This window comes from Collinsella sp. wc0583 (assembly GCF_046116915.1).
Taxonomy (GTDB): Bacteria; Actinomycetota; Coriobacteriia; order Coriobacteriales; family Coriobacteriaceae; genus Collinsella.
On the sequence record NZ_JBJXBN010000006.1, the window covers coordinates 115,343 to 173,013 of the forward strand.

Below are 57,671 nucleotides of genomic sequence, written 5' to 3' on the forward strand. Positions count from 1 at the left end.
AAATGGCAGCGCCGGGCTGATAGTGCAGGTCACACTCGGCGCACGTCCCTCAAGCTGCGTACCCGCGGCGCCGCGGTACAGCTCCAGGATCTCGGGCGTCAACGGAGCGCCGTGCTCAATCGTGTCAACGCCGGCCTCAAGCGCGGCCTTCACGCCCTCGGTACTCTCGACATGAGCCATAACCGGAAGGCCCATATCGTGCGCCGCCTTGCACGCCGCTGCGGCAACCTCCACGGGCATACGCAGCACACCCGGCTCGCCCACCTCGGTCGCGTCGAACACGCCACCCGTTACGAACAGTTTAATGACGTCGGCACCGCGCGCATACAGGTCGCGCACCTGTTCGGCCGCCTCGGCGGGACTGTTAGCCACCTGGGCGAACAAGCCAGCACCATGGCCCCCCGGCACCGTAACGCCCGTTCCCGGCGCCACCAGGCGAGGACCTTGATACTTGCCGGCATCGATAGCATCGCGCACGGCAAGATCCGCAAACAGCGGGTCGCCCGCGCCGCGCACCGTGGTCACGCCGCTTGCCAGCTGTTGTTGGGCGCTGCCCTTAAGAATGTGGCGCACGATGGCGCGCCCCACGGGATTATCGAGCTTTTTCATCAGCGCGCCCGCATCGCCCGCCGAAACCGGCTTGCCCGAGCCGCACAGATGCACATGCATATTGATGAGGCCTGGCATGAGATACGCCCCTGCCAGGTCGATGACCTCGGCACCCGCAGGCGCCTGCGCCACAGCACTCGGCCCCATCCACGTGATGACACCGCGCTCAACGACCACGGCCATGTCGGGCTGCGGCTCCATATGTTCCGAACCATCCAGGACGGTCGCATTGATAAACAACGTGGAACGATCGGCAGACGCCATATCGAACTCCTCCCTCACGATTAACTTGAACATTTGTCCATTATCACCTAATGCAGCGAACTAAAGTCAAACATATCGGTTAACGGAGGGAAGAGAGAGATGTAGGGGCAAACGGAGACAGCGCGGCATTGCTCTGGCCGTGCTGACGAAACATCTCAATCTGTAACAGATACGGCCCCAAACACCCCCCCATATGTTACAGATTGAGATTTTCAGTCACACGCCCAGCCTTTATCTCAATCTGTAACAGGTAGACCAGTTTTCAGCCGCCAGATGTTACAGATTGAGATTTTTCGTCAGCCGCCAACCTTCCGTCTCGATCTGTAACAGCTAGAAGGCAAAACAGTCCTTTGTTGTTACAGATCGAGACATTCTCCAGCTTCATCGTCAAACGTCTAAATCTGTAACAGGTAGACAGGTTTTCGGCCTCTAGATGTTACAGATTGAGATCTTTTAGCGGTAGCCAACCTTCCGTCTTGATCTGTAACAGTTACGAGGCCAAGCGGTCCCTTGTTGTTACAGATTGAGACAGTCCGCTTCAGTGCCCATACCACTGCCGCTTCCATTCCTCAGCCAAATCGGCTCGCTGCGGAATACCTGCTAGCCTCATCTTTTCAACCAGCTTTCCCGGATTCTTGAGCTCATCAAACGTGAACCGAAGCACCTTGTGTCCGAGCATTGTCAGATGGGACTCCCGCTGACGTTCTGCCACGAACGGGTCGACCGACTCCCGGCCCTCGCCGTTCTGCAAGGTGTACTTCCCCTTTCCGTCGAGCTCGCCGATGACACACGTCCCGTTCTCGAGCCGCCAAAAATAGTCGACGCGAAACACCTGGCTCGGATCGAGCGGGTCGCGAAACTCCACCTGCAGCTCCGGAACCGGAAAGCCGTACGCAATAAAGAACGCTCGGAACCGAGACTCGCCGCCGTTTTCGGACAGCCCGTCCGCATACGACGCAATCACCTGTGCCCTGCGATACCCTCGCCTGCCCTCGCAATCGGCGCGGAGGCGCTCGTAGAGGTCGTCGCGCGACATGCCCTTCGCCCGCAGCGCAGAATCGGCAATCGCTAACCCGTAGGAGAACGGCGCACGCAGCAGACAATCCTCCACCGTGCGCCAAAACGGCGTCACCCACACGCCATCGACGCGCTCAAGCGCACCCGCCGCCTGCGGACGCAACAGCCGACATCCTGCACTAAGTGTCACCGAGCAACCTGTCTTGACCAAGTAACGCGGCCCGAGCAGATCATTCGGCACCTCCAGGCCCCACAAAAGTGCTGCGTCATACCCCCAAAACGCCCAATCGGGGTGGAACTCGGCAAACCCCTTGATGGTCCACCGCGCCCGCTCCGGCGGCGTCAATGCATCCCATTCATGCTGAAAACAGAATAGGTGCGATTCGGGCTCTGCAATATCGTCTGTGCCCACATGGCGCCGCAGCCACATGAGCTCGGCATTGTCATGCGTTGCGAGCAGTGCACCTTGCTCGGTCGCCTCCGTGAGCCTGGCAAACATCCTATTCCGCGCCAAGGTGTTACGTGTTGCATGTTTGTGTTTAAAAACGGTATTAGACACTTCTATCACCACCACATCGGAAAAATGGGCCATCGCCGCTGTTACCGCCGTCGACAAACGTCTCGACCTGTAACAGTTACGGGCACAAGCAGCCGCCAAACGTTACAGATCGAGATCTTTCGGCACCGCATCCAACCTTGGTCTCAATCTGTAACAGTTAGGTCGAGTTTTGGCCTGTAGATGTTACAGATTGAGACATCCACCCCGACAGGTTCCAAACGTCTCGATCTGTAACAGGTAGACGCTCTCCAGGCCCCTAAACGTTACAAATTTAGACAAACCAGCGGCGCCCAGGCATTCGTCTCGATCTGTAACAGTTAGACCGGTTTTTTGTCCCTAGACGTTACAGACCGAGACAAATAGACAGGCGGCGACGCTGCGACTGCCCATCCCCTACTCCCACTCCTGCTCATAAATATTGAGCGACTTCACATACCGCCCCTGGGCGCCCATGATGTCGCGGACCAGGCGTAAAAAGAAGCTGATGCACGAGGTGTCGAAACCGTCCTCTAGGTCCTCGGGATGCACCGCGCCAGGCCCGTCGACCGCCGTATCGCTCAGGCGCGCAATGTCGTAGAGGTAGAGCTGCCCCGCCGTTAGCCAAACATCGTCGATGCACGCGATGCGCACCGCAATCGCACCATCACGCCAGTGCTCTTTTTGCACGATATGTGGGTCGTAAACATCAAAACGACGGTCGGTGCGCGTGTCGCGCAGCGCGACCATACCAGTCGCAGGATCCTTGTCCAAAATGCCAAAGCGCGAGAAATACTGCGTGTCGCGTACCTGCTCGAGCCGCTTGAGCGAGACAGGCGAAAGCGATGCCGGCGGCTCGTCAACATACAGCTCGAGCAGCGTCTTGCCATGGCGATAGGGGCGCTCGAAGAGCAGCCAATCGGTAAATGCCATGTTGTAGGCCATGATTTCGTTTTGGGAAGGCTCGGTGCAATAGCTGAGCCACGGGTCGACAATGATCTCAAACTGCTCGCGCGCCGGCTCCAAAAACTGAAACTTCCGCAGCATCCAAAAATGGGCCATGTCGGCAATATCGTTGCCGACGGCTTCAGCCAGATGCGCTCGGTCTAAAACGTGGTCAGTCACGGCATCCTCCTCAAACTGATGAACCTCAATTTGAGCTTACGGGGAGGGTGGGCAGCCACTGTCAGCACGGACAAAATAGGCCTCCGGCTGCAAACCAACTGCTGACCAAACACTTGACGGGATGCTTGACCGAAAATGCGCACCGCAACAAAACCGCAGATAAACATAGACGGCCAACCCGCCCTTTTGAGCCAAGCGCCCCCGGCCACCACAGAAACAGCAGAGCACCACAGCTCAAGAAGACGCCGAATGGACACTCGCGCGTCGACAAACGAACAAATCGGTCGCAAACCCGCAAGGAGTGTCCCCGAATGCCGGCACATAAGGAACGTCCCCAGCTGCCGGCACTTGGGGACGTTCCTTTTGGGCCGGCCGTTGGGGACAGCCCTTGACGATTCAGCTGTGGACAGCCGCCTTACAGCTCCAGCGCCTCGGCGACTTCGGCAGCGCAGGCCAGGGCGTCGGCCATGGCGCTCACCACGAGCGAGCTGCCGTTGCGAGCGTCACCGGCAACATACACCGGCGCGGCATCCGCGGCGACGCCCTCGCCACGCGCCGCAAGATGCGAGCCCTCGGCGGCCATCACAGGCAGCGGACGACCAGCGGTGGCAACGGGCACGCCAACGGCGTCGAACACACTGTGCTCCGGGCCCGTGAAGCCGCAGGCGATGAGCACCAGCTGCGTCGGCACCTCGTGCTCGGAGCCCGCGATGCGCTCGGGCTTTCCCGCCGACCAGTCCAGATCGACCACGCGCAGGCCCGCGGCAGCGCCCTTCTTATCCAGCAGCACCTCGAGCGTATCCACGCCCCAAGCGCGCATCTCGCCGCCCATGGCAGCGATGGCCTCCTGCTGGCCGTAATCGGTCTTCTTCACGTTGGGCCACTGCGGCCAGGGGTTGCTCGCCGCGCGCGCATCAGGCGCCGCCGGCAAGAACTCAAACTGGCGCACGCTGCGCGCACCCTGACGTACCGCGGTGCCCACGCAGTCGTTACCGGTATCGCCGCCGCCAATGACCACGACGTCCAGGCCGCATGCATCGACGACAGGCTCGCCGCCATCGAGTATCGAGACGGTCGAGGCCGTCAGGTAGTCCACGGCATACACCACGCCGGGTGCGTCAATATTCTCAGCAGCCAGTCCACGCGGGGCGCGAGCACCGGCAGCCACCACGACGGCGTCAAAGCCATTGAGCTTGGCCGCCACCGCAGGGTTCGTAACGTCAGCGCCCAGCTCAAAGACGATACCCAGCTCGCGCATAAGTGCCACGCGACGCTCGACAACGGACTTCTCGAGCTTCATGTTGGGAATGCCGTACATGAGCAGGCCGCCCGGGCGGTCATCACGCTCAAATACCGTCACACAGGCACCGCGACGTGCAAGCTCCCATGCTGCCACCAGACCAGCAGGACCGGAGCCCACCACGGCAACCGTGGGTGCGCCCTCCCCCGCCGGCTCAAAGCGGCGCGGACCGCCATTTGCCCACTCATGGTCGCTGATCGCGCGCTCGTTGTCGTGAATCGTCGTGGGCTGACCGTCGACCGAGCCCAGGTTGCACGCGGCCTCGCACAGCGCCGGGCACACACGGCTCGTAAACTCGGGCATAGGCGAGGTGAGTGACAGACGCTCGGCAGCCTCGTCCCAGCGGCCGCGATACACTAGCTCGTTCCACTCGGGAATCAGATTGTGCAGTGGGCAGCCACTCGGACGCGCCTTGCCAAAGCTCGCGCCCATTTGGCAAAACGCCACACCGCACATCATGCAGCGGCTCGCCTGGGCACGGCGCGCATCGTCGTCGAGCTCCACGTACAGCGGATCGAAATCGCGGCTGCGCTCCTCCACGGGGCGCAGCTCGTGGGTCACGCGATCGATATCAAGAAAAGCACCGGGCTTACCCATGGCACTTACGCCTCCTTCTTGGTCGAAGCAACAGAGCTGGCGGCGGCGGGCACAGCGCCAGCGACACCACCCGCCACATCAAAGCGAGCGACATCAGCGGCGTCGGCGCGACCGGTCACAATGTCAAACGCCAGCTCCTCGGCCTGCGCATGCGTCTTGCCGACGGCCTCGGCGGCGGCGACAATCGCCAGCACGCGCTCGTACTCGGTCGGAATGACCTTCACAAAGTGCTTGCTCATCGTCTCAAAGCTGTAGAGCAGCTTAATGCCGCGCGGGCTCTGCGTCGCGTCCACGTGCTCCTGGATGAGCTCGCGAATCTGTGCCAGCTCACCGGCCGTCGGGGCCTTGAGCTCAACGCTCTCGTGGTTCACACGGGCATCGAGGGTGCCGTACTGGTCAAAGACGTAAGCCACGCCGCCCGTCATGCCGGCGGCGAAGTTCTGCCCGACCTCGCCCAGGATGAGCGCCAGACCTCCCGTCATGTACTCGCAGCCATGGTTGCCGCAGCCCTCGACCACCACCGTGGCACCGGAGTTGCGTACGCCAAAGCGCTGGCCGGCCAGGCCGTTAATGAAGCCGCGGCCACTCGTAGCGCCAAAGAACGCAACGTTGCCCACGATGATGTTCTCGTCGAACTTGTAGGTCGCATGCGGGTTGGGGCGCACCGACACCTCGCCGCCCGAAAGGCCCTTGCCAAAGTAGTCGTTGGCGTCGCCGCACACGTTGAGCGTAATGCCGCGCGGCAGGAAGGCGCCAAAGCTCTGACCGGCCGAACCATCGCAATCGATGGTGATGGAGCCGGCGGGCAGGCCCTCGGGATGCGCCTTGGTCACCGCGTTGCCCAAGATGGTGCCCACGCAGCGGTTGACGTTGGCGATATCGGCGCGAAAGCGAATCGGACGCAGGTGCGCACGGGCATCGGCCGTATAGGGCACAAACAACGTGGAGTCGAGCGTCTTGTCGAGCTCGCTGTCCGCAGCCATCTGGGGCAGGAAGTGACGGCCGTCGGCACCCGGGATATGGGCACCGAACTCGCAGGTCGCGCTCGCCAGCACGGGCGACAGATCGAGCAGGTTGGCCTTGCGGTTGCCCGGGACCTCAATCTGGCGCAAGCACTCGGGATGGCCGACCATCTCGTCGACGGTGCGGAAGCCCAGGCTCGCCATGACCTCACGCAGCTGCTCGGCAACAAAGAGCATAAAGTGCTCAACGTGCTCGGGCTTGCCGCGGAAGCCGCGACGCAAGCGACAGTTTTGCGTGGCAATGCCGGCCGGGCAGGTATCCTGCTGGCAGTCGCGCTGCATGAGGCAGCCCATGGAGATGAGCGGCATGGTCGCAAAGCCAAACTCCTCGGCACCCAGCAGGCAGGCGACGGCGACGTCGGTGCCGTCCATGAGCTTGCCATCGGCCTCGAGCACCACGCGTGAGCGCAAACCGTTTTGCAGCAGCGTCTGCTGGGCCTCGGCAAGGCCAAGCTCCAGCGGCAGACCCGCGTGCCAGATAGAGTCGCGCGCAGCGGCACCCGAGCCGCCATTGTGGCCGCTGATCAAGATCTTGTCGGCAGCGCCCTTGGCCACGCCGGTGGCGATGGTGCCGACGCCGGCCTCGCTGACCAGCTTGACCGACACGCGCGCGCCGGGGTTGGCGTTCTTAAGATCGAAGATAAGCTCTGCCAAGTCCTCGATGGAGTAGATGTCGTGGTGCGGCGGAGGCGAAATCAGGCCGATGCCGGGCGTGGACTGACGGACCTCGGCAATCCAGGGGTAGACCTTCTTGCCGGGCAGGTGACCGCCCTCACCGGGCTTGGCGCCCTGGGCCATCTTGATCTGAATCTCGAAGGCGCTGCACAGGTAGCGGCTCGTCACGCCAAAGCGCGCGCTTGCCACCTGCTTGATGGCGGAGTTCTTGGAGTCACCGTTGGCCAGCGGGGTCTCGCGGCGCGGATCCTCGCCGCCCTCGCCGGAGTTGGAACGGCCGTGCAGGCGGTTCATGGCGATGGCCATGCACTCGTGTGCCTCTTTGCTGATGGAACCGTACGACATGGCGCCGGTGTTAAAGCGGCGGACGATGTTGAGCGCGGGCTCGACCTCGTCGAGTGCCACCGGGGTGCGGCCGCCGGCATCAAAGTCCAGCAGGTCGCGCAGGCGCACGGCACGGCCGGTGCGGTGCAGGCGGGCGCTGTACTCCTTAAAGGTGTCGTAGCTGTCCTCACGGCAGGCGGTCTGCAGCAAGTAGACAGTCTGCGGATCGATGAGGTGATCCTCGCCGCCGAGCGGGCGCCACTTGGTCAGACCCAACGTGGGCAGCTGATCGGGAGCCGGGCTCTTAAGGATAGCGAGCGCGGCGTCGTAACGCTCGTTTTGCTCGCGCTCAACGTCCTCGACACCCATACCGCCCACACGGCTCACCGTGCCGGCGAAGTACGCGTTGACGAACTCCGGCGTAAAGCCGACGGCCTCAAAGATCTGCGCCGAATGGTAGCTCTGCACCGTGGAGATGCCCATCTTGGACATGATGGAGACGATGCCCGCCGTCGCGGCCTTGTTGTAGTTGGCGATGCCCTGCTCGGCTGTCACGTCCAGATCGCCGTGCGCCGCCAAGTCGCGGATGCACGCATGCGCGTTGTACGGATAGATACCGCTCGCGGAATAGCCCACCAGCGCCGCAAAGTCGTGCGGGGACACGGCGTCGCCACACTCCACCACGATGTCGGCAAAGGTACGCACGCCGGCGCGGATCAGGTGGTTGTGCACGCAGCCCACGGCGAGCAGCGACGGCACGGGCACCTCGCCCGCTCCGGCGCGATCGCTCAACACCACGATGTTCACGCCGTCGCGGACCGCGGCCTCAACGTCCTCTGCAAGCTGTTTGAGCGCAGCCTGCAGCGCACCCTCGCCGGCATCGCGGCGGTAGACGGCACGGAAACGGCGGGTCTTAAAGCCCACGCGGTCGATGGCGCAGATACGCTCGAACTCCTCCTCGCTCAGCAGCGGACGCTCCAGGCGCACCAGCTGACAGGCCGTACGGGAGTCCTCGAGCAGGTTGCCGTGGTTACCCAGGTAGAGCGTGGTCGAGGTGACCATATGCTCGCGAAGAGCGTCGATCGGCGGGTTCGTGACCTGAGCGAACAGCTGATAGAAGTAGTCGAAGAACGAACGCGTCTTCTTGGACAGGCAGGCCAGCGGCGCATCGATGCCCATCGAGGCGAGCGGGGCCTTGCCCTGCTGGGCCATGGGGCGCACGACCTCGTCAACATCATCCCAGTGATAGCCGAGCTTGGCCATGCGTACGGCGGCGGGCACCTCGGCGTCCTCGGCGGGCGTTGCCGCAACGGGCTCATCGAGCGCGTCAACGGTCAGCGTCTCCTCGGCAATCCAATCACGGTAGGGCTTTTCTTTGGCATAGCGGGCGCGCAGTTCGTCGTTGTAGATCACGCGGCCGCGGGCAAAGTCGACCTCGAGCATCTGGCCCGGCCCCAGACAGCCGCTCGTCAGGATGTTCTCGGGGCGCACCTCGATGGTGCCCACCTCGCTTGCCAGCATAAAGCGACCGTCGCGCGTCACATAGTAGCGGGCGGGACGCAGGCCGTTACGGTCGAGGGCGGCACCCAGCGTGCGACCGTCGGTAAAGGCGATGGCCGCCGGGCCATCCCACGGCTCCATGAGCATGGACTGGTAGGCGTCGTAGGCGCGGCGCTCCTCGCTCAGACTGTCGTTGTGGTCCCACGGCTCGGGCAGCAGCATGGACGCGGCACGCGTGAGCGGACGGCCGTTCATGACCAGGAACTCGAGTACGTTGTCCAGAATCGCGGAATCGGAGCCCTCGCGGTTGATGATGGGCATCACGCGCTCAAGATCGTGCTGCAGCACGGGGCTGTACAGGTTGGGTTCGCGGGCGCGAATCCAGTTGACGTTGCCCTTGAGAGTGTTGATCTCGCCGTTGTGGATGATAAAGCGGTTGGGATGTGCGCGCTCCCAGCTGGGCGTGGTGTTGGTGGAGTAGCGCGAGTGGACGAGCGCCACGGCCGTTTTGACGGCGGCGTCGTTGAGGTCGATGAAGAAACGGCGCATCTGCGTGGCCACAAGCATGCCCTTGTACACGATGGTGCGCGAGCTCATGGAGCACACATAGAAGATCTTGTCGCGCAGGGCGAACTCGGCGTCGGCCTTCTTCTCGATGGTGCGGCGGCACACATACAGGCGGCGCTCGAAGGCGTCGCCGGCGGGCGTGTCGTCGGGGCGGCCCAGGAAGGCCTGCAAGATTGTGGGCATGCAGGCGCGGGCCGTCTCGCCCAGGTCGTGCGGGTCGACGGGCACCTCGCGCCAAAAGAGCAGCGGCACGCCGGCCTCGGCGCAGCCCTCCTCAAACACGCGGCGGGCATCCTCTACGCCCTTGTCGTCCTGCGGGAAGAACAGCATGGCCACACCATAGTCGCCCTCTGCCGGCAGAATCTGGCCGCACTTTTGAGCCTCTTTGCGGAAAAAGTGATGCGGAACCTGAAACAGGATTCCGGCGCCGTCGCCGGTGTTCTTCTCGAGTCCGGTGCCGCCGCGGTGCTCCAAGTTGACCAGAATGGACAGTGCGTCGTCCAGAATCTGGTGATGGCGCTCGCCGTTGATATCGGCAAGCGCGCCGATGCCACATGCATCGTGGTCGAATTCGGGGCGATAAAGGCCCTGCTGCTGAGCGGAATCTGCCTGCATCGCGATCCTCCCCTAGGTGTTAGACAGTCAGTTGACTAGGCATACTAGAAGCATCACCGGTCCGTTGTGTTTCCCGCCCGTTTCGAAACAATCGCTTAACGCACGCCCTACGAGTGGACACCGCCGACCTCAAGGGCGACAACATAGGCCCCCAAGTTCAGCCCGTATGCTCACCGCTTCAAACATCTCAATCCGTAACAGGAAGACCCAATTTTGGCGCCCAACTGTTACAGATTGAGATGTTTTTGAGAGACGGCTCCGAATGTCTCAATCTGTAACACGAAGGGCCGGTTTTGGCGGTCAGCTGTTACAGATCGAGATTTTCCATAGAACCATTTCTTCCTGTCTTGATCTGTAACACCTAGGCCCAATTTCCATCCCTAGTTGTTACAGATCAAGACATTTCGGCAGCCCCCTTTCACTATCCTATTCAAGTACAACAATTTTGTTAGTCTCGGTTAACTTTTGAGCCTAAAACGGGTATCCTTTGCGACGTCAAGCAAACAGCACGCAGGAGCGCACCATGCTCAACCATCTCAAACATCATTTTGGCTCCCGGCGCACCGGTGGTCACGGAGGCCTAGACATTGCGCGGCATATCGGCCCCGGGCTGCTCGTGACCGTCGGCTTTATCGACCCGGGCAACTGGGCCTCCAATATGGCCGCGGGCTCGCAGTTTGGCTACGCGCTGCTGTGGATCATCACGCTGTCCACGCTTATGCTCATTGTGCTGCAGCACAACGCGGCGCACTTGGGCATCGCCACGGGCACCTGTCTTGCCGAGGCCACGACACGTTACCTCCCCTGCCTCGTCGGGCGTGCGATACTCGGCAGCGCATATCTAGCCACGATCGCCACCGCCATGGCAGAGGTCCTGGGCGGTGCAATCGCGCTCCAGATGCTCTTTGGGCTGCCCGTGCGCGCGGGCTGCATCATCGTGGCGGCAGCATCGATGGCGATGCTCATGACGAGCTCCTATAAGCGCGCCGAGCGGTGGATCATCGCCTTCGTAGGCGTGGTAGGGCTCTCGTTTTTGGCCGAGCTTGCGCTGGTCAAGGTCGACTGGCCGCAGGCCGCCGCAAGCTGGATCACACCCAGCATGCCCACCGGCTCGGCCGCGATTATCGTAAGTGTCCTAGGCGCGGTCGTTATGCCCCACAACCTCTTCCTGCACTCCGAGGTCATCCAATCCATGCACTTCGAAGGCCAAGGCGAGCAGGTTATCGAAGAACGTCTACGCTATGAGCTCTTCGACACGCTCTTTTCGATGGGCGTGGGCTGGGCAATCAACTCGGCCATGATCATCCTGGCCGCAACGACCTTTTTTGCGCACGGCATTGTCGTAGACGACCTCGCCGTCGCAGCGGCCACGCTCTCCCCCATCTTGGGCCCGGCGAGCTCGACCATCTTTGCGGTAGCGCTGCTGTTCGCGGGACTATCGAGCAGCGTGACAGCGGGCATGGCGGCGGGAACTATCACCGCGGGCATGTTCGACGAGGAATACGACATCCACGACCGACATTCCTCAATCGGGGTGGCAGCCTGTTTCGTCGGCGCAGTGGCGGCGTGCTTGGTCGTCCCGAATCCTTTTGAGGGTCTCATTTGGAGTCAGGCGCTGCTGTCGCTTCAGTTGCCGATTACGGTCTTTGTGCTCATACGGCTCACCAGTTCGCCCCGCGTTATGGGCAAATACGCCAATTCACGCCCGCTCAACGCGCTGCTCGTAGGGATCGGCGTCATCGTAACGATTCTCGATGTCGTGTTGTTGACAGGGATGTAATGGGACGGGGCACCTACCCAGGCAAACGTCTCGATCTGTAACATCTAGACACGCTTTTGATGTCTAGATGTTACAGATCGAGATCATTCCGAGGGACAGCTCCGTTTGTCTCAATCTGTAACACGTAGGCCCCGTTTTCACTGCTAGATGTTACAGATTGAGATCTTCTGCCGGACGGTTTTGAATTGTCTCGATCTGTAACAAGTGGACCCATTTTCCACTGCTAGATGTTACAGATCGAGACATTTCTTCAGCTCCAACCTTTTGTCTCAATCTGTAACAGATAGACCCGTTTTGAGCCGTTAGATGTTACAGATTAAGACAAAAGGTCGGCCGGACTCACGACAGACATGATCGGCTAACAGCAGCCGCAATCCCTTGGGGACGGAGGAAAAGGACCCCGGCCGGGATATCCGACCGGGGTCCTTGGACAGAGCTATGTTCGGCTTTCGCCGTGTGCCTGCGAGTTACTCCTCGACGAGCTCAAACTGATCGGGGCCGACGCCGCACACCGGGCACACGTAATCCTCGGGCAGCTCGGGCGTATCGACCTCAACCTCGTAACCACAAACGACGCAAACGAACTTATACGTCTTCTTCTCCTCAGCCATGATGTTCTCCTCTCGAACGTGACTGCTGGTGTACTTGCTTATTAGTATATATTCTCAATAATATTATGCAAGTAGTTTTACAGCATTTCTACCCTTGGTACGAAGACGCCCTTGATTATCAACTTTATCCGAACACCTCCCACATTCATCCGCACATGTGCGGATGAATGTGGGAACCCGATACCCTGAGGGCCGGGCCGGCCGGCCCCGGGAGATCGGAGGACGGCATGTCCGGAAAGAAGAAAAGGGACTCCGCAAGGGCGGTCCCGAGGGCCTACGGAAGGCTCACGAGGCACGAGCGGGACACGGTCCAGAGGATGCTGGAGCGCAGGGCGTCGTGCAGGGAGATCGCGAGGGAGCTGGGCAGGTCGCCCTCGACGGTGAGCGCCGAGGTGGCGTCGCACAGGTTCGTGACGGCGCCGAAGGCCAGGCGCGGCGAGCGCGTGGACGCCTCCGCCGACCTGTCGGCGGCCTGCCCGCGCCTGGCGGCGTGGCCGCGATGCTGCAACGGCTGCGGGCGGTACCGCGCGATCGGCTGCAAGCGCCGCCCCCACGTCTTCTACGAGGCCCGGGCCGCGCAGCTGTGCGCCGACTCGGTCCTCGTCTCGTCCAGGCGCGGGATAGACGCCGACGAGCCCGCCGCGGCCGAGGCGCTCGCCCACATTCGCGACGGCCTGCGCCGCGGCCTGTCGCCCGAGCAGCTGTCGGCCCGGAACGGCGGGCCCGTGGACCTGTCGCCCTCGACGATCTACCGCTGGGTCTCGGCGGGCTACGACGGCATGACCAACATGGAGCTCAGGCGCAAGGTCGGCTACAGGCCGAGGAAGCGCGCCGCCGGCCGGGCGGCCACGCGCCACTCCGCCCGCAGGTCGCATGCCGCGTTCCTCGCCCTCGGGGAGGACGCGTGCGCCGCGGCCTGGGAGATGGACACCGTCGAGGGCGCCCGGGAGGACTCCGCCTGCCTGCTCACGCTGCTGCACCGCCCCAGCAGGCTGCAGCTCGCGCTGCCGCTGGCGGAGAAGACCGCCGGGCGCGTCGCGGCCGCCCTGGGCGATATCAGGGAGGTCCTCGGCGCCGACGGGACGCGCCGCGTGTTCCGCGCCGTCCTCACCGACAACGGCGCCGAGTTCTCCGACGAGGCTGCGATCGCGGCGCTGCTCGGCGAGGGGCCGGGCGAGACGAGGCTGTTCTACTGCGACCCGAGGCGCAGCGACCAGAAGGGCGCCTGCGAGCGAAACCACGTCGAGATAAGGAAGCTGCTGCCCAAGGGCTCCGGGCTCAGGTTCGACCGGCTCGCCCCGGCGGACCTGGCGCTGGCCATGTCGCACGTGAACTCCGAGCCCCGCGGCGCGCTCGGCTTCTCGACGCCCGCGCGCGCCTTCAGGGCGATGCTCGGGGAGGACGCGGCGGCGCTGCTGGACGCCTACGGCGTGGAGGAGGTGCCCATCGGCGAACTCGACCTGACGCCGAGGCTCATCGAGAGGGCGCGCGCAGAGAGGGGCGATGCCCCGCTGGCCTAGCCTAGAGGAAAAACGGAATAGACGGACCGACCGTCCGGCTGAGTCTGGGAAGAGGTGCCGGGCGGCGGGCGGAGCATGGCCACCGGACCCATCGAAACACATCTCCACCGTTCCTTCAACTGGGAAAACGGCGCCCCCGGGGCCCGTGAGGGGCCGCGGGGGCGTTCGGCTAGCTGCGGGAACGGCCTATCCGCTCAATGTGTTCGGCTGAGATCGGAAATCAACCGGTACGAAGACGCCTTGGGCGGCGTCTTGCCCTTCAGCACCTTGTGGTAGTAGTCATAGGTCAACGGAGTCTCGCCGCTCAGACGCTCGGCATCTTCGACCTCGCCAATAAAGAGCAGGTGTGTGCCCACGTCAACAGTGTCGATCAAACGGCAGCTAAACAGGGCCGCCGCGTGCTCGGGCACATAGGGCATGCCCAGTGCAGTCTCGCGCGTCTCGTACTTAGCAAATTTGTCAAAGTCGCTGCTGGTACGGAATCCAAAGTTGCCAATGTAGAGCATATCGGCCGTCTGATCGATCACGGTCAGCGCAAAGGCCTTGGCAGACGAGATAACACCAGACGTGACATTTTCCTTGTTCACGGCAACCGAAATGCGCGGCGGCATGGACGTCACCTGCACCGCGGTGTTGATGATGCAGCCGGCACGCAGCCCGTCGGCCGCAGCACTCACCACATACAGGCCGCTCGGCATCGTAAAGAACGCAGTTTTGTCCATAACGACCACTCCCCTAACCCGGGTTGGAACCTCACGGAAGTATGTACCCACAAAAAGGCGGCGCCCATACCGGACGCCGCCTTTGAGACATAGGTGTCATAACCGTGAGGAACATGAGACGCCCGCAGTTGCGGTGAAATAGGGACTGAATAGCCCATCAAACAGGCAAAACAGTCCGTATACCACCGCAACTTATACAGAGCGCCTAGCGGTTACGCTCCTTAAGCGCGCGGTCAATCTCGCGCTGAACGTCGCGCTTGGCCATATCCTCGCGCTTGTCGTAAAGCTTCTTACCGCGGCCCAGGCCCAGCAGCAGCTTTACGCGGCCGTCGGTATTAAAGTAGAGCTCCAGCGGCACCAGGGCATAGCCGCGATTACGCAGCTTGCCGTCGAGAAAGTCGATTTCCTTGCGGTGCAGCAGCAGACGACGGCGGCGATCAGGGTCGCGGTTCCACACGCCACCATGGCTATAAGGGTGAATATGCAGGCCCACGAGCCAGCACTCGCCGCCACGAATCAGTGCAAAGGTGTCGGTGATCTGGCACGCGCGCTCGCGAATCGACTTGACCTCGGTGCCACTCAGCTCAATGCCGCACTCAAAGGTCTCATCGATAAAGTACTCGTGGTGTGCCGAGCGATTCTTGGAGATAAGCTTGCGCTCGCGCTTACTGGGCATCGCCGGCCTCCTTGGCTCCATCGGCGTTTGAGCCCGCAGCGTCGCGCTTTGCCTTGCGCTCAGCATTGAGCTCGGCGTCGCTCTCGCGCACCAGTTTGATAATCGCCGCGCAGGCCTCCTCGCCCACCAAGTCGCGAGCACGCACCGTCAGACGCGTCGCCTCCTGCTTGTCGCCGTCGCTTGCAGCATCGGTCGCGCACATAATCAGGCAGATGGCAATCTCGGCCGAAGGCGAGGTCGGCACGCCTTGCAGGGCCAGTTCACCCATCACGTGGTCGTCGCTCTCATCGGCGGCATCCGGATAGGTGGTATGGATCTTGTTGAGCAGGCGCGTCGTATGCGCATCGCCAGGGGCCAAGCGCAGCGCCAGGCGCGCACAACCCACGGCGGCCGAGACATTCTCGGTCTCGGGCTCAAGGAAATACTGGCCCAAGTTGGCGTAAGCGCGGGCGGCGCACTTGCCATCGCTTGCACGCTCCAGCACCGAGAACGAGAGCGATGCCCATTCTTGCTTGTCCTCGAGTGCGCGGAACAGCTCGGCCAGATCCAGTCGGTAGTTGCAGTTCATGGGGTCCCAGCGCACGGCCTGCATCAAAGCATTACGAGCACTCACATAATCCTGCTGGCGAATGTAGGCATACGCCATGTCGGAATACAGGCGGTCAAACGGCACCTCGACCTGCACGAGCTCGCGCGGATCCTTCTCCACGCGGCGATAGGCCAAGCGCTCAAACTTGCTATCGAAGCTAAAGTATTGGCGCTTCTCCTCCGTCTTGCACTCGGCGTCGATATACTCCTCGGCGAGCTCCACCAGGCGCTCCAGCAGCGGTGTCGCCGTAGCCAGGTCGCCCTGCGCCAGATAGTTCTCGGCATACGTGATGTCTTGCAAGCTGATGGGCAGATCCATGGCTACTCCTCGATCTGAGCGAAACACGGCAGGCGCCGTATATACGGTCGATACACAAAACCCGGGTCTCTTGCGAGGCCCGGGCGTTCATTTGTGGGTAGCCCGTACCAGATTCGAACTGGTGATCTCCGCCTTGAGAGGGCGGCGTCCTAAACCGCTAGACGAACGGGCCATATGTAGCAAATGCAATGGCTGGGATGGAGGGAGTCGAACCCCCATTGACGGAACCAGAATCCGCTGTCCTGCCATTAGACGACATCCCAATGACTGCATCGCTGCGCTCGGCTGTGCCTTTGCGCAAGAAAGAAATATACGGGAAGTCCCGCCATGACGCAAGCCCCAATTTTGACTTTTTTGAAATTCGGTCAAATTGGCCTAATTTCGTCCAACCCGTGAAGGACCTGTGAAGCCGACCGCTGTACACGAAGGGCAAAACGCCGCGAGCGGTAGCCGTCAACCGTTGGCAGATTCTACCGCGAAAACGATAGCACCAGGCAACACAATCGAAGTATCAATGATCGCGTAGATATCGAGGCGCCATGGACGAAGAGCTTGATTACCTATGGGAGACTCTGGGCCTCGAGATCACCGCTGACCTTTGGCCCGAACGGGACAAAATCCATCCCACACTGCGCCCCGCCATCACGGTGATGCGGGCAAACTACCGCCGCGCCTCATTTTTGATCATGCGGACGTCATGGCATGCGGCGCTCCCCGACCTCAAGCGCATCCAGGCAAGCCTCGTCGAGCTGTCCGGCATGCCGACCGTCATATCCGAGACGAACCTGGAGCGGCGGCAGCGCGAGCGCCTGCAGCGGCAGCGGATTCCGTTTATCTGCCCCGGCATTCAGGCATACCTGCCCTTTATGGACGAAGAGTACTGGAGCGACACGCCCGACAAGCACACAAAGATCTACGACCCACACGAATGGGCGCAGCTGGAGGACTGACTGGGGCAGGCCCGCCGGCGGAAAGTGCGTCCCAGATTTCAAGCTCAAACTGGTCCCCACTTTCCCGTAGAGCCCTCAACCGGAAACCGTGTCCCAGAATCAGCGCTCGAAACGGGATGTCATTTCCGATAGAGCGCTCAACCGGAAAGCACATCCCGGAATCAACGCTCGAAACGGGACGCACTTTCCGCAGCCGCTACAGCAACGCCTCGGTCCAAGCCGCTTCCCTAAAGCCGGGGATCGCAAAGTCGTCACCCACCAGCAGCGGGCGCTTAACCAGCATGCCGTCAGTCGCCAGCAGCTCGCAGCATTCCTGGTCCGTCATACCTGCATCCAGGCGAGCCTTCAGGCCCAGCTCTCGATATTTCATGCCCGACGAGTTAAAGAAGCGTCGCAGCGGCAGCCCCGAACGAGCAATCCAGGTCGCAAGTTCATCGGCCGTGGGATTGTCCGTAACGATATCGCGGTCGATATACTCAACCCCATGTTCGTCCAGCCATGCCTTGGCCTTTTTACAGGTCGAGCACTTGGGATATTCAACAAACAGTACGGTCATGGGAATCCTCCGAACATAGATCGGCCAACGCAGGTACACACCATACGAGGCGCTTCGCATGATGGGGCAATTGTAGCCCACGGGTCACACGCTAAACGAAGCGTACCCCGAATCCGCGTTTGATGAACGGCAACAGCTCCATTGCCTCGGGAGTGATATGGCCTGCAACGTTCATGCGCTCGTCGCCGGGAAGATCGACCCGCGCAATCTCAAGCTCGCCTTCGTAGCGCCCATAGCCGCTATTGCTCACAGCGATCGACCCCGCCTTTCGCGACAGGCCGGCACCGGTATCCGTCGGCACGGAATCCGGCTTAAGCGTCGTGCGCGACTCCTGAGACCTAAAGACGAGGGCGCTCGAATCGGGCCGGTCGTGATGAATCTGCCCACGTACATAGGCATAGCCGGACTCAAGCTCGCATTGCACATCCACGTATCCGGCAGAAACTTGAGCAAACTGTGCCCAACCCGCTTCGGAAAGATCGGGGTCGCCGACCAAAACAATGTCGCAATCGGCGCCATGTGCGAGCTCAAGCATGTTGAGGGCAACCTTTGACGCGCGACCGCGCTGCGCCTCAACCGTCGGCAGTCCCTCGAATACCGGCCCGCGAACGTTGGCATCACCCGGCACAAAAGCCATGATTTCAAAGCCAAGCGCCGCAAGACGAAGATTCGTCCGAGCAATGTCCTCCAGAGCTAAACCGGTATAAGGCTTGGGATAAAAATTGTGGCAGGCGGCAAAACGAGTCACATCGGCACCGGCTTTTCGCCACGATGCGATTTCATCAGAACTCACCGTCGATGCATTAACCACAATGCGAAATACACCGGACAGCTCCGCGACCCGCTGGGCACTAAAGCCATAATCCAAGCGCAGGTACTCCAACCCCAAATCGCGCAGATCCTCGATGCGCTCAAGCCCGAGCAAATCGCACGTGCGAGGCCCCACATCGGCAATGAGCGCAATGCCGCGGGCGGAAAGCAGCGACAGCACATGACGGACCTTATCGGCATACGCCGCTCCCCCATCCTCGGGAATATGCAGCGAGGTAAACGCATAGCGTGCACCCGCCGCGGCACCACGCTCAATCGTCCGCTCAATATCCTGCAGAGGGCTGGAAAGATAAATCGAAATACCCGTTTTCACGCTTCAACGCTCCTTTAAAAAAGGCCGGCGGAGCAGTTAGCCCCGCCGGCACAACCATAGCATCAAGAAATCTTCCGCGCGCCGCGAGCCCTGAGCAACACGGCTCGCGATATCAAACTACTCGCCAAAGAACTCGTTGATCTTCTGCTCGTCGACGCCAAAGAACCACGTCAGGACAAAGCCGGCGGCATAAGCAAGCAGCATAGCGGCAACGTAGCCGAGCTGCTGACCAGGAACGACGATCAACAGGCCAAACAGACCGGAAACGCCCTGAGAAACCGTGCCGATGTGAAGCAGCGCCGCGAGCGCGCCGCCAAATCCAGCACCCAGGCAGGCCGTCACAAACGGACGAACGAGCGGCAGCGTAACGGCATACATCAGAGGCTCGCCCACACCCAGGATTCCAACGGGAATGGACTCTGCGACGTACTTCTTGAGCTTGGCGTTCTTGGTCTTAAAGTACAGCGCCAGACCGGCACCGACCTGGCCGCCGCCAGCCATCATAAGGATGGGCAGCAGGTAGTTGATGCCCTTGGTAGCGCCGTCGGGATCGTTGAGCATAGCGTGGATCGGCGTAAGCGCCTGATGCAGGCCGACGGACACCAGCGGCAAGAAGCCTGCCGACAGAATATAGCCGCCCAGAACGCCCAGCTTCTCAAAGACAAAGGTGAGGACGCTAAAGATCGCCGTCGTCAGCCATGCGCCAACCGGCTGGATGACGAGCATCAGGGCAAAGGCGCCGATGATGAGCACCAGCAGCGGAGACAGGAACGTATCGAGTGCGTTGGGCATAACCTTGCGAATCTGACGCTCCATCCAGGCAAAAAATGCGCCAGCGATGAGAGCCGCGATCATACCGCCCGCTGCGGGGTTGTACTGCGCATTGGTGAGCGGCAGCAGAATAGCAGTGCTGGGATCGGCGGCGCCAGGCGCGAGCAGAGGCATAGCGCTGTTAGCGATGCACATCATGCCGGCAATACCGCCCAGCGCAGCGGAGCCGCCAAACTCTCGCGCTGCGTTATAGCCCACCAAAATGGGCAGATAGGCAAACAGGGCCCAGCCCATGGAACGAATGCCCTGGTACCACCACTCGCCTGCAAGCGCGCCTGCCGTCGAGACGTTAATGACGTTGCAGATACCGTTGATGAGGCCAGCCGCAATGATGCCGGGAAGCAGGGCGACAAAGACATTGGAAATCTTCTTAAGAAAGGCCTGAACCGGTTTGGTCTCGTATTTGGCCTTCTGCGCGGCTTTGTTTGTGGCCGCAGCGTCAACCACGCTCTCGTCAGCAACGCCCTTCGCAAGACCGGTAAGCCCGGAGAATTCCTCAAGCACCTTATTCACCTTGCCCGGACCCAGCACGATCTGCATCGTGTCGTCCTCGACCAGGCCCATCACGCCATCGAGCGCCTTAATGCCCTCCGTGTCGACGTTGCCCGTATCTTTGACGGTCACGCGCAGGCGCGTCATGCACGCCGCATTTGCCAGCACATTGCTTTTACCGCCCAAAAGGTCCAGCAGCTTTTGGGCAAGCTCCTTGTTCGTCATAACTCCTCCTTGTATTGGAAATCTCGTCTGGATCTCATATGGCCTCACGATGTGCGCCTACCGCGCATCGGCATCGTCCTTCTTATCGCCACGCACCGCAGCGCGAACATGTCCGCGCGCCCGCTCAAGAGCCACCGCAGCCTGCTCGGCATCGCAGCCCAGCAGCACCGAGACAATAGCGGTTTTAACGTGGCCACCGGCATCTGCAAGTGCCCGAACAGCGCGCTCGCGTGTGCAGCCGGTCGCTTCCATCACGATGTTCTGGCCGCGCACCACCAGCTTTTCGTTCGTTTGCTGCACATCGACCATCAGGTTTTGGTATACCTTGCCGATCTTGACCATGGCACCGGTCGAAATCATATTGAGAATAAGCTTTTGGACCGTTCCTGCCTTGAGCCTCGTTGAGCCGGTAAGTACCTCGGGGCCGGGCACGGGCTCTATGGCAAGATCTGCGTCCTCCCCGATCCTCGACCCATGGTTGCAGGCGATAGCAATGGTCTTGCACCCGGTTGCCTTGGCGTACGCGAGGCCGCCCACCACATAGGGGGTACGACCGCTTGCCGCCAAACCAACGACGAGATCCTTGGAGGAGAGCCCATGTTCCCGCAGGTCACTCGCGCCAAGTTCCTCGCTATCCTCGGCACCTTCGACAGCCCTGGTAAACGCCGTCTCGCCTCCGGCAATGAGTCCGACAATCAGATCGGGCGATACGCCAAACGTAGGCGGGCACTCCGAAGCGTCGAGCACGCCCAAACGACCGCTCGTGCCCGCGCCCATGTAAAAGATGCGTCCGCCGCGCTCGAGCGCTTCGGCAGCCCAGTCGATTGCCGTGGCAACCTGTGGCAACACTTTCGTGACCGACTGGACGGCACGAAGATCCTCATCGTTCATCGTCGTGACGATTTGCAGCGATGTCATCGTGTCGAGGTCCATTGACTTTTGATTTCGCTGTTCTGTCGTGAATTTTGTTAAATCGAGCATTTCATTCACCTCATCTTTCCTGTTTCTCGATGTAGTTTTGCTTAATGACATGCGTCGCCCGCTCGTAGTCGCTGGCAACGTAAGCAGCGTACAGGGCATCGACAACCATAAGCTGGGCCATACGCGAAGCCATGGCACCGCTGCGGACCAAGGGCTCACTCGCAGCGACGCCGAGCACGGCATCGGCCATGGCGGCAAGCTTGGACGATCCGTCTACCTTGGTTACGGCCACAACGGGACAGTTGTGGCGTTGGGCCTCTGCAGTGCAGTCCAGCACTTCTTGCGTTAAGCCCGAGTAGCTAAAAGCAATGCCGATATCGCCTTCGTGCATGTTTTTGGCGCACAAGAGTTGGTCGTGCCAGTCGTCGTACAGATGGCACTCTTTGTCAACACGCATGAGCTTTTGTGCCAGATCGTGCGCAACCAAGCGAGAAGCACCAATACCGAACAGATTGACCATGCGCGCCCGCTTAAGATAGGCTGCACATCGTTCCAAAACGGTGTAATCGAGTGTTCGCGCCGTCGCCTCGATCGTGCGCACGTTGCTCTTCATCACCTTCCCCACGATACGTTCGACGCTGTCATCCACGGAGATGTCCTCGAGGGCAACGTCCTTTCTGTCGCCCAAGAGCGCAAGTTCGGCAATCAGTTCGCGCTGGAGCTCCTTGTAGCCCGCAAAACCCAAGCGCTTGCAAAAGCGCAAAATGCTCGAGGGCGAGGAGAACGTGGCATCGGCAAGACCGCGGACGGACAGCCCGACCACCTCGTGCGGATGAGCACTCACATATGCGATGACATTGCGCTCCGCCGGACTCGCGCTGAGCTCACGCTCGCGAAGCCTTAAAAGCAATCCGTTTGCCATCTCAAACACCTCCGTTGAGAAGAATTAAAGACCAACGAACGATTCGTACCGGGTATAAACAGCTTTTGCGGTACATTGTGCCGCATCATGGCGCACAAAGGGCGGGCGTTCTACCGCTCGCCCCTCAAATCCGACCGCTCGGAAATACGCGCGACACAAAATGATTCATCGAGATCGCATTAATCGTAACAGGATTGTTAACGGCGTCTCGCATGGGCGCCAATGGGACAGGTCGCGCGCCGAGCCAGCGCGGCCGCCAGCAGCACCAACAGCATAGCGACAACGTAGCCCGCGGCGTCAAAGCCTAAGTCGATAACGTCAAAATGCCTTCCGGGAACAAAAATCTTATGCACCTGATCGCCGACAGAGCAAACGGCGCAAAAGGCCAGAACGGGTACACACCGCAATCGAGCGGGCGACATGCGCTTATCCAAGCACACCGCCGCCAACGAGGCAAACAGCCCAACAAAGAAGAACTCTACGGTATGGGCGACACGACGGATGTTGGTGCCCATCCATATGCGAACGGGGGCAAGCGGGTCGGGATGGGCGGCGGTAGTCGCTGAGTCCGCATCCCCGGCTCCCCTACTCCGTCTCGCGCATCCAGCGATCGAAGGTCCCCACGCACACACCTAGGCGCTTTGCCGCCTGACTCCGGGTAATATTGCCCGCCTCATAGATATCGCGCACTCGTTCAAATTGCGGAGGGCACGGCTTGCGGGGTCGACCAAAACGCACGCCGCGCGCCTGCGCCGCCGCGATTCCCTCCGCCTGACGACGGTGGATGTTCTCTCGTTCAACCTGCGCCACGTAACTCAACAGTTGCAAAACGATATCGGCAATCAGTGTGCTGGTCACATCCGATCCGCCGCAATCTCTCGCACGCGTATCGAGCAACGGCATGTCCAGCACAACGATGGCCGCACCAAGTTCCTTGGTTATACGACGCCATTCCTCGAGTATCTCGCTGTAGTTTCGGCCCAGCCGATCGATGGAAAGCACCACCAACACGTCGCCGGAAGCCAAGGCATGAAGCAATTCCCGATACTGTGGGCGATCAAAGTCCTTACCGCTCGCACGGTCGGCAAAGACATTCGCCGGCTCCACGCCATAGGCGCTCAGCGCATCCAACTGGCGATTCAAATTTTGATCGCGCGAGCTCACTCGCGCATACCCATATACCGTTGCCACAACATCCCCGCTCTCTCGTAAACCTGCCAAATAGGGACAGGTTTGTTTTGGTAGGTCCTATCTCCCAAAAGCATATGAAGAAGAGGCCGAGCTCATGGCAGGGTAATCAAGAGACACGCAAAGAGGGCGGCCCCGAAAGACCACCCTCTACGCTCTGCCGATACTCACTCCGTGCCGGTTAATGAATGAGCTTAAAGTCCAAATGTCCGCGAGTAGTGTTGACGCGCGAGACCTCGATAATCACGCGCAGCCCCAACTCAAAACGACGCCCCGTGTCGGCACCCGTCAACGTGAGCGCGTCCTCGTCAAACTCAAACCACTCGTTACCCAAACTCTTAATGGAAACCAGTCCCTCGACCTGCGTTAGATCAAGGCGCACAAATAGCCCCATGCTGCTGACCCATGAGACCGTTCCGGCATAGCGCTCGCCCAGGCGATCCTCGTAGTACTGCGCAATCTTGATTTTTTGCGTCGCATGGCTGGCAGCGTCGGCCGCACGCTCGGCATCGCTGCACGCGCGGCAGATTTGCGGCAGGATGCGCGGAAGCGACTCTCGGCCTTTTCCGATCAGCCTCGGCGTACGCACCAAGGCGTCTTTTCCACCCAGCTGCTCGTATGCCAGCTGCAGCTTGAGTACGCGATGCACCACCAGGTCGGGATAGCGGCGAATGGGGCTTGTAAAGTGGCAGTAGCACGGCGCGGCGAGCGCAAAGTGGCCCTCGTTGCGAGGCTTATACAACGCACGCTGCATACTGCGCAAAAGGAGCGTGTTGACGAGCGGCGCGTTAGCCGTACCGGCAGCGGCGTCAACCGTCGCCTGTAACTCGTCGGGACTTCCCAGGGCAATGCCCGCCGCACGGCGATCATCGATGATACCCAGCTGTGCCAGCGCCACGGCGGCACCGTGCAGGCTGTCGGGACTGGGGTCGTCGTGCACGCGATAGCAGGCCTCGATATCGCGGTCGGCCAGCCACTCCGCCACGCACTCGTTGGCCAGCAGCATGGCTTCCTCAATCAGCGATGTGGCGCACGAGCGCTCACGGGCCACGATCTGCACGGGCACACCGTCCTCGTCCAACAGTGCACGGATCTCGGCCGTATCAAAGTCGACCGAACCGCGTGCGCGACGAATACGACGGCGAAGCTCGGCGAGCTCGTTGGCAGCTATGAGGAAATCCCCCAAATCGACGTTATAGCCGCGAGCGGTTTCCTCGCACGCAAGCCCGCGCTCGAGCGCTTCCTCGCGCGACGCTTCAACCGCGGCAACATCCTCGGCGGCACCCTCCAGCACCGAATACTCCACCGCACCGGCACGTACCAGCAGCGCCTCGGCGCCGTCGTAGTCCATGCGCACGCGCGAGCGGATCACGCTGGGATAGGGATCGTAATAGCGCACGCGACCCTGCGCGTCGAGCTCAATGTCGACGGTAAACGCCAGGCGGTCCTCGTCGGGACGCAGCGAGCACAAATCGTTCGACAGGCGCTCGGGCAACATGGGAAGCACGCGGTCGGCAAGGTACACCGACGTCGTGCGATGGCGGGCCTCCAGGTCGATATGCCCGTCCCAGGCAACATAATGCGAAACGTCGGCGATATGCACGCCCAGCTTATAGCCGCCCTCGGGCGTGCGCTCGAGCGAGATGGCATCGTCAAAGTCGCGCGCATCAACCGGGTCGATGGTGATGACAAAGCGATCGCGCAGGTCACGACGAAGCGGGTCTTTAAGCGCTGCAGCCACATCGAGCGAAAGCGCCTCTGCCTCTGCCAGCGCCGCCTCGGGGTAGCTGTCGGTATAGCCATAGCGCGCCATAACATATTGGACGCCCAGATCGGGCGCATCGTCACCGCCGATACGGCGCTCAAGAGTCACCGTGCCTGACTCCAAGCGCGTCGGGTAGGTCAGAATGCGCGCGACGACGGCATCGCCAGGATGCACACCCAGGCGCTCCGCTGAAGTGTCCTCGGGCAAAATAAAGAAATCGGCCTTAAGGCGAGAATCGAGCGGCTCGATCACACCAAGCGGGCCGGCCGTCTGATACGTACCCACCACGCTGATGGCGGCACGCTCGATGACGCCCTCAATCACGGCACGACGATCCCCACGCGGTCCCGCCTTGATGCTTACGGCCACGGTATCGCCGTCCATAATCTCACGCTTACCGCGACCCATGACCTTGTAATCGCCGTTGTCGGTCACGACATAAGCGCTGTGTTCATGGAGCTGCACGCGGCCAGTCATGCTCGGACGACGATCGCTGCGCACCGGCCCGCGTTTATTGCGTGCGCTACGCTTATGTTTGTTATTGCGCCCCATGGCGCCTCCTTACTATCGATAGCCGTTTACACCCCAAGAGTCTACCCAAATGATCCCTAGGGGACAGCAGGATTGCGGATCACTCGAATCGACCGACCCCCTAAGTGATCCGTTTTCCTCCGTCCCCAGGGGATCAAAAAACGGGCCGCCCCCGGAAAGGGACGACCCGTTGCAGACAGCATATCCGCAGCGCCTACACGCGCAGATAACGGCGCATAGCGATGGCAGAGCCAAAGAGGCCGATGATCACGCCGACAAGAATCAGTGCGGCGTAGGTCACCAGATAGTACTGCATCGGCAGCGCAAACGACATCCAGCCGACACTCTCCTGCAGGCGAGGAACCATCAGATTGCGCAGCAGCTCCAAAACACCGATGGAAAGCAGCGAGCCCAGAATGGCCTGAAGCACGCCCTCGGTAATGAACGGCCCGCGAATGAAGCCGTTGCTGGCGCCCACCAGGCGCATAATCGCAATCTCGCGACGACGCGCCGTAATGGACAGGCGAATCGTGTTGTTGATAAAGATGAACGCGATAAAGGTCAGCAGGCCGACGAGCACCACGGCGGCGATACGGATGTAGTTGGTCACCTGGAACAGGCGGCTCACTTCCTCCTGGCCATACAGCACGCTCGCGTTGACGTCGCCGTCGTCCGCGATCTTTTGGAAGTCGGCGTTCTTCTTAAGCTTCTTGGCCGTGCTCTCGACCTGAGACGGATCGTCCATCTCAATCGCAAACGAGGCGGGAAGCGGGTTCTGGCCGTCGAGCGCGCTCATGGTGGCGTCGGCGTTGCCCGACATCTTGCTCGTGTACTCGGCCAGCGCGTCGTCCTTATCCTTATAGGTCACGGACTTGACGTTGCTCCACGTCTTGAGCTCGGCCTCAAAGGCCTGGACGTCTGCCTGATCGGCGTCATCGCTAATAAAGGCATTAATGACAACCTGATCCTCGACGGTACCGATCACGGAGTTCAGCATCGCGGAACCCATAATGAACAGGCCGATGATAAACAGCGAAAGGAAGATCGTGATGACGGCGCCGAGCGAGGTGGTCCAGTTACGGAAGAAGTGGCTGATAGCCTCTTTGAGCGAATAGCCCACGTTAGTTGGTGCCATAGTTGCCGTAACCTCCCCTCTCCTGGTCGCGGATTACGTGGCCGCCCTCGAGGGCGATCACGCGACGGTGCATGCTATCGACCATCTCGCGGTCGTGCGTGGCGACGATCACGGTGGTGCCGGTACGGTTAATGCGCTCGAGCAGCTTCATGATGCCCAGCGAAATCGCGGGGTCGAGGTTGCCCGTAGGCTCGTCGCAAATAAGCAGCGGCGGACGGTTGACCATAGCGCGGGCAACGGCGACACGCTGCTGCTCGCCACCGGACAGCTGATCGGGCAGAGAGTCCATCTGATCGGCCAGACCGACCAGGCGAAGCACCTCGGGCACCTGGCTGCGAATGACGCCCTTGGGCTTGCCGATGCACTGCAGGGCAAACGCCACGTTTTCGTAGGCGGACTTCTGCGGCAGGAGCTTAAAGTCCTGGAACACGGCACCGATCTGGCGACGCAAGAACGGAACTTTGCGGTTCTTGATCTTCATGAGGTCCTGGCCGGCGACCAAAATGCGGCCGCTCGTCGGCTTGACGTCGCGGTTGAGCGTCGAAAGCAGCGTGGTCTTACCCGAGCCGGAGTGACCGACCAGGAAGACAAACTCGCCAGGATAGATCTCGATGTTGATGTCGTCGAGCGCGGGCTTGTTGGGCTGTGCCGGGTAGATTTTGGTGACGTGCTCCATGAGGATGACGGGCTCGACACCGGCCTGCTTGGCCATCTTCTTGCGGCTGGCCTGCGGATCGATGGGCGCAAACACCGACGTAAAGTCGGGGTTGTTGAGCGCATTGTCGAGGCTTGCGACCTCGGCGGCCTGATCGCTCTCGACTACGGGAGCCGCGGGCTGCGTAGGATCGGGAATACCGGCAAAAAGGCCGGACTGCGCAGGCTGTGGCGCCGGAGTCGCAGGAGCCATGGGATCGGGAATACCGGCCATGACAGGCTGCGGCGCGACAGCGTCCGCCTGGGGCTGATCCACGCGAGCGGTCACCTTCTGCACGGGCTCAAAACCCGCGGCCTCGGAAAGCTCGACATCATTGGTGGAATTGTAGGCAAAGGGATCTGATGCCGGCTGTGCCTGATCTGCCGGCGGTGCGGGGATCGGGCTAAACAGCTGATCCTCTGAATCCGGGGTGGCGAAACGAGTGCCCGCGGCGCCTGGCTGCGTCTTGGGGGCGTCATCGCCCGCACCGGAGGTACGGAAGTGGTTACCCACTGGTGCTCCTTATCGTCGTGCGTTTAAACTACATGAGCGCTTTGTATTTTAGCAGCATTAGCTTTGCTGCACATAAGAAGCATGGCGGGGTTTGGTCTCACCGGCCGGGCGCAGGGTTACCTCCCAAATCGTCCTCGGACATGTCGGAGCTCCCGCTGCGCACTACGTGCGGCGGGAGCTCCTCCGTCCTGCGGAAAGATTTGGGAGGTAACCCTGCGCCCGGCCTGCGGTAACTAAGGGGTCGCCGCGTTTTACTTGGGTGCAGCAGCGCTATGTTTGAGGGCTGAATTGTACTTGACTGGGATGGACCCTTATCCCAAAGGAGGCTTTTTCTTGATGTGGGCTTGATTTGATTGTTGCGCAACTTGGATTTGGATTGTCGATTTACAGTTGCCTCGATAGGAACGTCTATGGTTGTGGGGGCTGGTATGAATTGTCCTTATTGTGGGGCTGAGTTGCGCGATGGCGTGAGGTACTGCACAGCGTGCGGGGCTGCCGTCAATGGCATCTCTGCTGATTCTGAGCTTCGGGTAAAGCCTCGGAACCACGTTGCGGTCATCCTTACCTGCATGCTGGTAATTGGCATTGTCGGCGGTAGCTGTATGGGCCTTCATCTGCGGCAGGTGTTGTCGCACTTCGTATCCGCCCATTCGGAGCACGCCATTGTGCTGGATGTCGCGGCTGCGGGCTGGGACACCGATAACGGGGCATCGCGCGTTCCGATACACATTACGGGCAAGACCATCGACGGAATAACGGTCGACAGGATTGAGTTCGTCGCCTCCGATGGCTCTGGCATCAATCTCATACAAGGTGTCTACACGCTCGAGGCAGCAGGTTCCCCTATCGCTGCGGATGGCACGATCTATCAAATTCCATGCACGAGTGCCACACTCGTCCTCGATGATGCCTTTGCCATGGGTGAAACGATCGATCTGGCCGAGCTTGCAGAACAGGATTCGATTCTCGCCTTCTGCCCCATTGATGCCGCCGATGTGACCAATGATGAAATCTATGATGCCGCCCTACTCGCCATGACATATAAAGGCGACGACGCCCCCGATGTTGCCGCACTGTGCCAAGCGGCAATCGGTCGACGTGACGGCGCCAACACAAGCGGGAACGCCTTCGGAAGTTGCGGTGAAATGCGGATTAATTGAGCCTTTAGGCTGGCAAAACAGTCCTTATTTCACCGCAACTGAAACAGGGGCACCCTCCAAGAGAGCGCCCCTGCCGGGTTTCCATAGTTCTGGCGAAGCAGTCCTTGAGATCCGCCTTGCCTTATGCCAAGAACTCCTTGGTGGTCGCCACGATGTTGGCGGCGTCCAGGCCGTACTTGTGCAGGAGCTCGGCGCCCGGGCCGGACTCGCCGAACGTGTCGTTGACGCCGATCTTCTTGAGCGGCGTCGGGCACTGCTCGCACAGGACATCGGCAACGGCGCTGCCCAGGCCACCGATCACGGAGTGCTCCTCGACGGTCACGACGTGACCGGTCTTGGTGGCGCTCTTGACGATCAGGTCGGCGTCGATGGGCTTGATGGTGTGCATGTTGATGACCTCGGCGTCGATACCCTCGGCAGCGAGCTGCTCGGCGGCCTCAAGGGCCTCGCCGACCATCAGACCGCAGGCAATGATGGTAACGTCGGCGCCCTCGCGCATGACGATGCCGCGGCCCAACTCGAACTTGTAGGTCTCGGGGTCGTTGATGACCGGCGAGGCCAGGCGGGCAAAGCGCATGTACACGGGACCGTCGCACTCGTAGGCGGCGCGCGTCACGGCGCGGGCCTCGACGTCGTCGGCGGGAACGATGACGGTCATGCCGGGGATAACGCGCATCAGGGCGATATCCTCGCAGCACTGGTGTGTGGCGCCGTCCTCGCCCACCGAGATGCCGGCGTGCGTGGCGCCGATCTTGACGTTGAGATGCGGGTAGCCAATGGAGTTGCGGACCTGCTCAAAGGCGCGGCCGGCGGCAAACATGGCAAAGCTGCTCGCGAAGGCAACGCGGCCGGTGGTCGCGATACCGGCGGCAACGCCCATCAGGTTGCTCTCGGCAATGCCCACATCGAAGAAGCGGTCGGGGCAGGCTGCCTTAAACTTACCGGTCTGCGTGGCGGCGGCCAGATCGGCGTCGAGGACCACAAAGTCATCGTGCTCGTTGGCGAGCTCGACGAGAGCCTCGCCGTAGCTTACGCGCGTGGCGATTTTCTTGACGTCTGCCATCCTAGAGCTCCTCTCCGGCGGCCGTGAGCTCTGCCATGGCCTGCTCAAACTGTTCATCGTTGGGGGCCTTGCCGTGCCAACCAACCTGGTTCTCCATAAAGGAAACGCCCTTGCCCTTCATGGTCTCGGCGATAATGGCGGTCGGCTGACCCTTGGTGGCGCGAGCCTCGGCAAAGGCGGCGCGAATCTGATCGAAGTCGTTGCCGTCGGCGAGCTCCACCACGTGGAACTTAAAGGCGCGGAACTTGTCGGCGAGCGGCATGGGGTCGTTGACCTCCTCGACGGAGCCGTCGATCTGCAGGCCATTGTGGTCAACAATCACGCAGAGGTTGTCGAGCTGCTGGTTGCCGGCAAACATGGCGGCCTCCCACACCTGGCCCTCCTCGCTCTCACCATCGCCCAGCAGGGCGTACGTGCGGTAAGTATCGCCCCAGTGCTTAGCGGCAACGGCCATGCCCACGGCGGCGGAAATGCCCTGGCCGAGCGAGCCAGTGGACATGTCGACGCCCGGGGTGTCGTTCATGTTGGGGTGACCCTGCAGGTGGCTGCCGATATGGCGCAGCGTCTCGAGGTCCTCCTTGGGGAAGAACCCGCGCTCGGCGAGCACGGCGTACAGGCCCGGAGCGCAATGGCCCTTGGAGAGCACAAAGCGGTCGCGATCGGCCTTGCGGGGATCGGCCGGGTCGACGTTCATTTCCTCAAAGTACAAATAGGTCATGATGTCGGCAGCGCCGAGCGAACCGCCCGGATGGCCAGACTTGGCAGCGTGCACGCCGGTGACGATGCCCTTCCTTACCTCGTTGGCAACCTTTTTGAGCTCTTCGTCGCTCATTGTGCCTTCCTTTCATCCTCTTAAGACAAGATGCGCACGGCACCGAAGGTAATCCCAACACAGCCGCAATGCACGTACGTCATTCATTATGCTGGAAACCGATGGCTTTACCAGAGTTTTTATCATTATTTGAACAATTTAGCAGGCAGAACCGCTGATGAAACGGTTTATCAATGTGAACGTCTTTTGGATGCGGTGGCTACCTCTCGCCCCGGCACAAAAATGATCCGCAATCCTGCCGTCCCCTACGGATCACCTGATCCCTTGGGGACGGCAGGACTGCGGATCATGTCCGCAAACCGAAATTCAGCCTACGCGTTAATGTCCTTGAATCCCTCACCGAAGGCTTCCGTAACGTCGGCGACCGTCACAATGGCATGAGGATCGCGCTCGCGCACGATCGTTTTAAGGGTGTTGAGCTCTCGACGGCTAACAATCACCATGATCACCGGCTTCTCGACGCCCGAATACATACCGGTCGCCTTTAATTTGGTGCAGCCGCGTCCCAGACCATACATGATGTCGGCCGCGATATCGGGGAAATTGTCCGAGATGATGAGGACCATACGACGCTTATTGCCGCCATCGACCACGGCATCGATCACATAGCCGCTAATCACCATCGAAAGTCCTGCGTACAGAGCATTTTCGAGGGAGAAGACAGGAGCCGATGCCGCACATACGGCAACGTCGATTGCCATGACGGTCGAGCCCACCGGCAGCGAGGTGTTACGCGAGATGATTTGGCCAATCGTGTCCGAGCCGCCGGTGTTGGCGCCGGCGCGCAATACCATGCCGTAACCGATGCCCGTGATAATGCCGCCCCACATAGCGGGAAGCATCAGGTCCGCATGCGCCAGAGGCGCTACAAACGGGGCAAACAGATCGGTAAAGAAGCCCAGCAGCACAAAGCCCGTCGCCGTCTGCACCACATAGAACATGCCGCCCTCGCGCATAACGATCAGCAGCAGCAAGGCATTCATCACGATGGTCTGGATACCGACGGGAAGTGACACGCCTCGCGCCGCGCCGACCGCCTGGATAATAGTCGCAAGACCCGTAACGCCACCGGCGGCAAGACCGTTGGGAATCAAAAACAGGTCGGTCGCGATGGCGGCCAAGGCACACCCCAACATGATCTGGGGTAGATCGTGAAAGAAGTTCATCGAAAGAATGCGCTTGATGTCCAGACGATATGCCATGCTGCCTCCCTCAAAAAAGCGCACCCCATCGGATGCGCTTTGAACTTCTTCTTGTATTCGATTCTACCGATTCGCCCAACAAATACCACCCCTGCGCAGGGTTTGTTCTGGATACAAAACCACCCTGCTCGGAGGGTTTTAATCCATTTCCACATAAACCGAGCGGTTTAGGCAGACGGGGTCTCCGCGTCAGCGTTGCCGGTAGCCCAACGGTGATAGCCAATTACAAACGGATCCAGGTCGCCATCGTCAAGAACGGCCTCGACGTTGCTGGTCTCCACGCCCGTGCGCAGGTCCTTAACCATCTGGTACGGGTAGAGCACGTAGCTGCGGATCTGGTTGCCAAAACCAATTGTGGTCTTGGGTCCGCGAATCTCATCCAGGGCCTCGGCACGCTTCTCGAGCTCAATCTCGTACAGGCGCGCCTTGAGGATCTGCATGCACGCGGCCTTGTTTTGAATCTGGCTGCGCTCGTTTTGGCACGTGACCACGATACCGCTGGGGAAATGCGTCACACGCACGGCGGAGTCGGTGGTGTTGACACCCTGACCGCCCGGGCCGCTTGCATGGTACACGTCGACGCGAATGTCATCGGGACTAATCTCGATATCGATATCGTCGGGCAGCACCGGAATGACCTCGACGCCGGCAAACGTGGTCTGGCGGCGCTTCTTGTCGTCGGTGGGGCTAATGCGCACCAGACGGTGGACGCCGGCCTCGGCGCGCAGCATGCCAAACGCGTCCTTGCCCTCGACGGTAAAGGTCGCGCGATCAATGCCGATGACCTCGGCAGCGGGGCAGTCGTTAATCGTGACCTTCCAGCCGCGACGCTGGCAGTACTTCATGTACATCTTAAAGAGCATGAAGGTCCAGTCCTGTGCCTCCAGGCCGCCCTGTCCGGGCTTGATGGTCACAATCGCGTCGCCGTGATCGAACTCACCGGTAAACCAGCTCGAAAGCTCGAGCTCGTCGATAGCGCGGGCCAGGCGTTCTGCCGTCGTGGCAGCCTCCTCGCGCAATGCGGCGGCATCGGGATCATCGCCCATTTCCTCGGCAAGCTCCAACGCGGCGCGAGCATCGGAGAGCTCACCGCGCGCCGTATCCACGGCGGCGATGTCCTCCTTAGCGCGCGCAATCTCCTCCATCGTGGCGCGAGCGGCATCGGCATCGTCCCAAAAGCCCGGGGCGACGCTTTTGGCCTCGAGCTCCGCCACGCGGGTGCGCTTCTCGTCCAAATGGAGATACGACTCGACCTCGCCGAGTCGGTCCGCAAACGCGTCCAACTCGGCGGGAGTTACCTCTAGAGTCTCGGCCATTAACGATTCCTGCCGTGGCAGTACTTAAACTTCTTACCGCTACCGCAAGGGCACAGGTCGTTGCGGCCCACGTTGACATAGGGGTCATCGCTCTCGGACTTGCGGTAGGTCGTCACCTTGCCACCGTTGTTAACGGCAGCCGGACCACCCTGGACGGCGGTGCGGGCCTGCACCTGAGCCTGCTTGCGCAGTACCGAATCGCTGTTGTCGCCATCGACCTCGGCGGGACCAGAGAAGCGCGCACCCTTAAGGGCGGGGTCCTCCTTGTGCTCCACAGCCTGCGGGGCAGCTTTGAGCTCAATGCGCAGAACAGTGCGCAGGTAATCCTCGTACATGGTATCGACGAGTATCTGGAACGCACCGTAGGCCTCGGTCTTGTACTCAACCAGCGGGTCGCGCTGGCCAAAGCCGCGCAGGCCGATACCGGTCTTGAGGTAGTCCATTTCCTGCAGGTAGTTCATCCAACGCGTATCGATGACGCGCAGCATGACCTGGGTATTGAGCTCGCGCATCAGGTCCTCGCCCAGACGCTCGGCCTTCATGTTGTAGCACTTCTCAACATAAGCCAAGACATCGGCGGCCAGGGCCTCAAAGTCCTCGTCGGGGAACTGAGGGGTATCGATATGCCCGGTCAGCTCGACGACCCATTTGCGCAGACCCTCAAGATCGCGCTCGCCCTCGTGGCTGTCCTTGGTGCAGAACTCCTGAACACAGCGGTACACGGTATCGTGCATGACCTCGGTGATGTGGTCGGTCAGGTCCTTGCCGTCCAGAATCTTGTTGCGCTCGGCGTAGATGACCTGGCGCTGCTTGTTCATGACGTCGTCGTACTCAAGAACGCTCTTACGCATGGAGAAGTTGATGCTCTCGACCTTGTGCTGGGCATTCTCGACGGCCTTGGAAATGATCTTGTGCTGGATGGGCATGTCGTCGCCCATGTCGGCCGTGACCATCATCTTGGAGACGCGGTCCATCCTGTCGCCGCCGAACAGGCGCATGAGGTCATCCTCGAGCGACAGGTAGAACTGGGTCTCGCCCGGATCGCCCTGACGACCGGAACGGCCACGCAGCTGGTTGTCGATACGGCGGGACTCATGGCGCTCGGTGCCGATAACGGTCAGGCCGCCGGCGGCAAGCACGCGCTCGCGCTCGGCCTTGCAGGTCTCCTTGGCCTCGGCGTTAAACTGCTCGAGCTGCTCGGGCGTCACGTCCTCCATGGTCAGGCCCTCGTACTCCAGGCGCTCGCGTACCAGCTCGTCGGGGTTGCCGCCCAGCAGGATGTCGGTACCACGGCCGGCCATGTTGGTAGCGATGGTCACGGCGCCATAGCGACCAGCCTGGGCCACGATATGGGCCTCGCGCTCGTGGTGCTTGGCGTTGAGGACCTCGTGCGCGATACCGCGCTTAGTGAGGGCGGCGGACAGTTTCTCGGAGCTCTCGATGGAGACGGTGCCCACCAGGACCGGCTGGCCCTTGGCGTGACGACGCTCAACGTCGTCGGCAACGGCGTTGTACTTGGCCTGGATGGTGCGGTAGACCAGGTCCTCGTGGTCAACACGCTGCACGGGCTTGTTGGGGGGAATGACCTCGACGGGCAGCTTGTAGATCTCGCGGAACTCGGCGTCCTCGGTGAGCGCCGTACCGGTCATGCCGGAGAGCTTGTCATACAGGCGGAAGTAGTTCTGCAGGGTGATGGTGGCAAGGGTCTGGTTCTCCTCGCGCACGAGCACGCCCTCTTTGGCCTCGATGGCCTGGTGCAGGCCCTCGGAATAGCGGCGACCCTCCATGATACGACCGGTGAACTCGTCGACGATCTTGACCTCGCCGTTGGTGACCACGTACTGCTTGTCGCGGTGGAACATGTACTGGGCCTTCAGCGCCTGCTGCAGGTGGTTGACCAGCTGGCCGGAGAGATCGGCATAGATGTCATCGATACCCAGGCGGCGCTCAATCTTCTTAAGACCGCGCTCGGTGGCGGCGATGGTGTGCTTGGCCTCGTCCATGACGAAGTCGCCCGTGGGCTCCACGTCCTCGGTGGCGGTGAGCATGTCGTGCGAGACGTCCTCACCGCGCTCAAGGCCGCGCACGGCGCGCGCGAAGTCCTTGTAAGTGCTGGCGGACTTGGTGCCGGCGCCCGAGATGATGAGCGGCGTTCTGGCCTCGTCGATCAGGATGGAGTCGACCTCGTCGACGATGGCGTAGCTGTGGCCGCGCTGAACACGCTGCTCGGGGCGGGTAACCATGTTGTCGCGCAGATAATCGAAACCGAACTCGGAGTTGGTGCCGTACGTGACGTCGGCCTGGTAGGCTGGGCGCTTCAGCTCGAGCGGCATGTTGTTCTGCAGCAGACCGACGGTCATGCCCAGATACTTGTAGATGCGACCCATCCACTCGGAGTCGCGCTTGGCCAGGTAGTCGTTGACGGTGACGACGTGCACGCCCTTACCGGCGATAGCGTTGAGATAGCCGGCCAGCGTGGAGACGAGGGTCTTGCCTTCGCCGGTCTTCATCTCGGCGATGTGGCCCTCGTGCAGCGCCATGGCGCCGATGAGCTGTACATCAAAGTGACGCATGCCCATGGTGCGCTTGGAAGCTTCGCGCACGGTGGCAAAGGCCTCGGGGAGCATGTCGTCGAGCGACTCGCCGTTGGCGTAGCGCTCACGGAACTTATCGGTCTGGGCGCGGAGCTCCTCCTCGGTCATCTTCTCAAACTGGGGCTCAAGACCGTTGATCTTGTCGACGATCTTGTAGTAGCGCTTCAGGTCCTTATCGGATCCAAAGGACAGCAGCTTTGACATGAATCCCATGTGGTTTTCCTTTTTGGCCATCGCCCGCGGCATGAAACCTTGGACGAGTTAAACACAGATATTTGTACTTTAGCCAAACAAGGCGCCGCCTATGCGGTCGACACGCTCGACCACGTAATAACTACGACAGCCTGCCAAAAAGGGACTGGTTTATTTTGGCAGCTTTTATCTGGGAAAACGCTGCCTCTCTGCCATTTGGTGCAAATCAACCTGTCCCATTCGCACCAACCTGGTGCAATGGGGACGGGTTAGCTTGCACCAATAAAAAGAAAAGGGCCGCGCACCCAAATGGATGCGCGGCCCTTATGCCATGAATGCGAGTGTTTCCGCGGCGAGCTATTTACTCAGCAGCCTCGGTGGTCTCGGCCTCGGCAGCGGCCTCCTCGACGGGAGCCTCTGCGGGAGCCTCGGCGGCCTGCTTGGCAGCCTCCTCGGCAAACTTAGCGGCACGCTTAGCCTTCTCGGCAGCCTTAGCCTCAGCGGCGGCCTTGCGAGCGGCCTCGGCCTCAGCAGCCTTGGCGGCCTTGGCAGCCTTGGCCTCCTCGGCCTTCTTGAGCTGAGCGGCAGCGGCGCCACCGAACTTGTCGGCGAAGCGCTGGACGCGTCCACCGGTGTCGACGAACTTCTGCTGGCCGGTGTAGAACGGGTGGCACTCGTTGCAAAGCTCGACCTTCATCTCGGACACGGTAGCGTGCGTCTTGAAGGTGTTGCCGCAGGAGCACGTCACCGTGCACTCGACATACTGGGGATGGATACCCTGCTTCATGGTAGGACTCCTTATTGGTCAGGCGCTGGTTACCGATCAGCGCATAAGGCGTCTTGGTTTCCGACCAAGACAACAAACTCGGCTATGGTACCACGGCGCCGCGTGTCCCACAAAAGGTTCACGGTCTTTTCGGAACGACACGAATCTGACCCATCGAAACACATCTCCACCGTTCCTTCAACTGGGAAAATGCCGTCCCCGGGGCCTGAGAAGGGCCCCGGGGACGTTCGACTGACTGCGGGAACGGCCTTTCCGCTCAATGTGTTCGGCTGAGATCGGAAATCAACCAAACTGAACTAGGTTCAGTTGACATGGTTAAAAACGGGGGCGACGCTTTTGCGTCACCCCTCGTCCCGGCCGGTTGCTTTAGTTGTACACACGGTAGTTACACTTGAACTGGGTTATGTGTCCATAGTTGGAGCGGTACCAACCCGACGTATAGCTGATTGCCTCTGCGCCTAGATAGTCGTAGCCCTTGTTGTAGCGAAGCTGACGCTAGGTCGTGTCGTACTCTGCTACGTAAAACGTGTCTCCAGAGAAGGCTTTGTACCGGTCCTTAACCGTCGAAGCCATGTACGCGGGTTCGACATCGCCTTTCTCCCCGTTGAGCGCATAGACGGGTGCCGCGATTCCGCATAAAGCCGTTGCCACGAGGATGGCGTAGACAGCCATGCGCGACGCATTGGACTTCAGCTGTTCAAATAGTTTCATGTCATTCACCTCCTTCGTATGTATCGAGGTATTCCTGCTTGAGCGTCTGCGAGGACGACTTGATCTTTTCCACGAGCGTGCCGGCTTCGATGAAGTAGAACGAGTTGGTGAGGTCTGCCAGGTCGTCGAGTAGATGGCTTGAAATGAGCACGCTGCGTCCCCGCGCCACTTCGCTGCGCATCGCGTCGCAGGAGGTTTTCCGTTTTCCCGGATCGAGGCCGTTCAGCGGTTCATCGAGGATGAGGTACGGGCAATCGGTCGCTATCGCCATGGCAAGCTTTACCTGCTGCTTCATTCCTGTCGAGAGTTTACGGGTCGGCTTGTCGAGATATGGGGAGATTCCGAGGGAGTCGCAGAGCGAGTCGATGTCGGCGGCCGATTTCCACGCCTCCCTAACGAAAGCAAGGTGCTCGATGGCCGATAGCGTGGGATAGAGATCCGCGCCGCCCGAAGAGCTCAGGTAGACGAGTTCTGCAAATTCGGCTGATCGACGTTGGCAGATTCCGTCTGCCGCCAGGCTTCCCGAGCGGATGCGGGTGGGAAATTGGCCCGACAGCGCTTCAAGAAGGGTGGTTTTCCCCGAGCCGTTGGGAGCAACGAGGCCCGCCGCCGTTCCCGGGCTCAGGAAAAGCGACCCGATTGAAAGTATCGTCGTGCTTCCGTATCCCACGCTCGCGTCCAGAAGCTCGAGCCCATGGTGCTTTTTCGCGGGTCCAGGCTGTTTGGGGGAACGTGTCGCAACGGCGCCGACCGCAAAAAGGACCGCGACGTATGCCAGGGCCACGGCAAGCATCGATGCGCTGCCTGAACCGGAGCCAATGAATTCTGTCGGGAAGCATCCTACGTAACCCGTTGCCTCGATAGGCGAGAATACGGCCAGCGGCAGGAGATTGAGCGCGGCGTTATGCTCCAGTGCCGAATCGGACAGTAACGGGAATGCCGGGGCCGCGACAAGCAGCGCGGAGGTAAGGGGGCCCGCGAGGACGCGCCTCGTTGCGGTCGATAGGACGGCGGAGCAAACGGATATCAAGGTTCCGCCCGCAAGCAGCGCGATAAGCAGGGCTGTGAAGACGTTTCCCGCGGTCGTGGTGGTAAGCGCGCCGTCATGGAAGAAGGCGATCGGGTACCCAATTTGCCCGAAGCCGTTTAGGGCCAAGGCGTAAATGCCCCCGGGCGCGAGGCCGGCGAGGAGCATCGCGGTCCCCGCGACGATTATCGAAAACACGGTCTGGATAAGGCGCCGGAATTTGGGCACGGGCGCCTTCGCCGCCAGGGTCGCAGGCCTTGTGGCCCCGAGCAGGAGTATCGACGAGAGAAGGAAGGGGATGAAGGGAAGGAAAGACGGCACCATGGCAATGGCGTAGGGCAGGAAGGAAAGGAATGGCAGATCGCTTGCGGAGGCTGGAATGTGCGTGATGCCGGAACTGCTCAGGGCACGGCAATATGCGAGCGCCGCGTCATTGGTCTCTCGGTCTCCCACGATGGACCCGGATTGGAAGCCTTCGCCCATGAGCGCGTAGTAGCTCTCGGCAGAATCGAGAAAGGCGGCGTCGGTTTGAGCGGCAAGGGCGGCGTTCGCGTATCTTGCAAGCTCCGCGTCATTTTGCTGCTCTGGAGATAGGTCTGTGCCGCTGGCCTGGGGCGCGCGCGTATTGAATGCGTCGACAAAGCCCTGCATGCCCTGCTTCATAAAGAAGGGCCCGTAGATGGGTGAATTGAACGCAATGGGGATGGAGAAGGCTGCGGCAAGAACGAGCGTAGAGATCCATACGGCCCTGTCTCTTAGGATTAGTTTGAGAAGAAGTCGACAGTACATTTAGAAGCACCTACATTTCTCAAAGCATCGTTAGATTAATAATGACAGACCGAATGAAGATGCGTGCGACGGGGGCGAGGCGAATGGCTGAGCGGTATCGATATGCGGGTTCAACGGTATCACATTGACCACATAGATTTTTAACTTGCATTTCTACCCGCCCTTTTCGTAGAGTCGCCGATACGTGCTTAGCGCACCCTCGGCGCGTCCGGCAGGCTTTGCGAAATGGGATCCAGGAGACTTCGGCGCAGCATCATCTTGCGGAATGCTTCTAATGAGCCTCCCATCCTTCAAAAACAGAATCTCATCGCACAGCCTATCGACCGAATCCAAGATGTGGGATGACATGATGATGCACGTACCAGAATCGGCCAGCTTCCTGAGAATCTCGGAATGCAAGTCCACCCTGCTGGGGTCGAGCGCGTTCATGGGCTCATCTAATAGAAGGTACCGCGCACCCGTCGCATACGCAATCGCCAGGGTAAGCTGCTGCTTCATGCCCTGGCTCAGAGTGCGGATCCTCATCTTCGCGAACTCGCCTATCTGCGTTTGTTCCACTATCTCTTCGATATCGCGAGCATGCGGCCACATATCGCAAACCATCTTGAGGTGATCTTCCGCACGCAATCCGGGATACAGCAGCGTCCCCTCACCAGGTGCATAGAAGATCATAGAACGGACCTCTCTCGCACCCGTACCCTGCACCTCATCCAGAACGATGCTCCCGTCCACGCGAGGACCCGGCAAACCTGCCATCGCACGCAGCAACGTCGTCTTTCCATGCCCGTTCGGAGCGACGAGACCGTAGACCGTACCCGGGGCAAACTCAGCGTCCACCGAATCTACAAGCACCTTCTTTCCATAAGAGATCGTCAGCGTTTGAAGGCCAATCATCGAGATCATCCCCTTTCGATCTTTGGAACACTCAGGCGCACCATCAACGGAGATACGACGCCCAAAACCACCAGCAGAGCGCCCGATGCGCCGACGACCTCTCCAAAAGGCATCGCGTTCGTCCCTCGCCCAAGGAACCCAATCGTCCCCACCTGGGAAGCGGGATCAAACGAGGCGAATGGAGCCAGCAGCGCGACGCCCATGCCCGCGCTTTCAACATGAGCGCTCAACGAACCCAACACCAGGAGAACCGCGCAAACCACTCCGGTGACAACGGGGTTGCGGCTAATCGCTGCTGTCAACGCAGCGACGACGGAAATCACGCCGTATGCCATGACCAGCAACGGAATACTGCACAACACCGCCTCCCCCACCATGGACGTTGTCGAAGCTCCCGCCCGAATGAGAGCGACGGGATACTCCGAACCACCCGCACCGTTCTTAATCAAGGACACAACCGCAGCGGGAACCATCGACACCAAAAGCAGCGCCAAGCCAAGCAGGAGAGACAGCGCAACAGCCGTCAGAAAACGCACATGCGCTGTTGCGGGGACTTGGAAAACCAGAAGGGAACGGCACCGCAGGTGGGTGCACGCAAGCGATGTGACAACCACGGGCAACAGCCAAAACAAGGAAGGAAGCGCTGCCTGGAGATACGAAAGGAGGATTAATGGGGGCATCTTCGTACTTAACTCGTAAACCTTGGGGTCCGGCAAGCTCGCGATCGACTCGAGCAGAAGGGCGCGCGCCTCCACACGAGAAGGAGTCTCCGGCTCGATTCCGATCGATTGCAGGAGGGTCGCATCTGCCGCGCCCAGCTCGCCTCGAGCGCGCTCGTACGTCGCAAGGCTTCGAAACCCCTCCGCAGGCGTGGGCGCGTACACGAAACCCGAAAGAGCATCTCGCATGCCTTCCAGGGCCGCTTTGCCCTCGACGTCCATATTCGCAGCGTCCTGCTCTAGATACCGATCTATTGAACGGAGCTCCCCATCCCTATACCGAACAGCGGAAACGTCACCAGCGTCAGGAAACACCTCGACCAGAGCCGGGGCCAGCATCGCCGTCGACATTGCAATCGCGCATACGGCGAGGGCAGGAGAATGCAGGAGCAGCTTCCCCATCGTTCTTACATATGCAACGGCGGAGGCACAAGCGCTCGAACGGGCTGTCGTTCTCGATGCGGTGAAGGAACCTCTCTCAAGACAAATCGGGGACATCGGGCGCGCGCAGCCGCTCTTTCCAGCAACGCAAAGCAGGCTAATTGCCAGCACCTCGATCCCGATTGCGCATACGAGGGTAATCGCGCCACGCTCGAAGCAAAGTCCAGGCAGATTCACTATCTGCGTTGTCGGGTACGGGCTATAGGCGCCGACGGTCAACTCAGTGTTCGCATACGTAAGGGGATTCAACAGGGCGAACTCACGTAAAGCGATGGATCTTCCGTAATACCCGGGAACCATCGTCGCCCCCATCAGGGCACATACGAACACGATTCCAAGCGTAGGGTTATTGGCAATCTTCACGGCAAGGTGAACGACGAGCGAGATGAACGCCGCCACCAAGAATTGCAAGATGGCCGTCTGTGCGAACACCAGCCAAGCCGGTTTGATAACCGGAGTCGCATATTGAACGTAGCCTATCGGATAGAACAGCGAGCCCGGGCCATTCTTCACAAGTGCGGCGATTATCCCTGGAAGATTGACGGCGAAGACGGCAAGCATCGCAAAAACACTCGCCCATACGCTCGATGCAACAAGCCTGCCCAGCTCACCCATCGGTGCCTGGATGATGAGTTTTTCACGTTTGTTAAGACGCGCGGCAAGGAACGAGACGGCAACGGCCGTTGCGGCCCATAGCAAGTACTCCTTCGATCCGTCATAAAAGGAGTACGCTCCATCCGATACCTGCAGAAACGGAAGCAGAGGAGAGAGCGGCGCCAAGACAAGACGCCCCGCGGCAAGAGGGTACAGAAGCGCGGGCATGCTTGATGAAGAGGTATAGACGCCCTCCTCCCCCGCATTCACAAGCGCATCCGCATAGGATGCTGACAATTCCTGCTCAACACGGGTTATTCCCGACTCGAGGTATTCGACCCGTCCGTCGATGCCAGCCGCGCTCCTGAAGACGGGCAGAGCACAAAGAACCATCAACGCAACAACGACAACACAGAGCGACCTGGAGGAGAGAAGCGACCTAAAGATCGCCTTCGAGATTTTGAGCATATTCATCGCCAACCTTAACCTCATCCAGTCGGAACAGAGGGGCCGAACAAAATGCTCGGCCCTTCCTCGCATCTAGTAGGTGCTATAGACAAATTGCCATTTATCAGTTGTGCCAAGAACACCACAGGAGCACATTGCAGCGAGGCGGGATTCCCTATGATGCGCGGATCGGCGATAGCCATTTCGGTAGGAGATCGTCTTGTAAGAGATGTTGAACATCGAGATGCTGTGCCCGCTTACGCCGCGAGGACAGCTGTAGCTCCAGTAGGTATCGACGACGTCGTCCGTATACCCGAGGGGCTCAACGAGGGCACACTGGCTGCTCTCCTGGGAAGGAGGCATCGGGGTATCCGCAAAAGCGGGGGCTCCCGGCAGCAACAGACAAAGAGCGAGGCCGAGGAAAACCAAGAGCTTACACGACTTAACAGTACTGAACATAATCCTCTCCAATCTAGAGGGGTTTCGGTTGCAGCATGCTGTGATTACTTGCCGGCAAAGTCAATTTAACATAAACTGTTAAAAAGTAACCTGAGTTTTTTAAATTCTTCGGAGGTTATTATGAGTTCCGACAATCGCACTCCCCGGCTTCATTCCTTCCGCATCGCATGTGCGATAGCCTCTGCGACCCTTTGCGCCACCGCCATCGCACAAGTGGCGTTCTCCTTAAAGCCAGCAATCGAAGTGCTCGACAACCCTGTAATTGCAGACTCCCCCGCGTATCCAGCCCTTGCGATCTCGACATTGGTCCCTGCCGTCATCGGTATCGCTACGACCATCCTCAGCGCCGTTCTCGTGTGGACGATCAAGAGCGGAGACCCCTTCAAGAAAGGGTCTGCGACATGCTTGAAGGTGCTCGGCATTCTCTTCGTTGTTCAAGCTGCCACCAGCCTCTACGCCGGCTCACTCAAAACCTCCGTTTCGATGTTTGGCGGCGAGGGGGCCGTCGGCGCCCAAGAGATCGCTTCATCATTCGATTGGACCTCTCTGGTTCTCGGCATCGTCCTGTTCATGCTTTCCCAGCTCTTCTTGTACGCCCGAGAGCTGTACCTCGACTCCGACGAGATTGCGTAAGGAAACGCCATGCCCGTAATTGTTCGCCTCGACAAGATCATGGCCGAGCGAAAGATTTCCTCGAACGAACTTGCCGAAAGGATTGGAACCACGCCCGTGAACCTGTCCCGTATTAAAAAAGGGCATATTCGCGGCATTCGCTTCAACACACTCGAGCAGCTATGCCTCGCCCTTCGTTGCCAACCCGGAGACCTTCTCGAAGTCATGAGCGAAGAGGATGCCCGAAAGGAGTTCGGACTCGATTGGTCCGCCGAGGATTAGAGGGCGGTCGTACTCGCCCTGCACACGGGGATGCGAATCGGCGAGGTCTGCGGCCTTCGGTGGTGCGATGTGGATTTCGAGACGGGCCTGATCTCGATCAGACACTCGGTGGCGTACGCGAAGGGAATGGGTTCGTTCATCAAGGACACCAAGACCCATGACGCCAGGGGTATCCCCATCGACCCGGTCGGCCTACTCCCCTTCCTGAAGGAGACCCACGAGATCGACTGCGGAAAGCTGCGCTTGCGCGGCCTTACCGGGGCGGTCGAGATCGGGGACTGCTACATCCTGTCGGAGCCGGGCGCGACCTTCGCGACGACAAGCTATATCCGCAGGGCGTTCAAGACGTTCTCGGAGACCAACGGCCTCATGGGCACCAACGACGAGCTGATCACGTTCCACGGCCTTCGCCACACGTTCGCAACGCAGTGGATCCGCCAAGGCGGCGATATCAAGGCGCTCCAATCGATCCTCGGCCACAAGGACGCCATGGCGACGCTCAACGTCTACGCCGACATCGAGCCCATCTCCAAAATCCATAACATGCTGCGCGCCACGCCGTGCCTTTGGCGCGGGCACCTCGGGCCGAGGGTCGATCCGGGTCCCATGTTCCAACAGAGGATCCAGGAGTCCATCGAGACGCTCCAGGCGTTCGGCTACGGCATCACCGAGCCGGACGACCGAAATATCGCCATACGCGACGTGAAGATGAACAGTTGGCTCTAGCTCACCGAGTACGCGGCAGTGCTGGGCCCATCCCAACTGAGGTCACGGTGGTCCGATAGGGGCGCCGCCCGCGGCATGCGCCGCGGAGCGGTATCCCCTACCGAAGGGCGGGGATGCCCTCCGCTTCCAGTTCGGAATCAGCCGTCGGAGGCGTTCGGCTGACTGCGGGAACGGCCTGTCCGCTCAATGTGTTCGGCTGAGATCGGAAATCAACCCAACACGAGCCGGACACGCGCCAGACGGCTCTTCCCCGTGCGGCCTTCCCCCTTACGCTCATGTTGCAGGCATGTAACGCCGCAGCGAGCGCGCCTTTTTTGCGCCAGACAGGTACAATGATGAACACTGTACCGTAGCGGAGCGCCCCCGCGCGCCGCAACCACGCGAAAGGGTTTCCCATGGCCGAGATCTCGTCCTCCCGCATCGTCATCACCGTCCTTGGCAAGAACCGTCCCGGTATCGTCGCCGGCGTCACCCGCGTTCTGGGCGAGGCCAACGTCGACATCCGCGACATCACGCAGTCCATTATAGAGGACATCTTCACCATGACCATGCTGGCCGACACCGCCGAGTCCAAGCTCGACTTCGCCGAGCTGCAGAAGGCGCTGGCCGAGGCCGGCGAGCTTTCGGGCGTCAACGTGTCCATCCAGCGCGAGGACGTCTTTAACTTTATGTACCGCCTGTAGCGAACAAGCCGCTCGGGGCCGCTTGACGTCATATCGTCCAAGCGCGCGGCCCCAAAGCGGACCGGAGAGGAGCGCGCATGGCCTACGACGCCAAGAAAATCTACTACCGCTTCGACGATCACCTGAGCCGCCTGGTTCTGGATTACGAGGCGAGCCGTCAGATTTCGCCCGAAAGCGAAAACCTCTACCACGGCCTGCCGACCGCCCCGTACGACGAGGGCCTGTTCGTAGAGCATAACGTCAAGCGCGGCCTGCGCAATGCCGATGGCTCGGGCGTGGTCGCGGGCCTTACCCGCATCTCGGACGTGCACGGCTACAACAAGGTCGACGGCAAAGTCGTGCCCGACCAGGGCAAGCTTACGCTGCGCGGCTACAGCATCGAGGACCTGGTCAACAACGCCCAGGCCGAGAATCGCTATGGCTACGAAGAGGTCGCCTACCTGCTCATCACGGGCTCGCTGCCCAACAAAGAGGAGCTCGACGGTTTTTGCGGACGTCTGGGCGCTTTTAGGCACCTGAGCGATGAGTACGTCAAAGAGTTCCCCATGACCACGGTGTCGTCGAGCATCATGAATGTGCTTCAGCGCGCCGTGCTGCTGCTCTACGCCTTCGACGCCGAGCCCGACGCCATTACGCCCGAGCACGAAATCGACGTCGCCATCTCCATGCTCGCCCGTCTCCCCCGCATCGCCGCCTTCGCGCATATGGCCTCGGTCGCCAAGCGCCGCGGCTCCGAGGTTCATGTACCGCACCCCACACCCGGTCTCTCCACCGCCGAGACCATCCTGCAGGTGTTGCGCGGCGGCATGGCATTCACCCGCGACGAAGCCATGCTGCTCGACGTGATGCTCATGCTGCATGCCGAACACGGAGGCGGCAACAACTCCACGTTTGCCTGCCGCGTGCTGTCCTCCTCGGCCACCGACCCGTATTCCGCCTACGCCGCGGCTATCGGCTCACTCAAGGGCCCGCGCCACGGTGGCGCCAACGCCAAGGTTGTCTCCATGCACGAGGACATCCGCGCGCATGTCTCCAATTGGGAGGACGAGGACGAGGTCGCAGCCTACCTGGGCAAGATCCTCGACAAGCAGGCCTTCGACGGCACGGGTCTCATCTACGGTATGGGCCACGCCGTCTACACGCTGAGCGACCCGCGTGCCGAGGTGTGCCGTCGTTACGCGCGCACGCTTGCCGCCAAGAAGGACCTGGGCGAGGAGTTCGCGCTCATCGAGCGCATCGAGCGCTTGGCCCCGCAAGTGATGCGCGATCACGGCATGACCAAGCCCATCTGTGCCAACATCGACCTGTACACGGGCTTTATCTACAAGATGCTCGGCGTGCCCGAGACGCTCTTTACGCCGCTGTTCGCCGTCGCCCGCATGGCCGGCTGGTCTGCGCACCGCATGGAAGAGCTCTTCTGCGCGCACCGTATTATTCGCCCGGCCTATCGTCCGGTGATCGAGCCGCTGGAGTACAAGCCGCTCGCTGACCGCTAGGACGCGGACCGTTATAGAACTCGAGCGTGGCCAGGGACCCAAGCCCTTGGCCACACTTTTTATGCCAGTAGAAAGGATCGCAACGAATGATTGTGTTTTCCGATATGGATGGGACGCTGCTGACGAGCGATAAGCAGATGAGCGACGCCACTTGGGCAATGCTCGACGAGCTCGCACGTCGTGGCATCGAGTTTGTTCCCTGCACGGGGCGCCCGCTGTCGGGCATCTTTGAGCCCATTCTCGCCCATCCCGCCGTGCACTACGCGGTCTGCGCCAACGGCGCCAGCGTCTGGCGGCTCGACGAAGATACGCCCACCGACACCTCACGTGCTACGCGCATTTTGAGCCGACCGCTCGATTGCGGCATTGCCCACCGCATCCATCGCATTGCCGCCGGCCACGATGTGACCTTCGATATCTTCGCGGATGGACAGTGCTTCCTCCCCCGCTCGCTATACGGGCGCCTGGATGAGTTCTGCGGCGGTGACCCCCACATCGCGGCTTCACTCAAGCGCACACGAACGCCGATCGACATGGATATCGACAGCAAGATCGACGAGGTCGAGACGCTCGAACGTATCGCCATGTACTGGCACAACCCGGCCGATCGCGACGCCATCGCGACGGCGCTCGACACGCTCGGAGGCATTGAGGTCACGCGTTCGTACGCCATGAATATCGAGGTCATGGGCGAGGGCGCCACCAAGGGGACGGCCCTCACGTGGCTATGCGAATACCTGGGCAAGCGTCTCGCCGACGCCTGGGCGTTCGGCGACAACATCAACGACATCCCCATGCTGCAGGCAGCGGGCCACGGCATGGCCATGATCAACGCCGAGTCCGAAGACCGCGAGGCCGCCGACGCCATCACCGAATACGACAACGACCACGACGGCGTCGCCCGCACCATCATGGCCGCCCTTGCCTAGTCATTGGTCAGTCATTGGGGACGTTCTTAAACGACTAGTCGTTGGGGACACTCTTCGCAAAAAGCTGCAAGGACTGTCCCCCACTGCCGGCAGAACGGGAACGTCCCCATCTGTCGGATTAAGCGAGGCCCTCCAGCACGCGACGAAGCTCCTGCTGGACGGCGTGGTCGCGGTTACAACCCACCACGCGATCGGCCACCGCCTTAAGCGCGGGGCGCGCGTTTTCCATCGCGCAGCCCGTGCCGACAAAGCGAATGATCTCGTAGTCGTTCATCGAGTCGCCAAACGCCATGACCTCGTCGCGTCCAATGCCGTAATGCTCCGCGAGCTGCGCGATACCCGAGGCCTTCGACACACCAGGCTGCATGGCATCGATCCACGCGTTGCCCGAAGGCGCAAAAGTAAAGAGCTGACCAAGTTCGCGCTGTAGCACGTACGCACTGTCCATAACCGCACTGTCGTCGCAAAAGATACTCGCTTTGATGATATTTACGCTGGGGTCGGGCAGCTCCCAAATGCGCTCGGCATTGGGAAGGTCCTTATCGACCTCACGCACGAACTTGCACTCGTCATCGAGCAGGAAGGACTTGGTTCGGTCAAAGAGCGCAAGATGCAGATTGGGAAACGTCCTGACGGCTTGGGCGAGCCTTCGAATCGCCAGGTGGGAATACACCTCACGGTCTACCATCTTACCGTCGGCGTAGACCTGGGCGCCGTTAGCGGCGACAAAGTCCATCTTGTCGCGAACGGGCGCAAAGAACTCGCACAGGCGATCGTAGCGACGACCTGACGATGCAGCGAAATGCACACCATGCTCGTGTAGCGCCAGAATCAGTTCGTAGGTCTCGGGAGGCACCTGACCGTTTTCGTCAAGCAGTGTGCCGTCCATATCGGATGCAATCAGTTTAAACATAGAAAAGCTCCCTTCGGGCTTGTTGGAATCGAACGCGTATCCGATTCCAACGTACCCAAAGGGAGCTCAAATAAGACTCCGCGGGCGTAAACGTTACAAGGACCTGGCAAATAGCTCACGCGCACCAGGGGTCCCACATTCGCAGCGCCAGGCAACACGTCAAAGAGTGTCGCAGGCGACTAGCCGTTTAAGAACGTCCCCGATGACTAGTCGGCGTAGGTGAAGGTTGTGACGTCGAACATGCCCTCGGGGCGGATGCGGAGCGTCGGGATAACCGGCAGGGGCAGGAAGATGATGCCCATGATGGGGTCGAGCGGCGGCTCGATGCCCATGGCGCGCGCCTTGACCATAAAGTCGTCGTGCTGCGCGGCGACATCCTCGGCCGTGCCTTCGCTCATCAGACCGCCGAGCGCCAGCGGAATGCGCGCCACGACCTCGCCGTTGCGCACCAGCACGTGACCACCCTGGCCCACAGCCTCAACAGCAGCCATCATATCGGCAGCGTTGTCGCCCACCACGCACACGTTGTGCGAATCGTGACCGATCGTCGAGGCGATGGCACCACCGGTGATGGTGAAACCGCGCACCCAGCCGCGACCGATATGTTTGCCGACAAGACCCAGGCCCGCAGGACCATCACCGTCGACGCCCTCGGCCTGCAGCGACACACCGCGGCCGTGGCGCTCGATCAGCATAATGCGGCGCAGGCCCTCGGCGCTCTCGGGGCGAGCCATACCCGTGATAGCCTTACCCGGCACCACGTCAATCACGGCCTCGCCCGGCTTAAAGGCATAGTCGAACACGTCGAGCGAAAGCTTCGGCAGCTTAACGGAGGCGCGCAGCTCATCGGCAAGGGCTGCGACCTCGGCCATCTCGGGTGCAATCTCGCCCACAAAGGTACCGTCCTGCGCCACCAGAGCACCGGCGGCATATACGCGATGCGGAGCCGTGGCAAACGTCAGGTCATTGAGCACCAGCAGGTCGGCACGCTTGCCCGGGGCGATGGCGCCGCGGAGCTCGTGCGGGTCGCGGCAGCCGTGGTCCAGGCCAAATGCCTCAGCCGTGGAAAGGGACGCCATGGAGATAGCGACCACCGGGTCGATGCCGGCCTCGATAGCCACGCGGCAGGCGTTGTCGATCATACCGGTCGAAAGCGCGTCGGAGGGAGCACAATCGTCGGTCGCAAAACAGCAGCGACGGGCGCGGGCGGGGTTTTCCAGCAGCATCGGCGACAGGTTAGCCAGGTCATGGCTGCACGTGCCTTCGCGCAGCATCACATACATGCCGCGAGATAGCTTGTCGAGCGCCTCCTCGGGAATCGTCGACTCGTGGTCGGCGATAATGCCCGCCGCGGCATAGGCATTGAGGTCCTTGCCGGCAACGAGCGGCGCATGGCCGTCGACCTGCTTGGACGGCGTCTGGTTGGCAGCATCGATGCGAGCACAGGTCTCGGGGTCGGCCATAAAGACACCCGGCAGGTTCATCATTTCGCCCAGACCAAAGACATCACCCGGATGTTCGGCAAAAAACGCCTGCATATCGGCAGCGGTGATGACGGCACCGGCCTGCTCGTCGGGCAGTGCGGGCACACACGAGGGCATCATGTACTTGATGGAAATAGGAGCACGACGACCGTCCTCGATCATAAAGCGCAGGCCGTCCAAGCCGGAAACATTGGCGATCTCGTGGCTGTCGGCAATAGCGGTGGTGGTACCGCGCGTCGCCGCCATGCGCGCATACTCGGCAGGGCGGATGTTCGAAGACTCGATATGCAAGTGTCCGTCAATAAAACCGGGGGCAAGATAGCGGCCCTGGCAATCGATGACCTCGGCAGCCTCATACGTACCGGCGGCATCGTCGCGACCATCGTAGAGCACACCGACGATCACGCCATCCTTGACGGCAACGCTACCGGGCGCCACGCGCTGGCCGTACACATCGACAATCTGTGCGTTGGCAAACAGCGTGTCAACGGGCACACGACCCTCGGCGGCCTCGATCACAGATCTCATGACCTCAACGGACATACATACTCCTTTAACCGTAGAAAAAAGCTGCGGAGCGGACAGGCCTTCACCGCAGCAAACCAATAGCCATTGTATGCCCAAAAGGAGGCCGCCGATAACACCCCTTCCGCTTAACGGCACCGCCAAATGATCCCTTGGGGACGGAGGAAAAAAGTTGCGGTGGAATAGTTCCTACCTGGGCGCCCGTATGGCATTTTTAGGAACTATTTCACCGCAACTCAAAAGGCCGCAGTCGGGAGTTCCGGCTGCGGCCCTATTGCACATGCTAGGTTGACCTACTTGCTAGACCAGCTTGAAGCCCTTGCGCTTGCCCACGGAGAGGGTGTCGCCCAGCTTGAGGACGCTGGGATCGATGTTGTAGCTCTTGGGAGCCACGGCCTTGCCGTTGATTTTGACACCGCCGCCGTCGATATCGCGACGGGCCTGACCGGCGCTAGCCGAAAGGCCCAGGTCCTTGAGCAGGCCGGCGAGGTAGATCTGCCCCTCGTCGTTGACGGTCAGCTCAACATGCTTCTCGGGGAAGTCGGCGAGCTGGCCCTCCTTGAACACGCGGTCGAACTCGGCCTGAGCCTCGTCGCCGGCACCGGCGCCGTGGTAGGTGTCGCACAGGTCGCGGCCCAGAGCGCGCTTGAGCTCATAGGGATCGGCGGAGCCGTCGGCCAGAGCAGCGTCGATCTTGTCGACCTCGGCCGGGGTGAGCGAGCTCGCCAGGCGGTAGTACTTGCCGATCATCTCGTCGGGGATGGACATGGTCTTGCCGAACATATCCTTGGGAGCATCGGTCAGGCCGATGTAGTTGCCGTAGGACTTGGACATCTTACGCACGCCATCGGTGCCCTCGAGCAGCGGCATGGTAAGCGCGATCTGTGGCTCCATGCCCATCTTCTCCATGAGCTCACGGCCGGCGAGCAGGTTGAAGAGCTGATCGGTGCCGCCCATCTCCACGTCAGCCTTAATCATGACCGAATCGTATGCCTGCATCACGGGATACAGGAACTCATGCAGGGCGATCGGCGTCTGGGACTGGTAGCGCTTGGTAAAGTCGTCGCGCTCGAGAATACGGGCGACGGTGAACTTGGAGCACACCTGCAGCAGGCCGGCCAGATCCATCGACAAGATCCAGTCGCCGTTGTGCACGATGGTGGTCTTCTCGGGATCCAGGATCTTCATGGCCTGGCTCACGTAGGTCTCGGCGTTGGCCTCGATCTGCTCCTGCGAAAGCTGCGGGCGGGTGGAGTTCTTGCCCGAAGGATCGCCGATCAGTGCGGTGCCGTTGCCGATGATGAGGGTGACGTTGTGGCCCAGGTCCTGGAACTGACGCATCTTGCGCAGGGGCACGGCATGGCCCAGGTGCAGGTCGGGGCTGGTGGGATCGACGCCGAGCTTGATGTTGAGGGGCTCGCCCTTCTCAAGCTTCTTGCGAAGGTCGGCCTCGGGGACGATCTGCGCGGCGCCCGAGGTGATGATACGCATTTGCTCGTCAACAGACAGCATTGGGTATCCTCCTTTTGCTATAGCACCCTCGCCGAAAACGGCGGTGCTGGAAGTCCATAAACTCTCTTATGATAACAAACTGACGCGACGCAGCATCTACGACAGGAAAATCCTCGTCCTGCCGCATGCGTCGATGGCAACTGGCAGACGCGTACCGTCACGCTCGACCAGATAGCGTATCTGCCGACGACGCAAGCAGTCGCGGCAACGGACCTGCCCCGTCGCATCGGTGGCGCAGACGCCCTCGGCGGTCAGCAGGCAGTGCTCGCACACCATGAGCTCGGGACGGTCGGCGTCGACCGGACCCAAGACGCCGGGTTCAGCAGCCAGCTCGGCAATACGCTCCCTGTCATTGCTGAGCAACTCGGCAGGCAAGTATACCCACCTCGCGCCAAGCCCGCGCAGCCAGGCAAGCGTGGCCCGATTGGCGCAGAACACCGGCGCCGCCACGTCAAACGTCGTGCCCAGCTCTCGGGCCATCGCCACCTGCCCCAGGTTGCGGCAAACAATACGCCCGGCACGTTGCATAAGCGCTCGAGTCCGCTCGGCGTCGCCTGCGCGGCACACTTCGTCGAGCACCACCGTCGCATCGGACAGATCCCGCTCATCGCGCGGATCCAAATCCATCAGCTCCCAGGCAAAGACCATACGAGCAAAAGCCTCATGCTTTGCCGGCTCCGCCGGTACCGCCAACTCCGTCGGCACGTCGCCATCTGCCAGAACGCCCTCAAACGGCAGCACCTCAACGGACTGCTCAGCAGGCGTGACCGCATCTGCCTCGGCCCGCATGCGCTCCAACACCGTTGCCGTCTGCCCCAGCACGCCGGCACTGCGAATCAGATAGACCTCGCAGCCCGCGTCCACCTTGCGTTTGCAATGCACGACGATGCGCTCTCCCGCAGCGGCATCCACGGGGCAAGGCACCTGTGGCCAGCGCTTGGGCACATCGGGACGCGCGTCGGCACCCGGGTAAAATCGGATCTCGAGCGTATCGCCCGCCGCCACGGCGGCATCAAGCTCAACCGTCACCTCTTCGTGACCCACCGCCACCAAGTGGCCCACGCGCACGCCCTGGTTGATCGCGCGCTCAAAGCTCATGAGCTCGGCGCCCGAACGACCCCGCAGATACGCATCGGTAAAGCCGCGGTTGAACGACCTTCCCAGCTCGCGCTCAAGCGCCGGCACCGCATCGGCATCCCATGTGCCGTCGCGCAGCATATTGAGCGCCCGACGCCACACCCTCACCACGCTAAAGACGTAGTCGGGATTCTTCATGCGGCCCTCGATCTTGAGCGATGCCACGCCGGCGGCAACAAGCTCGGGCAGATGCGCGATGCCCAGATAGTCACGCGGACAAAGCAGGCGATCCCCTTCGACAGCGACAACACTCTGCCCCTCCTCGTCCACCAAGTCATAGGATAGACGGCACGGTTGAGTGCAATCACCGCGCATCGCAGAGCGGCCACGTCGAAGGGCAGAGAACCCGCACGCACCCGAGTATCCAATGCAAATAGCGCCGTGACAGAACACCTCGATGGGCACGCCAGTAGCGCAAAGCGTCTCAATCTCTGCCACGCTCAGCTCGCGCGCAGTCGTCACGCGCTCAACGCCCAACTCCTTGGCAGCCAACTGCACGGCACCCTCGCTATGAGCGCCCGCCTGAGTGGACAGGTGAATCTCGACCCCCGGAATCGCCGCACGAAGCGCACAGGCCAGCCCGGCATCGGCCACAATCAACGCATCGGCACCCAACGCGCGCGCATGCGCCCCCAACGCCACGGCGTCGGCAAACTCATCATCGAACACGAACACGTTGAGCGTCACGTACACACGCACGCCATGGGCATGGGCCACGGCACAACCGCGCGCGAACTCATCATCGCTAAAGCCATGCGCGCTCACTCGAGCGTTGAATCCGTCCAGCCCCGCATAGATGGCATCGGCACCCGCCGCAATCGCCGCGAGCATCTGGTCAAGTCCGCCAGCAGGCGCCAGCAGTTCGGGCAGCGCCACTTCAGCCGCCGCCAACTCGCTTTCGCATTGTCCGCTCGATTCCATCGGCCGAATCGCCATCGGTAAACTCCTTGCCAAGGTGTGCTTTCACTCTGAAAATTGCTGCCAACCAGCATACACGAGGCCCCGCATGCCCCGATTGGTTTATCGTGTAATAACTTATGTCCATCCTGCCCGGTAGCATACCTGCCGCCTGGCACGACATACCAGGAGGTCAACATATGGGTCCTCGCCAACGACAGGGGCGCGGTCGCTCTAAGACGCATGCCCTTCCCATGATCTTGCTCTCGTTTTTGGGCTTTCTGCTTATCGCGGGCGTAGCGTTTGGCATCGGCATGATCGGCAATGTCAACCGCTGGCTGTCCGATCTGCCCGACTACACCGATGCCAACGCGTATCTGGTGAGCGAGCCCACCGACATCGTCGACTGCAACGGCAATACCATTGCGAGTTTCTACACGCAAAACCGCAAGTCCATCACCAAGGACCAAGTGTCCCCGTACGTGCTGCAGGGCACCGTCGACGTTGAGGACGAGCGCTTCTACGAGCACGGCGGCATCGACCTCTGGGGCATTGCACGCGCATCGGTGGCAACCCTCACCGGCGGCCACGAGGGCGCATCGACCATCACCCAGCAGCTGGTTCGCAACACCATCTTGCAGGAGGAGCAATTCGACTCGACCATCGAGCGTAAGGTGCGCGAGGCCTATATCGCCATCAAGATGGAGGATATGTACTCCAAAGACGAGATCCTCATGATGTACCTCAACACCATCTACTACGGCCATGGAGCATATGGCATCGAGGCCGCCGCCGAGACCTATCTGTCCAAAACCGCCGCCGACCTCACCCTGAGCGAGGCCGCGCTGCTGATCGGCCTTCCCAACTCGCCCTCGCAGTACGACCCCACGGTTAATCCCGACTTGGCGCTGTCCCGCCGCAACAAGGTTCTGGACAACATGCTGCGTCTGGGCCACATCACGCAGGAAGAGCACGATGCCGCGCAGGCTGAGCCCATCACGCTTAACGTGACCGAGATTTCGAGCAGTGGCGTCGATGTGTACTCTCAGCCCTACTTTGTCGCCTACGTTAAGCAGCTGCTTGAGCAGGAGTTCTCCACCGACGTGCTCTTTAAGGGCGGTCTGACCGTCAAGACCACCATCGACCCCACCATGCAGCAGGTGGCCGAGGAGGCCGTGCGCTCGCAGCTCGACACGCTTTCGCTCGACGGACTGGACATGGGCATGGTCGTCGTTGACCCCAAGACCGGCTACATCAAGTGCATGGTGGGCGGCTACGACTACAACGCCGACGAGAATCACGTGAACCACGCTACAGCAAAGCGCCCCGTGGGCTCCACGTTTAAGGCCTTTACGCTGGCAACTGCCATCCAAAACGGTATGAACCCCAACGTCACCCTCAACTGCAACTCGCCGCTCAAGGCCAAGGGCACCACGACCGAGGTGCAAAACTACGGCAACCAGAGCCATGGCAACATCACGCTTAAACAGGCAACGGCATACTCATCCAACACCGGCTACATTCAGGTGGCCGAAGCCATCGGCAATGACAAGATCATGTCGCTCGTCAAAAAGCTTGGCATCGATCCCGCCAAGGACAATATCGAGGACGTTCCCGTCATGACGCTCGGCACCGGGTCCATCTCACCGCTCGAGATGGCATCTGCCTACGCAACGTTTGCCAACGGTGGCTACTACCGTCAGCCCATCGCCATTACCGAGATCGACTCGCGTACCGGCTCGGTTCTGTACCAGCACACCGACAATCCCACGCAGGTGCTCACCGAAGGCGAGGCTGCCGCGGTTACCGATGTTCTATCCGGCGTCATGCAGGGCAGCGGCACGGGTGCCGCCGGCGCGCTGAACGTCAACCAGCCCTATGCCGGCAAGACGGGCACCACTGACAACACCACCAACCTGTGGTTCTGCGGCTTCACGCCGCAACTGGCATGCGCCCTGTGGACCGGTTATTCCGCAGGCGAGATTCCCATCCAAAAGTACGGTTCGGACCTGCTGGGCGACAGCACCAACCTGCCCGTCTTTAAGAAGTTCATGAACACCGTTCTTGCGGGCACCGAGCGCGAGGAATTCCAGACCGGAACGGCTCCCACGTACAAGAACAATAACGTCTGGAAGTTCTACGGCACAAACAACAAAAAGAAAGACGAAGAGGATAAAGACGAGGAAAAAGAAGAGGAAGAGACCACAACGACAACGACAACGACAACGACAACCACGACCACTGAAACCCCGGGCGGTAACACCACCGGCGATAGCGGTACGACAGGTGGCGACGGTGGCACGGGTGGCGATGGCGGCACGGGTGGCGACGGTGGCACGCCGACGCCTACCCCCGATCCTACGCCCACGCCCGACCCCTCTACGGGCCAGTAGACGCAAAGCGGCATCTGGCACCAAGGCGCCCGAGCAGCACGTACGCTGCTCGGGCGCTTCTTTATTTCGGCAGATGCCACAAGATGCCACGACGGCCCCGGCTGCAGGACCGATAGAGCAACGGGTGCCGGCATGCAAAAGGGCGCTGACCTTCGCCAACGCCCTCGGCAATTACCTATAGCAACAATCGGCACAGCAGCAGTGCCACGCATCCCCTACTTGTGAGAGTTACTCAGCTTGTTGATGAGCGCCTCAAGGCGTTCGCCGTCCTCGGCCGTCTGCGCAATGACCAAGATCGTGTCGTTGCCGGCAAGCGAGCCAAGCACGTCGGGCAGCTCCGCGGCATCGACCGCTGCGGCAATACCAGAAGCCGTACCGGGCTGTGCCTTGATCATAACCAGATTATCGGTGCGCAGTACGCCGGTAACCAACTCGGAAACCATGCGCTGCAGATGCAGGTCCTCGGCAAGGACATAGATGCCCTCGGGGAGCTTACGCAGTCCCATGTCCGCGATGTCGCGCGAAACGGTCGCCTGCGTGCAATCGAAACCCATGGCGCGAAGCTCGTCTACCAAAACGAGCTGCGTACGTACGTCCTTATTGCGAACAATATCTCTGATGG

The 57,671-nt window shown here is 60.8% G+C and carries 45 protein-coding genes, 2 tRNA genes and 1 pseudogene (2 of these 48 running past the window's edge); 12 read left to right on the forward strand and 36 right to left on the reverse strand.

Features of this window, described 5'->3' with window-relative positions:
• The 5 genes from ACKUUJ_RS06675 to gltB all read right to left on the reverse strand — a co-directional run.
• Positions 1–873 carry the 5' portion of an amidohydrolase family protein gene (locus ACKUUJ_RS06675; protein ID WP_409065095.1) on the reverse strand. The gene continues 498 nt to the left of window position 1, outside the view, so 873 of the gene's 1,371 nt are visible here — the first part of the coding sequence; it begins with the start codon at positions 871–873; its stop codon lies beyond the left edge, outside the window.
• A 538-nt stretch (positions 874–1,411) separates the two neighbouring features.
• Entirely contained in the window at positions 1,412–2,482 is a 1,071-nt protein-coding gene (locus tag ACKUUJ_RS06680) for a hypothetical protein (protein ID WP_409065096.1), read from the reverse strand.
• Positions 2,483–2,842: 360 nt separating this feature from the next.
• Complete coding sequence (locus ACKUUJ_RS06685) at positions 2,843–3,550, reverse strand: hypothetical protein (RefSeq protein ID WP_409065097.1); 708 nt, start codon at positions 3,548–3,550, stop codon at positions 2,843–2,845.
• Between the two features lie 415 nt (positions 3,551–3,965).
• Complete coding sequence (locus ACKUUJ_RS06690) at positions 3,966–5,447, reverse strand: glutamate synthase subunit beta (protein WP_409065098.1); 1,482 nt, start codon at positions 5,445–5,447, stop codon at positions 3,966–3,968.
• A gap of 5 nt (positions 5,448–5,452) precedes the next feature.
• Complete coding sequence (gene gltB / locus ACKUUJ_RS06695; protein WP_409065099.1) at positions 5,453–10,150, reverse strand: glutamate synthase large subunit; 4,698 nt, start codon at positions 10,148–10,150, stop codon at positions 5,453–5,455.
• Positions 10,151–10,673: 523 nt separating this feature from the next.
• Between gltB and ACKUUJ_RS06700 the strand changes: the two genes are divergently transcribed.
• Positions 10,674–11,930, forward strand: a complete 1,257-nt coding sequence (locus ACKUUJ_RS06700; protein ID WP_409065100.1) for an Nramp family divalent metal transporter — start codon at positions 10,674–10,676, stop codon at positions 11,928–11,930.
• 467 nt (positions 11,931–12,397) lie between these two features.
• Here ACKUUJ_RS06700 and ACKUUJ_RS06705 read toward each other — a convergent pair whose 3' ends face one another.
• Positions 12,398–12,541, reverse strand: coding sequence for a rubredoxin-like domain-containing protein (locus ACKUUJ_RS06705; protein ID WP_055251878.1), 144 nt, complete (start codon positions 12,539–12,541; stop codon positions 12,398–12,400).
• A 227-nt stretch (positions 12,542–12,768) separates the two neighbouring features.
• Here ACKUUJ_RS06705 and ACKUUJ_RS06710 point away from each other — a divergent pair, with 227 nt between their 5' ends.
• Positions 12,769–14,061: an IS30 family transposase gene (locus ACKUUJ_RS06710; RefSeq protein WP_409065101.1), complete on the forward strand. Its 1,293-nt coding sequence runs from the start codon at positions 12,769–12,771 to the stop codon at positions 14,059–14,061.
• 194 nt (positions 14,062–14,255) lie between these two features.
• On the opposite strand, the gene ACKUUJ_RS06715 is transcribed toward ACKUUJ_RS06710, so the two are convergent.
• The 5 genes from ACKUUJ_RS06715 to ACKUUJ_RS06735 form a co-directional block, all read right to left on the reverse strand.
• On the reverse strand, positions 14,256–14,783 hold the full coding sequence (locus ACKUUJ_RS06715; RefSeq protein ID WP_409065102.1) for a flavin reductase family protein: 528 nt from the start codon (positions 14,781–14,783) through the stop codon (positions 14,256–14,258).
• 205 nt (positions 14,784–14,988) lie between these two features.
• A complete protein-coding gene (gene smpB, locus ACKUUJ_RS06720; protein WP_006235325.1) occupies positions 14,989–15,459 on the reverse strand; it encodes an SsrA-binding protein SmpB in 471 nt (156 codons plus the stop codon).
• Entirely contained in the window at positions 15,449–16,366 is a 918-nt protein-coding gene (locus ACKUUJ_RS06725) for a hypothetical protein (RefSeq protein WP_409065103.1), read from the reverse strand. The genes smpB and ACKUUJ_RS06725 overlap by 11 nt, the downstream gene beginning before the upstream one ends.
• 98 nt (positions 16,367–16,464) lie before the next feature.
• A tRNA-Glu gene (locus ACKUUJ_RS06730) sits at positions 16,465–16,538 on the reverse strand.
• A 17-nt stretch (positions 16,539–16,555) separates the two neighbouring features.
• Positions 16,556–16,629, reverse strand: a tRNA-Gln gene (locus ACKUUJ_RS06735).
• Positions 16,630–16,905: 276 nt separating this feature from the next.
• Here ACKUUJ_RS06735 and ACKUUJ_RS06740 point away from each other — a divergent pair.
• Positions 16,906–17,316 (forward strand): hypothetical protein, encoded by a 411-nt coding sequence (locus tag ACKUUJ_RS06740; protein ID WP_343006273.1) that lies wholly within the window; start codon positions 16,906–16,908, stop codon positions 17,314–17,316.
• Between the two features lie 196 nt (positions 17,317–17,512).
• On the opposite strand, the gene ACKUUJ_RS06745 is transcribed toward ACKUUJ_RS06740, so the two are convergent.
• The 10 genes from ACKUUJ_RS06745 to ftsE all read right to left on the reverse strand — a co-directional run bounded on the left by ACKUUJ_RS06745 (position 17,513) and on the right by ftsE (position 28,233).
• Entirely contained in the window at positions 17,513–17,872 is a 360-nt protein-coding gene (locus tag ACKUUJ_RS06745) for an arsenate reductase family protein (protein WP_409065104.1), read from the reverse strand.
• A 91-nt stretch (positions 17,873–17,963) separates the two neighbouring features.
• Positions 17,964–19,016, reverse strand: a complete 1,053-nt coding sequence (locus tag ACKUUJ_RS06750) for a MupG family TIM beta-alpha barrel fold protein (RefSeq protein WP_409065105.1) — start codon at positions 19,014–19,016, stop codon at positions 17,964–17,966.
• Positions 19,017–19,133: 117 nt separating this feature from the next.
• The gene (locus tag ACKUUJ_RS06755) at positions 19,134–20,564 is read right to left on the reverse strand and encodes a PTS transporter subunit EIIC (RefSeq protein WP_409065106.1); all 1,431 of its coding nucleotides are present in this window, start codon (positions 20,562–20,564) and stop codon (positions 19,134–19,136) included.
• Between the two features lie 57 nt (positions 20,565–20,621).
• A complete protein-coding gene (gene murQ / locus ACKUUJ_RS06760) occupies positions 20,622–21,545 on the reverse strand; it encodes an N-acetylmuramic acid 6-phosphate etherase (protein ID WP_409065107.1) in 924 nt (307 codons plus the stop codon).
• A 10-nt stretch (positions 21,546–21,555) separates the two neighbouring features.
• On the reverse strand, positions 21,556–22,407 hold the full coding sequence (locus ACKUUJ_RS06765) for a MurR/RpiR family transcriptional regulator (protein ID WP_409065108.1): 852 nt from the start codon (positions 22,405–22,407) through the stop codon (positions 21,556–21,558).
• A gap of 197 nt (positions 22,408–22,604) precedes the next feature.
• A complete protein-coding gene (locus ACKUUJ_RS06770) occupies positions 22,605–22,922 on the reverse strand; it encodes a VanZ family protein (protein ID WP_409065109.1) in 318 nt (105 codons plus the stop codon).
• Between the two features lie 70 nt (positions 22,923–22,992).
• The gene (locus ACKUUJ_RS06775; protein WP_409065110.1) at positions 22,993–23,598 is read right to left on the reverse strand and encodes a recombinase family protein; all 606 of its coding nucleotides are present in this window, start codon (positions 23,596–23,598) and stop codon (positions 22,993–22,995) included.
• 178 nt (positions 23,599–23,776) lie between these two features.
• Positions 23,777–25,912, reverse strand: a complete 2,136-nt coding sequence (locus ACKUUJ_RS06780; protein ID WP_409065111.1) for a ribonuclease R family protein — start codon at positions 25,910–25,912, stop codon at positions 23,777–23,779.
• A gap of 193 nt (positions 25,913–26,105) precedes the next feature.
• Complete coding sequence (ftsX, locus tag ACKUUJ_RS06785) at positions 26,106–27,026, reverse strand: permease-like cell division protein FtsX (RefSeq protein WP_373204229.1); 921 nt, start codon at positions 27,024–27,026, stop codon at positions 26,106–26,108.
• Entirely contained in the window at positions 27,013–28,233 is a 1,221-nt protein-coding gene (gene ftsE / locus ACKUUJ_RS06790) for a cell division ATP-binding protein FtsE (RefSeq protein WP_409065112.1), read from the reverse strand. Before ftsE ends, ftsX begins: the two co-directional genes overlap by 14 nt.
• 428 nt (positions 28,234–28,661) lie before the next feature.
• Between ftsE and ACKUUJ_RS06795 the strand changes: the two are divergent.
• Both ACKUUJ_RS06795 and ACKUUJ_RS06800 read left to right on the forward strand, forming a co-directional pair.
• Positions 28,662–28,727, forward strand: a pseudogene (locus tag ACKUUJ_RS06795) (zinc-ribbon domain-containing protein); the annotation flags it as partial.
• Positions 28,728–28,835: 108 nt separating this feature from the next.
• On the forward strand, positions 28,836–29,393 hold the full coding sequence (locus ACKUUJ_RS06800) for a hypothetical protein (RefSeq protein WP_409065139.1): 558 nt from the start codon (positions 28,836–28,838) through the stop codon (positions 29,391–29,393).
• A 121-nt stretch (positions 29,394–29,514) separates the two neighbouring features.
• Here ACKUUJ_RS06800 and ACKUUJ_RS06805 read toward each other — a convergent pair whose 3' ends face one another.
• The 10 genes from ACKUUJ_RS06805 to ACKUUJ_RS06850 form a co-directional block, all read right to left on the reverse strand.
• Complete coding sequence (locus ACKUUJ_RS06805) at positions 29,515–30,456, reverse strand: transketolase family protein (RefSeq protein WP_347479461.1); 942 nt, start codon at positions 30,454–30,456, stop codon at positions 29,515–29,517.
• Position 30,457: 1 nt separating this feature from the next.
• A complete protein-coding gene (locus tag ACKUUJ_RS06810) occupies positions 30,458–31,288 on the reverse strand; it encodes a transketolase (protein WP_409065113.1) in 831 nt (276 codons plus the stop codon).
• A 311-nt stretch (positions 31,289–31,599) separates the two neighbouring features.
• Complete coding sequence (locus tag ACKUUJ_RS06815) at positions 31,600–32,490, reverse strand: YitT family protein (RefSeq protein WP_250786790.1); 891 nt, start codon at positions 32,488–32,490, stop codon at positions 31,600–31,602.
• 167 nt (positions 32,491–32,657) lie between these two features.
• The gene (prfB, locus tag ACKUUJ_RS06820; protein WP_409065114.1) at positions 32,658–33,806 is read right to left on the reverse strand and encodes a peptide chain release factor 2; all 1,149 of its coding nucleotides are present in this window, start codon (positions 33,804–33,806) and stop codon (positions 32,658–32,660) included.
• Positions 33,806–36,613: a preprotein translocase subunit SecA gene (gene secA, locus ACKUUJ_RS06825; RefSeq protein WP_409065115.1), complete on the reverse strand. Its 2,808-nt coding sequence runs from the start codon at positions 36,611–36,613 to the stop codon at positions 33,806–33,808. The genes prfB and secA overlap by 1 nt, the downstream gene beginning before the upstream one ends.
• Before the next feature lie 340 nt (positions 36,614–36,953).
• Positions 36,954–37,379, reverse strand: a complete 426-nt coding sequence (gene rpmE, locus ACKUUJ_RS06830; protein WP_006235303.1) for a 50S ribosomal protein L31 — start codon at positions 37,377–37,379, stop codon at positions 36,954–36,956.
• Between the two features lie 495 nt (positions 37,380–37,874).
• Entirely contained in the window at positions 37,875–38,090 is a 216-nt protein-coding gene (locus ACKUUJ_RS06835) for a hypothetical protein (RefSeq protein WP_409065116.1), read from the reverse strand.
• Position 38,091: 1 nt separating this feature from the next.
• Positions 38,092–39,780 carry an ATP-binding cassette domain-containing protein gene (locus ACKUUJ_RS06840; RefSeq protein ID WP_409065117.1) on the reverse strand — a complete coding sequence of 563 codons (1,689 nt, stop codon included), beginning with the start codon at positions 39,778–39,780 and terminating at the stop codon, positions 38,092–38,094.
• A 279-nt stretch (positions 39,781–40,059) separates the two neighbouring features.
• A complete protein-coding gene (locus ACKUUJ_RS06845; RefSeq protein WP_117746625.1) occupies positions 40,060–40,809 on the reverse strand; it encodes an ATP-binding cassette domain-containing protein in 750 nt (249 codons plus the stop codon).
• Positions 40,806–43,028, reverse strand: a complete 2,223-nt coding sequence (locus tag ACKUUJ_RS06850; protein ID WP_271748573.1) for a hypothetical protein — start codon at positions 43,026–43,028, stop codon at positions 40,806–40,808. Before ACKUUJ_RS06850 ends, ACKUUJ_RS06845 begins: the two co-directional genes overlap by 4 nt.
• 552 nt (positions 43,029–43,580) lie before the next feature.
• Between ACKUUJ_RS06850 and ACKUUJ_RS06855 the strand changes: the two genes are divergently transcribed.
• From ACKUUJ_RS06855 to ACKUUJ_RS06880, 6 genes are all read left to right on the forward strand, one after another.
• Complete coding sequence (locus ACKUUJ_RS06855) at positions 43,581–44,093, forward strand: DUF2975 domain-containing protein (protein WP_006235293.1); 513 nt, start codon at positions 43,581–43,583, stop codon at positions 44,091–44,093.
• Between the two features lie 9 nt (positions 44,094–44,102).
• Entirely contained in the window at positions 44,103–44,354 is a 252-nt protein-coding gene (locus ACKUUJ_RS06860; RefSeq protein WP_006235292.1) for a helix-turn-helix transcriptional regulator, read from the forward strand.
• Positions 44,355–44,372: 18 nt separating this feature from the next.
• Complete coding sequence (locus ACKUUJ_RS06865) at positions 44,373–45,080, forward strand: site-specific integrase (protein ID WP_270225426.1); 708 nt, start codon at positions 44,373–44,375, stop codon at positions 45,078–45,080.
• Positions 45,081–45,475: 395 nt separating this feature from the next.
• Positions 45,476–45,763, forward strand: a complete 288-nt coding sequence (locus ACKUUJ_RS06870) for an ACT domain-containing protein (protein ID WP_006235289.1) — start codon at positions 45,476–45,478, stop codon at positions 45,761–45,763.
• Positions 45,764–45,840: 77 nt separating this feature from the next.
• On the forward strand, positions 45,841–47,259 hold the full coding sequence (locus ACKUUJ_RS06875; RefSeq protein ID WP_148331859.1) for a citrate synthase: 1,419 nt from the start codon (positions 45,841–45,843) through the stop codon (positions 47,257–47,259).
• An 86-nt stretch (positions 47,260–47,345) separates the two neighbouring features.
• Entirely contained in the window at positions 47,346–48,188 is an 843-nt protein-coding gene (locus tag ACKUUJ_RS06880) for a Cof-type HAD-IIB family hydrolase (protein WP_117769441.1), read from the forward strand.
• 118 nt (positions 48,189–48,306) lie between these two features.
• On the opposite strand, the gene ACKUUJ_RS06885 is transcribed toward ACKUUJ_RS06880, so the two are convergent.
• From ACKUUJ_RS06885 to ACKUUJ_RS06900, 4 genes are all read right to left on the reverse strand, one after another.
• Positions 48,307–49,101, reverse strand: coding sequence for a Cof-type HAD-IIB family hydrolase (locus ACKUUJ_RS06885; protein ID WP_409065118.1), 795 nt, complete (start codon positions 49,099–49,101; stop codon positions 48,307–48,309).
• Between the two features lie 206 nt (positions 49,102–49,307).
• Positions 49,308–51,128 (reverse strand): adenine deaminase, encoded by a 1,821-nt coding sequence (locus ACKUUJ_RS06890; RefSeq protein WP_409065119.1) that lies wholly within the window; start codon positions 51,126–51,128, stop codon positions 49,308–49,310.
• 282 nt (positions 51,129–51,410) lie between these two features.
• Positions 51,411–52,622, reverse strand: a complete 1,212-nt coding sequence (gene tyrS / locus ACKUUJ_RS06895) for a tyrosine--tRNA ligase (RefSeq protein ID WP_409065120.1) — start codon at positions 52,620–52,622, stop codon at positions 51,411–51,413.
• A gap of 96 nt (positions 52,623–52,718) precedes the next feature.
• Positions 52,719–54,695 (reverse strand): U32 family peptidase, encoded by a 1,977-nt coding sequence (locus ACKUUJ_RS06900; protein ID WP_409065121.1) that lies wholly within the window; start codon positions 54,693–54,695, stop codon positions 52,719–52,721.
• A 161-nt stretch (positions 54,696–54,856) separates the two neighbouring features.
• Between ACKUUJ_RS06900 and ACKUUJ_RS06905 the strand changes: the two genes are divergently transcribed.
• Positions 54,857–57,049, forward strand: coding sequence for a transglycosylase domain-containing protein (locus tag ACKUUJ_RS06905; protein WP_409065122.1), 2,193 nt, complete (start codon positions 54,857–54,859; stop codon positions 57,047–57,049).
• Between the two features lie 215 nt (positions 57,050–57,264).
• On the opposite strand, the gene ACKUUJ_RS06910 is transcribed toward ACKUUJ_RS06905, so the two are convergent.
• Positions 57,265–57,671, reverse strand: the 3' portion of a protein-coding gene (locus tag ACKUUJ_RS06910) for an arginine repressor (protein WP_409065123.1). The gene runs 31 nt beyond the window's last position; only the last 407 of its 438 coding nucleotides appear in the window; its start codon lies off the right edge, out of view — the gene reads right to left on this strand; the stop codon is at positions 57,265–57,267.

Coding starts and splice junctions, on each gene's coding strand:
- ACKUUJ_RS06765 (WP_409065108.1), bottom strand. CDS start 22,407: ATGGCAAACGGATTGCTTTTAAGGCTTCGCGAGCGTGAGCTCAGCGCG.
- ACKUUJ_RS06855 (WP_006235293.1), top strand. CDS start 43,581: ATGAGTTCCGACAATCGCACTCCCCGGCTTCATTCCTTCCGCATCGCA.
- ACKUUJ_RS06880 (WP_117769441.1), top strand. CDS start 47,346: ATGATTGTGTTTTCCGATATGGATGGGACGCTGCTGACGAGCGATAAG.
- ACKUUJ_RS06725 (WP_409065103.1), bottom strand. CDS start 16,366: ATGGATCTGCCCATCAGCTTGCAAGACATCACGTATGCCGAGAACTAT.
- murQ (WP_409065107.1), bottom strand. CDS start 21,545: ATGCTCGATTTAACAAAATTCACGACAGAACAGCGAAATCAAAAGTCA.
- ACKUUJ_RS06840 (WP_409065117.1), bottom strand. CDS start 39,780: ATGAAGCAGGGCATGCAGGGCTTTGTCGACGCATTCAATACGCGCGCG.
- ACKUUJ_RS06810 (WP_409065113.1), bottom strand. CDS start 31,288: ATGAGCGACGAAGAGCTCAAAAAGGTTGCCAACGAGGTAAGGAAGGGC.
- ACKUUJ_RS06900 (WP_409065121.1), bottom strand. CDS start 54,695: ATGGCGATTCGGCCGATGGAATCGAGCGGACAATGCGAAAGCGAGTTG.
- ACKUUJ_RS06805 (WP_347479461.1), bottom strand. CDS start 30,456: ATGGCAGACGTCAAGAAAATCGCCACGCGCGTAAGCTACGGCGAGGCT.
- ACKUUJ_RS06860 (WP_006235292.1), top strand. CDS start 44,103: ATGCCCGTAATTGTTCGCCTCGACAAGATCATGGCCGAGCGAAAGATT.
- ACKUUJ_RS06710 (WP_409065101.1), top strand. CDS start 12,769: ATGTCCGGAAAGAAGAAAAGGGACTCCGCAAGGGCGGTCCCGAGGGCC.
- ACKUUJ_RS06835 (WP_409065116.1), bottom strand. CDS start 38,090: ATGAAACTATTTGAACAGCTGAAGTCCAATGCGTCGCGCATGGCTGTC.
- rpmE (WP_006235303.1), bottom strand. CDS start 37,379: ATGAAGCAGGGTATCCATCCCCAGTATGTCGAGTGCACGGTGACGTGC.
- ACKUUJ_RS06905 (WP_409065122.1), top strand. CDS start 54,857: ATGGGTCCTCGCCAACGACAGGGGCGCGGTCGCTCTAAGACGCATGCC.
- ACKUUJ_RS06740 (WP_343006273.1), top strand. CDS start 16,906: ATGGACGAAGAGCTTGATTACCTATGGGAGACTCTGGGCCTCGAGATC.
- secA (WP_409065115.1), bottom strand. CDS start 36,613: ATGGGATTCATGTCAAAGCTGCTGTCCTTTGGATCCGATAAGGACCTG.
- gltB (WP_409065099.1), bottom strand. CDS start 10,150: ATGCAGGCAGATTCCGCTCAGCAGCAGGGCCTTTATCGCCCCGAATTC.
- ACKUUJ_RS06680 (WP_409065096.1), bottom strand. CDS start 2,482: ATGGCCCATTTTTCCGATGTGGTGGTGATAGAAGTGTCTAATACCGTT.
- ACKUUJ_RS06875 (WP_148331859.1), top strand. CDS start 45,841: ATGGCCTACGACGCCAAGAAAATCTACTACCGCTTCGACGATCACCTG.
- ACKUUJ_RS06705 (WP_055251878.1), bottom strand. CDS start 12,541: ATGGCTGAGGAGAAGAAGACGTATAAGTTCGTTTGCGTCGTTTGTGGT.
- ACKUUJ_RS06800 (WP_409065139.1), top strand. CDS start 28,836: ATGGGCCTTCATCTGCGGCAGGTGTTGTCGCACTTCGTATCCGCCCAT.
- ACKUUJ_RS06715 (WP_409065102.1), bottom strand. CDS start 14,783: ATGGACAAAACTGCGTTCTTTACGATGCCGAGCGGCCTGTATGTGGTG.
- ACKUUJ_RS06845 (WP_117746625.1), bottom strand. CDS start 40,809: ATGATCTCGATGATTGGCCTTCAAACGCTGACGATCTCTTATGGAAAG.
- ACKUUJ_RS06815 (WP_250786790.1), bottom strand. CDS start 32,490: ATGGCATATCGTCTGGACATCAAGCGCATTCTTTCGATGAACTTCTTT.
- ACKUUJ_RS06745 (WP_409065104.1), bottom strand. CDS start 17,872: ATGACCGTACTGTTTGTTGAATATCCCAAGTGCTCGACCTGTAAAAAG.
- ACKUUJ_RS06780 (WP_409065111.1), bottom strand. CDS start 25,912: ATGGGGCGCAATAACAAACATAAGCGTAGCGCACGCAATAAACGCGGG.
- ACKUUJ_RS06870 (WP_006235289.1), top strand. CDS start 45,476: ATGGCCGAGATCTCGTCCTCCCGCATCGTCATCACCGTCCTTGGCAAG.
- ACKUUJ_RS06890 (WP_409065119.1), bottom strand. CDS start 51,128: ATGTCCGTTGAGGTCATGAGATCTGTGATCGAGGCCGCCGAGGGTCGT.
- smpB (WP_006235325.1), bottom strand. CDS start 15,459: ATGCCCAGTAAGCGCGAGCGCAAGCTTATCTCCAAGAATCGCTCGGCA.
- ACKUUJ_RS06850 (WP_271748573.1), bottom strand. CDS start 43,028: ATGAATATGCTCAAAATCTCGAAGGCGATCTTTAGGTCGCTTCTCTCC.
- ACKUUJ_RS06755 (WP_409065106.1), bottom strand. CDS start 20,564: ATGACGAACAAGGAGCTTGCCCAAAAGCTGCTGGACCTTTTGGGCGGT.
- ACKUUJ_RS06770 (WP_409065109.1), bottom strand. CDS start 22,922: ATGGGCACCAACATCCGTCGTGTCGCCCATACCGTAGAGTTCTTCTTT.
- ACKUUJ_RS06885 (WP_409065118.1), bottom strand. CDS start 49,101: ATGTTTAAACTGATTGCATCCGATATGGACGGCACACTGCTTGACGAA.
- ACKUUJ_RS06700 (WP_409065100.1), top strand. CDS start 10,674: ATGCTCAACCATCTCAAACATCATTTTGGCTCCCGGCGCACCGGTGGT.
- prfB (WP_409065114.1), bottom strand. CDS start 33,806: ATGGCCGAGACTCTAGAGGTAACTCCCGCCGAGTTGGACGCGTTTGCG.
- ftsX (WP_373204229.1), bottom strand. CDS start 27,026: ATGGCACCAACTAACGTGGGCTATTCGCTCAAAGAGGCTATCAGCCAC.
- tyrS (WP_409065120.1), bottom strand. CDS start 52,622: ATGCTGTCTGTTGACGAGCAAATGCGTATCATCACCTCGGGCGCCGCG.
- ACKUUJ_RS06690 (WP_409065098.1), bottom strand. CDS start 5,447: ATGGGTAAGCCCGGTGCTTTTCTTGATATCGATCGCGTGACCCACGAG.